At 32.7% G+C, this 56,531-nt stretch carries 61 protein-coding genes, 5 tRNA genes and 1 riboswitch; of the genes, 43 read left to right on the top strand and 23 right to left on the bottom strand.

What is annotated here, in order from left to right:
• Positions 1 to 123: 123 nt before the first annotated feature.
• The 6 genes from HNP99_RS08610 to HNP99_RS08585 all read left to right on the top strand — a co-directional run bounded on the left by HNP99_RS08610 (position 124) and on the right by HNP99_RS08585 (position 5,564).
• Complete coding sequence (locus tag HNP99_RS08610) at positions 124 to 1,752, top strand: long-chain fatty acid--CoA ligase (protein ID WP_173852959.1); 1,629 nt, start codon at positions 124 to 126, stop codon at positions 1,750 to 1,752.
• Between the two features lie 323 nt (positions 1,753 to 2,075).
• Positions 2,076 to 2,606, top strand: a complete 531-nt coding sequence (locus HNP99_RS08605) for a hypothetical protein (protein WP_173852958.1) — start codon at positions 2,076 to 2,078, stop codon at positions 2,604 to 2,606.
• 63 nt (positions 2,607 to 2,669) lie between these two features.
• Entirely contained in the window at positions 2,670 to 3,095 is a 426-nt protein-coding gene (locus HNP99_RS08600; RefSeq protein WP_173852957.1) for a YidH family protein, read from the top strand.
• A 550-nt stretch (positions 3,096 to 3,645) separates the two neighbouring features.
• Complete coding sequence (locus HNP99_RS08595) at positions 3,646 to 4,350, top strand: ABC transporter permease (protein ID WP_217424403.1); 705 nt, start codon at positions 3,646 to 3,648, stop codon at positions 4,348 to 4,350.
• Entirely contained in the window at positions 4,347 to 5,027 is a 681-nt protein-coding gene (locus tag HNP99_RS08590) for an ABC transporter ATP-binding protein (protein WP_173852956.1), read from the top strand. The genes HNP99_RS08595 and HNP99_RS08590 overlap by 4 nt, the downstream gene beginning before the upstream one ends.
• Before the next feature lie 180 nt (positions 5,028 to 5,207).
• Positions 5,208 to 5,564, top strand: coding sequence for a DoxX family protein (locus HNP99_RS08585; RefSeq protein ID WP_173852955.1), 357 nt, complete (start codon positions 5,208 to 5,210; stop codon positions 5,562 to 5,564).
• Between the two features lie 141 nt (positions 5,565 to 5,705).
• On the opposite strand, the gene HNP99_RS08580 is transcribed toward HNP99_RS08585, so the two are convergent.
• Positions 5,706 to 6,548 carry an alpha/beta hydrolase family protein gene (locus tag HNP99_RS08580; protein WP_173852954.1) on the bottom strand — a complete coding sequence of 281 codons (843 nt, stop codon included), beginning with the start codon at positions 6,546 to 6,548 and terminating at the stop codon, positions 5,706 to 5,708.
• A gap of 413 nt (positions 6,549 to 6,961) precedes the next feature.
• Here HNP99_RS08580 and HNP99_RS08575 point away from each other — a divergent pair, with 413 nt between their 5' ends.
• The 4 genes from HNP99_RS08575 (at position 6,962) to HNP99_RS08560 (ending at position 10,956) form a co-directional block, all read left to right on the top strand.
• On the top strand, positions 6,962 to 7,306 hold the full coding sequence (locus tag HNP99_RS08575) for a hypothetical protein (RefSeq protein ID WP_173852953.1): 345 nt from the start codon (positions 6,962 to 6,964) through the stop codon (positions 7,304 to 7,306).
• Between the two features lie 48 nt (positions 7,307 to 7,354).
• The gene (lgt, locus tag HNP99_RS08570; protein WP_173852952.1) at positions 7,355 to 8,185 is read left to right on the top strand and encodes a prolipoprotein diacylglyceryl transferase; all 831 of its coding nucleotides are present in this window, start codon (positions 7,355 to 7,357) and stop codon (positions 8,183 to 8,185) included.
• Positions 8,186 to 8,801: 616 nt separating this feature from the next.
• Positions 8,802 to 9,128, top strand: a complete 327-nt coding sequence (locus HNP99_RS08565; protein ID WP_173852951.1) for a DMT family transporter — start codon at positions 8,802 to 8,804, stop codon at positions 9,126 to 9,128.
• 124 nt (positions 9,129 to 9,252) lie between these two features.
• Positions 9,253 to 10,956, top strand: coding sequence for an amidohydrolase (locus tag HNP99_RS08560; RefSeq protein WP_173852950.1), 1,704 nt, complete (start codon positions 9,253 to 9,255; stop codon positions 10,954 to 10,956).
• An 18-nt stretch (positions 10,957 to 10,974) separates the two neighbouring features.
• On the opposite strand, the gene HNP99_RS08555 is transcribed toward HNP99_RS08560, so the two are convergent.
• The gene (locus HNP99_RS08555; RefSeq protein ID WP_173852949.1) at positions 10,975 to 11,811 is read right to left on the bottom strand and encodes an alpha/beta hydrolase; all 837 of its coding nucleotides are present in this window, start codon (positions 11,809 to 11,811) and stop codon (positions 10,975 to 10,977) included.
• A gap of 137 nt (positions 11,812 to 11,948) precedes the next feature.
• Here HNP99_RS08555 and HNP99_RS08550 point away from each other — a divergent pair, with 137 nt between their 5' ends.
• From HNP99_RS08550 to HNP99_RS08530, 5 genes are all read left to right on the top strand, one after another.
• Entirely contained in the window at positions 11,949 to 12,497 is a 549-nt protein-coding gene (locus HNP99_RS08550; RefSeq protein ID WP_173852948.1) for an RBBP9/YdeN family alpha/beta hydrolase, read from the top strand.
• A 480-nt stretch (positions 12,498 to 12,977) separates the two neighbouring features.
• Positions 12,978 to 13,745 carry a COG4705 family protein gene (locus HNP99_RS08545; protein WP_173852947.1) on the top strand — a complete coding sequence of 256 codons (768 nt, stop codon included), beginning with the start codon at positions 12,978 to 12,980 and terminating at the stop codon, positions 13,743 to 13,745.
• Positions 13,708 to 14,115 carry a DUF1003 domain-containing protein gene (locus tag HNP99_RS08540; protein ID WP_173852946.1) on the top strand — a complete coding sequence of 136 codons (408 nt, stop codon included), beginning with the start codon at positions 13,708 to 13,710 and terminating at the stop codon, positions 14,113 to 14,115. The genes HNP99_RS08545 and HNP99_RS08540 overlap by 38 nt, the downstream gene beginning before the upstream one ends.
• 169 nt (positions 14,116 to 14,284) lie before the next feature.
• Complete coding sequence (locus tag HNP99_RS08535) at positions 14,285 to 14,572, top strand: rhodanese-like domain-containing protein (RefSeq protein WP_173852945.1); 288 nt, start codon at positions 14,285 to 14,287, stop codon at positions 14,570 to 14,572.
• The gene (locus HNP99_RS08530) at positions 14,573 to 14,884 is read left to right on the top strand and encodes a rhodanese-like domain-containing protein (RefSeq protein ID WP_173852944.1); all 312 of its coding nucleotides are present in this window, start codon (positions 14,573 to 14,575) and stop codon (positions 14,882 to 14,884) included.
• Between the two features lie 145 nt (positions 14,885 to 15,029).
• On the opposite strand, the gene HNP99_RS08525 is transcribed toward HNP99_RS08530, so the two are convergent.
• From HNP99_RS08525 to HNP99_RS08515, 3 genes are all read right to left on the bottom strand, one after another.
• Complete coding sequence (locus HNP99_RS08525; protein ID WP_173852943.1) at positions 15,030 to 16,124, bottom strand: alkene reductase; 1,095 nt, start codon at positions 16,122 to 16,124, stop codon at positions 15,030 to 15,032.
• 20 nt (positions 16,125 to 16,144) lie between these two features.
• Complete coding sequence (locus HNP99_RS08520) at positions 16,145 to 16,660, bottom strand: hypothetical protein (RefSeq protein ID WP_173852942.1); 516 nt, start codon at positions 16,658 to 16,660, stop codon at positions 16,145 to 16,147.
• Between the two features lie 103 nt (positions 16,661 to 16,763).
• Positions 16,764 to 17,345: a Crp/Fnr family transcriptional regulator gene (locus tag HNP99_RS08515; protein ID WP_173852941.1), complete on the bottom strand. Its 582-nt coding sequence runs from the start codon at positions 17,343 to 17,345 to the stop codon at positions 16,764 to 16,766.
• Between the two features lie 198 nt (positions 17,346 to 17,543).
• Between HNP99_RS08515 and HNP99_RS08510 the strand changes: the two genes are divergently transcribed.
• Both HNP99_RS08510 and HNP99_RS08505 read left to right on the top strand, forming a co-directional pair.
• On the top strand, positions 17,544 to 18,392 hold the full coding sequence (locus tag HNP99_RS08510) for a transketolase (RefSeq protein ID WP_173852940.1): 849 nt from the start codon (positions 17,544 to 17,546) through the stop codon (positions 18,390 to 18,392).
• A gap of 86 nt (positions 18,393 to 18,478) precedes the next feature.
• Positions 18,479 to 19,432: a transketolase family protein gene (locus HNP99_RS08505; RefSeq protein ID WP_173852939.1), complete on the top strand. Its 954-nt coding sequence runs from the start codon at positions 18,479 to 18,481 to the stop codon at positions 19,430 to 19,432.
• 315 nt (positions 19,433 to 19,747) lie between these two features.
• Here the strand turns inward: HNP99_RS08505 and HNP99_RS08500 are convergent, their stop codons facing one another.
• Positions 19,748 to 20,656, bottom strand: a complete 909-nt coding sequence (locus tag HNP99_RS08500; RefSeq protein ID WP_173852938.1) for an FKBP-type peptidyl-prolyl cis-trans isomerase — start codon at positions 20,654 to 20,656, stop codon at positions 19,748 to 19,750.
• Positions 20,657 to 20,734: 78 nt separating this feature from the next.
• On the opposite strand from HNP99_RS08500, the gene HNP99_RS08495 reads away from it, so the two are divergent.
• A complete protein-coding gene (locus tag HNP99_RS08495) occupies positions 20,735 to 21,121 on the top strand; it encodes an RNA-binding S4 domain-containing protein (RefSeq protein ID WP_173852937.1) in 387 nt (128 codons plus the stop codon).
• A 67-nt stretch (positions 21,122 to 21,188) separates the two neighbouring features.
• Positions 21,189 to 21,689: a phosphoribosyltransferase domain-containing protein gene (locus HNP99_RS08490; RefSeq protein ID WP_173852936.1), complete on the top strand. Its 501-nt coding sequence runs from the start codon at positions 21,189 to 21,191 to the stop codon at positions 21,687 to 21,689.
• Here the strand turns inward: HNP99_RS08490 and HNP99_RS08485 are convergent.
• Positions 21,681 to 22,199, bottom strand: a complete 519-nt coding sequence (locus HNP99_RS08485) for a shikimate kinase (RefSeq protein ID WP_173852935.1) — start codon at positions 22,197 to 22,199, stop codon at positions 21,681 to 21,683. The two genes, HNP99_RS08490 and HNP99_RS08485, sit on opposite strands and share 9 nt — an antisense overlap.
• A gap of 128 nt (positions 22,200 to 22,327) precedes the next feature.
• On the opposite strand from HNP99_RS08485, the gene HNP99_RS08480 reads away from it, so the two are divergent.
• From HNP99_RS08480 to HNP99_RS08465, 4 genes are all read left to right on the top strand, one after another.
• Positions 22,328 to 22,400, top strand: a tRNA-Lys gene (locus HNP99_RS08480).
• 36 nt (positions 22,401 to 22,436) lie between these two features.
• Positions 22,437 to 22,509: transfer RNA gene (locus tag HNP99_RS08475), tRNA-Lys, on the top strand.
• A gap of 43 nt (positions 22,510 to 22,552) precedes the next feature.
• Positions 22,553 to 22,635 (top strand) — tRNA-Leu (locus HNP99_RS08470).
• Between the two features lie 64 nt (positions 22,636 to 22,699).
• A tRNA-Lys gene (locus HNP99_RS08465) sits at positions 22,700 to 22,772 on the top strand.
• Between the two features lie 245 nt (positions 22,773 to 23,017).
• On the opposite strand, the gene HNP99_RS08460 is transcribed toward HNP99_RS08465, so the two are convergent.
• A complete protein-coding gene (locus HNP99_RS08460) occupies positions 23,018 to 23,926 on the bottom strand; it encodes a hypothetical protein (RefSeq protein ID WP_173852934.1) in 909 nt (302 codons plus the stop codon).
• Between the two features lie 320 nt (positions 23,927 to 24,246).
• On the opposite strand from HNP99_RS08460, the gene HNP99_RS08455 reads away from it, so the two are divergent.
• Both HNP99_RS08455 and HNP99_RS08450 read left to right on the top strand, forming a co-directional pair.
• Entirely contained in the window at positions 24,247 to 24,441 is a 195-nt protein-coding gene (locus HNP99_RS08455; protein ID WP_173852933.1) for a hypothetical protein, read from the top strand.
• Positions 24,442 to 24,496: 55 nt separating this feature from the next.
• Positions 24,497 to 26,209: an ATP-binding protein gene (locus tag HNP99_RS08450; protein ID WP_173852932.1), complete on the top strand. Its 1,713-nt coding sequence runs from the start codon at positions 24,497 to 24,499 to the stop codon at positions 26,207 to 26,209.
• A gap of 181 nt (positions 26,210 to 26,390) precedes the next feature.
• Here the strand turns inward: HNP99_RS08450 and HNP99_RS08445 are convergent.
• The 3 genes from HNP99_RS08445 to HNP99_RS08435 form a co-directional block, all read right to left on the bottom strand.
• Positions 26,391 to 26,464 (bottom strand) — tRNA-Asp (locus HNP99_RS08445).
• A gap of 357 nt (positions 26,465 to 26,821) precedes the next feature.
• Positions 26,822 to 27,352, bottom strand: coding sequence for a DUF4252 domain-containing protein (locus HNP99_RS08440; RefSeq protein WP_173852931.1), 531 nt, complete (start codon positions 27,350 to 27,352; stop codon positions 26,822 to 26,824).
• Positions 27,349 to 27,630: a hypothetical protein gene (locus HNP99_RS08435; RefSeq protein WP_173852930.1), complete on the bottom strand. Its 282-nt coding sequence runs from the start codon at positions 27,628 to 27,630 to the stop codon at positions 27,349 to 27,351. The genes HNP99_RS08440 and HNP99_RS08435 overlap by 4 nt, the downstream gene beginning before the upstream one ends.
• A gap of 274 nt (positions 27,631 to 27,904) precedes the next feature.
• Here HNP99_RS08435 and HNP99_RS08430 point away from each other — a divergent pair, with 274 nt between their 5' ends.
• On the top strand, positions 27,905 to 29,362 hold the full coding sequence (locus HNP99_RS08430) for a S41 family peptidase (RefSeq protein WP_173852929.1): 1,458 nt from the start codon (positions 27,905 to 27,907) through the stop codon (positions 29,360 to 29,362).
• A gap of 111 nt (positions 29,363 to 29,473) precedes the next feature.
• Here the strand turns inward: HNP99_RS08430 and HNP99_RS08425 are convergent, their stop codons facing one another.
• Positions 29,474 to 30,502 (bottom strand): YncE family protein, encoded by a 1,029-nt coding sequence (locus tag HNP99_RS08425; RefSeq protein ID WP_173852928.1) that lies wholly within the window; start codon positions 30,500 to 30,502, stop codon positions 29,474 to 29,476.
• Between the two features lie 3 nt (positions 30,503 to 30,505).
• Positions 30,506 to 32,341, bottom strand: coding sequence for a TonB-dependent receptor plug domain-containing protein (locus tag HNP99_RS08420; RefSeq protein WP_173852927.1), 1,836 nt, complete (start codon positions 32,339 to 32,341; stop codon positions 30,506 to 30,508).
• 31 nt (positions 32,342 to 32,372) lie between these two features.
• A riboswitch (cobalamin riboswitch) is annotated at positions 32,373 to 32,582 on the bottom strand.
• 328 nt (positions 32,583 to 32,910) lie between these two features.
• On the opposite strand from HNP99_RS08420, the gene HNP99_RS08415 reads away from it, so the two are divergent.
• From HNP99_RS08415 to HNP99_RS08405, 3 genes are read left to right on the top strand one after another with little or no spacing between them, the layout of a single operon-like run.
• Positions 32,911 to 34,047, top strand: a complete 1,137-nt coding sequence (locus HNP99_RS08415; RefSeq protein WP_173852926.1) for an ABC transporter substrate-binding protein — start codon at positions 32,911 to 32,913, stop codon at positions 34,045 to 34,047.
• 1 nt (position 34,048) lies between these two features.
• The gene (locus HNP99_RS08410; protein WP_173852925.1) at positions 34,049 to 35,080 is read left to right on the top strand and encodes an iron ABC transporter permease; all 1,032 of its coding nucleotides are present in this window, start codon (positions 34,049 to 34,051) and stop codon (positions 35,078 to 35,080) included.
• 23 nt (positions 35,081 to 35,103) lie between these two features.
• Complete coding sequence (locus tag HNP99_RS08405) at positions 35,104 to 35,883, top strand: ABC transporter ATP-binding protein (RefSeq protein ID WP_173852924.1); 780 nt, start codon at positions 35,104 to 35,106, stop codon at positions 35,881 to 35,883.
• A gap of 130 nt (positions 35,884 to 36,013) precedes the next feature.
• On the opposite strand, the gene HNP99_RS08400 is transcribed toward HNP99_RS08405, so the two are convergent.
• Together HNP99_RS08400 and HNP99_RS08395 are read right to left on the bottom strand one after the other, a co-directional pair.
• Positions 36,014 to 36,466 (bottom strand): tRNA (cytidine(34)-2'-O)-methyltransferase, encoded by a 453-nt coding sequence (locus tag HNP99_RS08400; RefSeq protein ID WP_173852923.1) that lies wholly within the window; start codon positions 36,464 to 36,466, stop codon positions 36,014 to 36,016.
• Between the two features lie 51 nt (positions 36,467 to 36,517).
• Positions 36,518 to 37,087 (bottom strand): pseudouridine synthase, encoded by a 570-nt coding sequence (locus tag HNP99_RS08395; RefSeq protein ID WP_173852922.1) that lies wholly within the window; start codon positions 37,085 to 37,087, stop codon positions 36,518 to 36,520.
• Positions 37,088 to 37,308: 221 nt separating this feature from the next.
• Between HNP99_RS08395 and HNP99_RS08390 the strand changes: the two genes are divergently transcribed.
• The 7 genes from HNP99_RS08390 (at position 37,309) to HNP99_RS08360 (ending at position 42,348) form a co-directional block, all read left to right on the top strand.
• Positions 37,309 to 37,674, top strand: coding sequence for a hypothetical protein (locus HNP99_RS08390; RefSeq protein WP_173852921.1), 366 nt, complete (start codon positions 37,309 to 37,311; stop codon positions 37,672 to 37,674).
• Between the two features lie 176 nt (positions 37,675 to 37,850).
• The gene (locus tag HNP99_RS08385; protein WP_173852920.1) at positions 37,851 to 38,315 is read left to right on the top strand and encodes a DM13 domain-containing protein; all 465 of its coding nucleotides are present in this window, start codon (positions 37,851 to 37,853) and stop codon (positions 38,313 to 38,315) included.
• Between the two features lie 64 nt (positions 38,316 to 38,379).
• A complete protein-coding gene (locus HNP99_RS08380) occupies positions 38,380 to 39,237 on the top strand; it encodes a transporter family protein (protein ID WP_173852919.1) in 858 nt (285 codons plus the stop codon).
• A 145-nt stretch (positions 39,238 to 39,382) separates the two neighbouring features.
• Positions 39,383 to 40,750 (top strand): DNA recombination protein RmuC, encoded by a 1,368-nt coding sequence (locus HNP99_RS08375; RefSeq protein WP_173852918.1) that lies wholly within the window; start codon positions 39,383 to 39,385, stop codon positions 40,748 to 40,750.
• A gap of 10 nt (positions 40,751 to 40,760) precedes the next feature.
• On the top strand, positions 40,761 to 41,126 hold the full coding sequence (locus tag HNP99_RS08370; RefSeq protein ID WP_173852917.1) for a 6-phosphogluconate dehydrogenase: 366 nt from the start codon (positions 40,761 to 40,763) through the stop codon (positions 41,124 to 41,126).
• A gap of 2 nt (positions 41,127 to 41,128) precedes the next feature.
• The gene (locus HNP99_RS08365; protein WP_173852916.1) at positions 41,129 to 41,677 is read left to right on the top strand and encodes an acyl-CoA thioesterase; all 549 of its coding nucleotides are present in this window, start codon (positions 41,129 to 41,131) and stop codon (positions 41,675 to 41,677) included.
• Positions 41,678 to 41,808: 131 nt separating this feature from the next.
• The gene (locus HNP99_RS08360; protein ID WP_173852915.1) at positions 41,809 to 42,348 is read left to right on the top strand and encodes a YceI family protein; all 540 of its coding nucleotides are present in this window, start codon (positions 41,809 to 41,811) and stop codon (positions 42,346 to 42,348) included.
• Positions 42,349 to 42,353: 5 nt separating this feature from the next.
• Here HNP99_RS08360 and HNP99_RS08355 read toward each other — a convergent pair whose 3' ends face one another.
• Positions 42,354 to 43,262, bottom strand: a complete 909-nt coding sequence (locus HNP99_RS08355; protein WP_173852914.1) for a TIGR01777 family oxidoreductase — start codon at positions 43,260 to 43,262, stop codon at positions 42,354 to 42,356.
• Between the two features lie 108 nt (positions 43,263 to 43,370).
• On the opposite strand from HNP99_RS08355, the gene HNP99_RS08350 reads away from it, so the two are divergent.
• Genes HNP99_RS08350 through HNP99_RS08325 form a run of 6 tightly spaced genes read left to right on the top strand, consistent with a single transcriptional unit; the run spans position 43,371 to position 48,371 of the window.
• Positions 43,371 to 44,030, top strand: coding sequence for a TetR family transcriptional regulator C-terminal domain-containing protein (locus tag HNP99_RS08350; RefSeq protein WP_173852913.1), 660 nt, complete (start codon positions 43,371 to 43,373; stop codon positions 44,028 to 44,030).
• Entirely contained in the window at positions 44,030 to 45,334 is a 1,305-nt protein-coding gene (locus HNP99_RS08345; protein WP_173852912.1) for an ABC1 kinase family protein, read from the top strand. Before HNP99_RS08350 ends, HNP99_RS08345 begins: the two co-directional genes overlap by 1 nt.
• On the top strand, positions 45,331 to 45,609 hold the full coding sequence (locus HNP99_RS08340; RefSeq protein WP_173852911.1) for a TIGR03643 family protein: 279 nt from the start codon (positions 45,331 to 45,333) through the stop codon (positions 45,607 to 45,609). The genes HNP99_RS08345 and HNP99_RS08340 overlap by 4 nt, the downstream gene beginning before the upstream one ends.
• Positions 45,610 to 45,619: 10 nt before the next feature.
• The gene (locus HNP99_RS08335; protein ID WP_173852910.1) at positions 45,620 to 46,303 is read left to right on the top strand and encodes an SDR family NAD(P)-dependent oxidoreductase; all 684 of its coding nucleotides are present in this window, start codon (positions 45,620 to 45,622) and stop codon (positions 46,301 to 46,303) included.
• A 38-nt stretch (positions 46,304 to 46,341) separates the two neighbouring features.
• Positions 46,342 to 46,941 carry a GTP cyclohydrolase I FolE gene (folE, locus tag HNP99_RS08330; protein ID WP_173852909.1) on the top strand — a complete coding sequence of 200 codons (600 nt, stop codon included), beginning with the start codon at positions 46,342 to 46,344 and terminating at the stop codon, positions 46,939 to 46,941.
• An 11-nt stretch (positions 46,942 to 46,952) separates the two neighbouring features.
• Positions 46,953 to 48,371 carry an SDR family oxidoreductase gene (locus HNP99_RS08325; protein WP_173852908.1) on the top strand — a complete coding sequence of 473 codons (1,419 nt, stop codon included), beginning with the start codon at positions 46,953 to 46,955 and terminating at the stop codon, positions 48,369 to 48,371.
• Between the two features lie 505 nt (positions 48,372 to 48,876).
• Here HNP99_RS08325 and HNP99_RS08320 read toward each other — a convergent pair.
• From HNP99_RS08320 to HNP99_RS08290, 7 genes are all read right to left on the bottom strand, one after another.
• Positions 48,877 to 50,172, bottom strand: coding sequence for a cryptochrome/photolyase family protein (locus tag HNP99_RS08320; RefSeq protein WP_173852907.1), 1,296 nt, complete (start codon positions 50,170 to 50,172; stop codon positions 48,877 to 48,879).
• A 2-nt stretch (positions 50,173 to 50,174) separates the two neighbouring features.
• Positions 50,175 to 50,636, bottom strand: coding sequence for an SRPBCC family protein (locus HNP99_RS08315; protein WP_173852906.1), 462 nt, complete (start codon positions 50,634 to 50,636; stop codon positions 50,175 to 50,177).
• A 158-nt stretch (positions 50,637 to 50,794) separates the two neighbouring features.
• Positions 50,795 to 51,235: a sterol desaturase family protein gene (locus tag HNP99_RS08310; protein WP_173852905.1), complete on the bottom strand. Its 441-nt coding sequence runs from the start codon at positions 51,233 to 51,235 to the stop codon at positions 50,795 to 50,797.
• Between the two features lie 42 nt (positions 51,236 to 51,277).
• Positions 51,278 to 52,120 carry a phytoene/squalene synthase family protein gene (locus HNP99_RS08305; RefSeq protein WP_173836954.1) on the bottom strand — a complete coding sequence of 281 codons (843 nt, stop codon included), beginning with the start codon at positions 52,118 to 52,120 and terminating at the stop codon, positions 51,278 to 51,280.
• Positions 52,121 to 52,130: 10 nt separating this feature from the next.
• On the bottom strand, positions 52,131 to 53,591 hold the full coding sequence (locus HNP99_RS08300; RefSeq protein WP_173836953.1) for a phytoene desaturase family protein: 1,461 nt from the start codon (positions 53,589 to 53,591) through the stop codon (positions 52,131 to 52,133).
• Between the two features lie 37 nt (positions 53,592 to 53,628).
• On the bottom strand, positions 53,629 to 54,525 hold the full coding sequence (locus HNP99_RS08295) for a MerR family transcriptional regulator (protein WP_173852904.1): 897 nt from the start codon (positions 54,523 to 54,525) through the stop codon (positions 53,629 to 53,631).
• A gap of 75 nt (positions 54,526 to 54,600) precedes the next feature.
• The gene (locus tag HNP99_RS08290; protein ID WP_173852903.1) at positions 54,601 to 55,563 is read right to left on the bottom strand and encodes an ion channel; all 963 of its coding nucleotides are present in this window, start codon (positions 55,561 to 55,563) and stop codon (positions 54,601 to 54,603) included.
• Positions 55,564 to 55,784: 221 nt separating this feature from the next.
• On the opposite strand from HNP99_RS08290, the gene HNP99_RS08285 reads away from it, so the two are divergent.
• A complete protein-coding gene (locus HNP99_RS08285; protein ID WP_173852902.1) occupies positions 55,785 to 56,468 on the top strand; it encodes a nitroreductase family protein in 684 nt (227 codons plus the stop codon).
• The last annotated feature ends 63 nt before the right edge of the window (positions 56,469 to 56,531 follow it).

Below are 56,531 nucleotides of genomic sequence, written 5' to 3'. Positions count from 1 at the left end.
TATCATAAATTTGACACTACTAACAGTAAATAATTACTATCGTTAAAGTCAAATAGAAAACCTATTGTGTATTCTACCGCAATTATCATAATGAGATTGAACACTAATTTTAAATTTTTTGGAATGGAAAGCTTAATGATGAATTATCCACTTACAACTACAACTATTCTTGAATATGGCAACAGCGTTTACCATCATAAAAAAATAATAACCTATCTGCCTGACGGAACTCGACACGAGTATCTTTTTAGCGATATGTACAAGCGCTGTAAAAAATTAGCTAATGCGTTGACAAAAAAATTAGGAATCAATGCTGGAGATATAGTCGGTACTTTTGCGTGGAACCATTCCTCCCATGTCGAATTATACTATGGAATATCAGGTATTGGAGCCGTTTGTCATCCTATAAATATTAGACTATCAAGTAGCCAAACCGAATATATAATCAATAATTCCGAAGACCGAGTTATTTTTGTAGACGCAACCTTAGTCCCATTACTAGAAAAAATTGCACCACTACTCGAAACAGTAGAGTATTATGTGTTGCTAAATGCCCCAAAAGATTTTAAAACAACCTTGCAAAATACAATACACTATGACGATTTACTGGCAGACCAGTCCGAAGAATACCAATGGCCAACATTAAACGAAAACGACGCCTGCGGCATGTGTTATACCAGCGGAACAACAGGTTTACCAAAAGGGGTTTTATATTCGCACCGATCGACTTATTTGCATGCAACTAATATTATATCACCCAATGCCGGTAATTTCAGCAATGAGGATACACTCCTATTAATTGTCCCACAGTTTCATGTCATGGCTTGGGGGTTCCCCTACTTGTGCTTGTTGTCTGGGTCAAATATGGTACTACCTTCCTCAAATTTACAACCCGAGGCGCTTATTTCTATTCTCCAAGCAGAAAAAGTTACCAAAGCAAATGGAGTACCGACCATCTGGCTGGGCGTATATCATGCTATGAAAGAAAACCCACCAAAAGAAAAACTAGCACTTCAAGAATATCTAGTTGGCGGTTCTGCCTTACCCAAAAGCCTTATTGAAGGATTTGAAAAAGATTTTGGAATCAAAGGAGTACAAGCTTGGGGAATGACAGAAACATCCCCTTTAGGCACGGTTTCTAGATTACAACCTCAACATAGCAATTTATCCACTACTGAGAAATTAGACATTCGCGCCAAGCAAGGGTTTGCTTTTCCTGGAGTCGAAATTAGAATTATGACTGATGAAGGAATACTAGCTCCTTCAGATGGCAAAACCATGGGAGAACTACAAATAAAAGGAGCTTGGGTAATCAATTCCTATTTTAAAACTAATAATCAAGAAAGTTTTACAAACGATGGTTGGTTTAAAACAGGTGATGTAAGCACGATAGATCCTGATGGATATATGGAAATTAAAGACAGAACCAAAGACCTTATTAAAAGTGGTGGTGAATGGATATCGAGCGTAGCATTAGAGTCGGCATTAATGGCACATCCAAACATTCGAGAAGCAGCTGTAATTGCCATCCCGGACGAAAAATGGGTCGAAAAACCACTAGCTACAATTGTCTTAGTCAATAAAGAAAAACTGACTAAAGATGCCGATTTAATAGCTTTTCTAGACAGAGAGTTTGTAAAATATCAAATTCCTAGAGACTATGTTTATCTGAATGAAATTCCAAAAACAAGTGTGGGTAAATTTGACAAAAAAGAAATTCGTAGACTTTTTTCACAAGGAAAACTGAAATAGGTAGCAAACTTAAAAATTCCTAAAAGCAGCTAGTATAACAACTTAAAAGTCCTATTTATAAATAATAATTCGGGCTTTTATTAGGATACTTTGGGCGTAACCTCGCTTTCACTGCGTTACAGTGAGGTCGGGCTATTCACTATATCTTTCTGTCGCAAAAAAGCGCCACAAAGGATGCCGTTACTATCCCTAACGCAAAATACGTAGTTGTAATTAAAAAGAGCTATAATAACCCAAATGATTATTTATACTAAAAATATTATTAATATATTTGGATTTTAAGATACATATCACCTTAAATAACATTACAACATTAAAAAAATATGAAAACCAAATTACTATTCCTTTCTATATTCTTTAGTATAGCCTCATTAGCACAAGAAACTCCTAATTCATTAAAACTGAATTCACTTCTAAACGCCAACAAAACAATTACACTACCTACTAATGCAGGTTTTTTTACTAAACATTTAGGTTTTCAACCTAGACCGCTAGATTGTTCTTCTTGTGAACAAGGCTTTTATTTTCAATGGTCACAAAGCAGTGATTTTTTCTTAAACTTTGCTCAAATGAATGATGGTAGTGAAAGCATTACAATTAACAATTTCACTAAAACGATTGTTGCAGGATTGCCATTAGGGCTTCAATTTAATCAATCTAACGCAGAAGAGTGTTTTTATAAATTTAAAAAATACAAAGCAGTCCGTTATCAAGAATCTTATGAAGTAAGCGATACTGAAAATAGCGCATTCATGGTTGTAGAATTCTCAATAGACACCATTTATTACAAACTATCATTTGTAAATGACGACCTATTAACTGGAATTGTAATTAGTACCAAGCCCATAGAATAGCTAGGCCGTAAAGTTTATTTTTGTAGTTAACTAAATTGTCAATAGGTATTATATAACAAAAAAATGGAAGAGATAAAAAATAACGACAGAAGCAAAACAAAAAAACCAATTAATCCACAAAATGCAAGAGAGCACCTCGCTAACGAACGCACGCTTCTAGCTTGGATTAGAACCAGTATCGGAATCATGGCTTTTGGATTTGTAGTCGTAAAGTTTTCTTTGTTTATCAAGCAAATCTCACTTCTACTTGGTAAAAACACCACACTTCCTCCGCAACATGGTTATTCATCGATTATAGGAATAATATTAGTAGCTGTAGGAGCAATTGTACTATTACTCGCCTATATCAAATTCAAAAAAACAGAAAAACAACTCGATGACGAGGCTTTTATACCATCTTCAAAACTTACTTTTTGGCTCACAATGATTATCCTTTCAATAAGTATATTACTCATTTTGTATCTAATAGAAAACACTAAAAGGTATTGATACAATCACAGTTGAATCATCCAAATTGTATATTCTTGTATCAGTAAACTTTTTCTATTAAAATTTAAAAGAAATAATACTAACTTTCTTCAAGCAGATCATCATAAATCTTAAAGCATACATTTTTATTTCATTTCATTATTTTTTTGTCAATACGCCGAAGTAAAAAAAAGTAAAGTAGTCAGTAAATAATATAAATAATAGCGGAAATTTCAATAATAAAAAGTATCCATTCATTAATCTATTCTTCAAAGTCAGCTCGGCTTCAAGTATCAAATTAAAATTTACCTACATTTAATTTAGAGGAAACAATAATCAATCTGAACTAAAACAAAAGCATGATAAATTACTTCCAACTTCAATTTAAATACTCAATAGACAATTAATTGACTTTGGACTAGCACTTTTAATTGCATATATAGTAATACCTTCTGTTTTCGTGTTGCTATCGAGTTATTTATTTTCTAAAACAGCGTTCGCTGGTTATGTTTATATTTTAATTGCATGGAGCTTTATCTCAAAACTTAATGAAAAGGCACGAAATGATTTTTTGAAATCTATTTTTGATAAAAAGAAATATTTCAAATTGCGAATTATAGAAAACTTAATTTTTGCGACTCCTTTCATTCTTTTTGCGATTTACAAACAGGAAATTCTCATTACCCTCATTCTAATTACATCACCATTATTTCTTGTAGTTTTTAATTTTAATACTCGATTGAACTTTACAGTTCCCACACCTTTTGGTAAAAAACCTTTTGAGTTCACTGTAGGTTTTAGAAACACCTTTTTTGTTTTTCCATTTGCTTATTTGTTGGCTTTTATCGCTGTTAAAGTGAGCAACTTTAATCTTGGAATTTTTGCTATTCTAGTAATTGGTTTTATTTGCTGTTCTTATTATTCAAAAATAGAAAACGAATACTATGTATGGAATTTTAGTTTATCCCCTAAAGAATTTCTTTTAAAGAAAATCAAAATAGCCTTATTTAATTTTACACTATTAGTGATCCCAGCAATAACACTGCTAAGTATTTTCTTTTTTGATCAAGTCGATTTTATAATTGGATCTGTTTTATTATGCTATGCTTATTTAGTTATGGTTATCTATGCCAAATATGTTTCTTTTCCTAATGACAAAAACCTAACTCACGGAATAATAGTCGTCTCAACTTTTATTTTTCCTCCAATAATACTTATCGTAATTCCGTTTTTTTATTTCCAATCTATTAAGCGATTAAATACTATTTTAGAATGATTAAAATCAACAAGCTTTCCAAATATTTTGGAAAAAAACAAGCACTAAACAACATTGACATTGAATTTAAAAAAGGTAAAGTATATGGTATCGTTGGAGAAAATGGAGCAGGAAAAACAACTTTATTTAGGTGTATAGCAGGGCTGGAATCGTATGATGGCACAATAGAGTCTGAGTTTGACACTTTAAAAAATCATTTAGGATTACTACTAACTGAGCCTTTCTTTTTTTCAAAAATAACAGCTAAAGAATACATTCAATTACTTGAAAATGCACGAAATCAAGTAGTTTCAAATATTGAAAAACAAAATATATTTGATTTACCCCTGAATCAATATGCTTCAACTTACTCTACTGGAATGAAAAAAAAATTAGCTTTAACGGCTATTTTAATCCAAAAAAACGATTTATTTATTTTAGATGAACCTTTTAACGGAGTAGACATTCAAAGCAATGTAATTATTACCGAAATTATTCATAAACTCAAGGAATTAGACAAAACAATACTTATGTCATCTCACATATTTTCGACATTAGCCACCACTTGCGATGAGATTTACTTGATGAGAAACGGAGCTATAATTAGAAAAGTACAACAAGAAGATTTTAGTATTCTGGAATCAGAAATGAAAGAATTTACTATTGGCAACCGTATTGAAAGATTGGAATTAGAGTAACCCTTTTTAATTTTTAAAACATACCGGTTATTTCAATTAGGTAAGTACTTTATATACACAGTCTAACTAAACTAGCAAAAAAATTACTTACGGGTGAAAACTACTTATTTATTGGTTACTTTGATATCTTTGGCCATGATCAATATTTATTAACACCTAAAAAAAAAAATGCATCCTATTATGAATAAAAATAAAATAATATATTACGCAGCCACTATCATTTTTACAATGGTGATATTACTATCTTCTGGAATGTATTTCTTTAATCACGACTATATAAAAACTGAATTCGTAAAATTAGGTTATCCTACCTATATCATTTACCCGTATGCTACAGCGAAACTTTTAGGTTTGATTGCTATTTGGAGTCCAAAATTCAATATTATAAAAGAATGGGCTTACGCTGCATTTTTCTTTGCTGTAGTTTTAGCGTTTTTCGCCCATATTATGGTAAATGACGGAGAACAACTTCTGGCGATAATTGCTTTTATTGCACTTATAATCTCTTATATTTTTAGAAAAAAAGCGCTCATTTAAAATAACCTTTCATTATGAAAAAAGCTTCGTTAATTAAATAATTAGCGAAGCTTTTTTATTTTTACAATCTAAATTTGGATTTTTAAGGAAGCTCATTATAATCAAAAAGCAGATTAATATTTACTTTTGACCATATACCATCTACAAGAAAAAATCCTTAGTCACGCGAACCAATTCTTGAGTATGTTCTGGCAAATCTGATCCTTCATAAGGATGTGAACCACCAAAAACATGATTAGCATCATCAATAACATGCGTTTTTGCTTTACTAAAATATTTCTTTAACAAATTAAATTCCTCCATTTTAACCGCTTGATCATTTGTTCCTTGAATAATCAAATAGGGAATTTGGAGTTGCTGACTCGCATTAACCAAACTGTAAATTTCTTTATTATTGTCTAAATCGTTCAAAACGCTTATATCTAAAGGCATCATTTGATTGGTTCGCGCATTTTTAATATACTGCACACCATCTGCTCGCCACTTGTCGATGAATTTTGAATTCCAAGAACGATGAAAATCAAATGGACTCGCCCACGTACAAACCTTCTTAATTTTCGTATCGTATTGGGTACAATACAACAATGCCGAAACACCTCCTTTACTATGACCAATAATAAAAATTTTATCGGTGTTTATTATGGGTAATATTGTTGGTAATTCGTTTACTATAAACTGTTCTACACTTTGAATATCTTGCATTTCCTTACCCAAAGTATTGGTAGCAAATTTATCTAGTGCGTTAAATTCGACTGAATCTTCTAAACCCATTCCGTTGTGTGAAAAATTAAACTTTAAAAAAGCAAAACCATTATCCACAAAATAATCAGCCACCATTTGCCAACAACCCCAATCTTTAAAACCCTTAAATCCATGACAAAAAACAATTACTCCTTTTTGATCCTGAGATTCAGAATAAGTTAAATCCATAGCAAACTTTTGCTGTAAAGCTCCTTCGAGAATAAATTTCCTGTTTAATATCATGCTTTTTTATTTTTCGATTTTAATAAAGTTGTCTAACAAAGATAAGGACTTACTATTGTTAGTTTAGATTAGTAGCTGACTTTTAACATAGTTTATAACGCTAAAAATGTCTCAAAAAAAAGTGAGTTTTATGAGGTATACTTCTGGAATGAAAAATAACAAGAGTGTTTATTAATTAAACCCCATTTGGAAATATAGAATGAATATTATAGGTATTCTATATTTTTTTAGTTGCGAGTTCATTTTTACATTAATAGACTATTTATCTCACAATACCGAACTATTTTTACGATGTTTTTTTTTATTTTTCGTAAGCTATTTTTTATACTTTAGCATTGCTAATAAAACTACTAAATTTTCGATTAACAAATTAATATTGAGAATAACTGTACGTAGTTTTATAATCACAAGTTATGCAACAAAAATTAAAATTGAAAATTATAAAAAGAGTTATCATTACACTTCTTGTAGTTTACATTCCTTTTATTCTATTTTATTTAGGGATAGTATTTCCTGAATATTTGGCTTGTGTAAATTATGATGATGAAGGAATCAGCGATAGAAATAATTGGGGATATGAAAATCCGTGCTTTGGTGAAAATAAATATATTGGAGAATCAATATTTGAATTATTTTCATTACTAATTCTAGGTTTTACAGTTGTATTAGGCATATTATTTTACACCACTCATCAACTAAAAAAAATTAAAAAACAGGCCTCTAAAATTGACGTACTAATACCATTAGTTAAATATTAAAGCGTATTTAGTGTTCAATTATAAATTATAAAACTATAAAATTAAATTATGATTGCAACTTACATTAACTGGGATTTCGATCCTGAAATTATCACTATTTTTGGCTTTCCTTTAAAGTATTATGGCCTACTATTTATTAGTGGTTTATTATTATCTATGTATATTTTAAAAGGAATTTATAAACATGAAAAACTAACAAATGAAGCTCATGAGGCTTTATTTGTTTACGGTATTGTAGGTATATTTGTAGGCGCTAGATTAGGGCACTGTTTTTTTTATGATTTTGACTATTATTCTAAACACCTATTAGAAATTATTTTACCCATTCAACAAAATATAAATGGTGACTATAAGTTTAGTGGTTATGCCGGTTTAGCAAGTCACGGAGGAACAATTGGTTTATTAATTGCTCTTTATTTATATTCTAAAAAGTATACCATAAAATACATCACAATACTTGACTTAATTGCTATTGTTGCTCCACTTGGAGCTACATTCATAAGACTAGCAAACCTAATGAACTCCGAGATGATTGGAAACCCAACTTCCCTACCTTGGGCTTTTATTTTTAAACGAATTGACAACATACCAAGGCATCCAGCACAACTTTATGAAGCAATCTCTTATTTAGTAATCTTCATTATCGTTTTTAGTATTTATAAATCTAAAAAAATAAAGCTAGGTAATGGTTTTTACTTTGGTTTATCCATCACTTTAATTTTTATAATGAGAATGCTAATTGAGTTTGTTAAAATAAATCAAGTAGATTTTGAAGAAGGAATGAAATTAAATATGGGTCAAATTTTAAGTATTCCCTTTATAATAATGGGAATCTATTTTATCATCTATAGCTTAAAAAAAACAAAACAAACTGAATAATAAACAAAAAAATATAAGGCCGCAGTTAACCTAATTTTTTATCTAAAATAATATTCTCTTTAAAATAAATCCGATTTGCTTATGCTGATCGGATTTTCATATTAAAGCAGTACTCATTAGCTCTTTGTATTTAATATCAAGTTTAAAAAGAATAAAAGTTGACAAGAAACACCTTTACTACTCTACTGATTTATAATTCCAGAAAATAAAGAAACTATACAAGCCCAAACATTAGGATAAACGGTTCTTGGTAAAAAAGTAAAAACAGGCTAAGATTTGATCTATTTTTTTTAGGAATAAGCCATTCGCTTATCTTCATTGGTTTTATAACTAAAATTCGTTGTTGCTCATTTCATAGTGCAAAGGTCTGTCTAACTTTTTAGAAATGCTTTCCTCCTTTTCTATATAGGTATACCAAAATGGAAATTTGCATTTTAGCATTTATAAAATACTATTTCCTATTTGAGGTTTCTATTAAGTCTTAATTTTGAAGCAAACCAATTTGTGAAACATACTATAGAAACTGCTACAGAAGAATTAAAACAGAAAAAATTGTGTTAGTAATAAAATTCAATACTAAAAAAAGTGCGCTACCTTTGTAAAAAAGGATGAAATTATGAACTGGATTATTTTAATTATTGCGGGCTTGTTTGAAGTTGGCTTTGCATTTTGTCTTGGAAAAGCTAAAGAAACTTCTGGAACCGAATCTAACTTGTGGTATTTTGGTTTTTTAGTCGCTCTAATAATGAGTATGACCTTGTTAATAAAAGCAACTCAAGCCTTGCCTCTTGGTACGGCGTATGTAGTATGGACGGGAGTTGGTGCTGTAGGAACGGTACTCGTAGGAATCTTCTTTTTTAAGGATCCAATCACTTTTTGGCGATTATTTTTCCTAACTACCTTAATTAGCTCGATTATTGGACTTAAATTTGTGGCTCATTAAGTTATCCTAATGTGCTTTTGCAAAAGCAAATAGCTGTATTTTATTTATAGCTAAAGTTAGAATAAAACTCCCATAGAGACAACAAATTAACACGACCAAACCAAGCTAATAAAAAACAAGATATATGCATTTTAAAATTAATAAAACTTTTCTACTATTTCCATTTTTATCCTTATTATTACTATTATCTTCCTGTAAAGAAAAAACTAAAAAAGCCGACTTAATTATTACTAATGCCGTTATATGGACTGGAAATCCTAATCAAAAGGAAGTGCAAGCCATGGCTATTTCTGGTGATGCTGTTTTAGCTTTAGGTACAAATCAGGAAATGAATGAACTTAGAGGTAAAAAAACTAAAATGGTTGATGCCCGAGGAAATTTTATAACTCCTGGATTTATTGATTCGCACGTACATTTATTACAAGGAGGAAATAGTTTATTAAGTGTAATGTTGAGAGATGCTAAAACTCCTGCCGAATTTACAAAACGTATTGCTGATTTCACTGAAAAACTAGCTCCTGGAGAATGGATTCTAGAAGGAAACTGGGATCACACTTTATGGGGAGGTGCACTTCCTGTAAAAGAATGGATTGATAAATACACTCTTGATAACCCCGTTGTTGTTTACCGCCTTGATGGGCACATGCTATTGGCAAATTCGGCTGCATTGAAATACGCCGGAATTGATAAAAACACTCGTGACGTACCCGAAGGAGAAATTGTAAGAGACAAAAATGGGAATCCTACTGGAATATTAAAAGGAAATGCCATGCTATTGATGCAGGATAAAATACCTGAATTAACACAGCTACAAAAAACAAATGCTTTGAAAGCTGCCATGGTGTATTTTGCAGCAAACGGTGTAACATCAGTACACGATTTAGATAGTTTATCGAGTTATAAAACAGCAAAAAAACAACAAAAAAAACATGATTTAACTTTACGCATCTATGGTGCCAGACCGTTAAATAAATGGATTGAAATTGCCGACACTGATTTGCAAAATGACAAATGGTTAAAAAGAGGACTTCTTAAAGGTTTTGTTGATGGTACTTTAGGATCTCATACTGCTGCTTTTAATGCTGATTATACTGATAAAGCTAATGACAAAGGCTTCTTAATTACAGATCAAAAAAAATTGTCGGAATGGATTTTCAGTGCTGATAAAGCAAATCTAAACATAACTGTACATGCTATTGGCGATCATGCCATACATACTATTCTAACTATTTATGAAAATTTAATTACTAAAAACGGTAAAAAAGACCGTAGACTTAGAGTAGAGCACGCCCAACATATTGCTCCTGAAGACATGCGCAAGTTTGCTGAATTAGGAATAATTGCTAGCGTACAACCTTACCACGCAATTGACGATGGTAGATGGGCAGAAAAGTTAATAGGACCTGAAAGAATTAAAACGACTTATGCTTTTAAATCTTTGCTAGATGCAAAAACTAAAGTGGTTTTTGGTAGCGACTGGCCTGTTGCACCTACATCTCCTTTATTAGGTATTTATGCTGCTGTTACCCGAAGAACATTAGATGGCAAAAATCCAAATGGATGGATTCCAGAACAAAAAATCACAGTAGAACAAGCACTAAATGCCTATACCAAAGATGCAGCATACGCATCATTTGACGAAAAAGTAAAAGGGACTTTAGAACCTGGAAAATTAGCCGACTTTGTAATCATCAATGGTGACTTAACTAAAATAGATCCTGTAAAAATAAAAGACCTAAGCGTTTTAATGACTTATGTAGGTGGTAAAAAAGTATATGATAGTAGCAAGAAAAAACCAAGAACCGTTACTATTAAAGTGAAACGATAGCAACGATTCCTTATAAATCTACTTTTTATTTTTATCAATAAAGTTAATTACCTCATCAAATCTATTACTACAAGGCCAGAAATACTGCGTAACCATAGGAACGTGTTTTTTATTTAAATGAATTAAATTAACCTCAGGTTGCAATGGCTTTAAAGCTTCTAAAAAACGATTGTTAGCTGTAATTATTGAAGAATAAGTTTTATCACCTAAGTAGATTAAAAAAGGCGGTGTGTTTTTATCTAAAAAATAAATAGGCGAAGCGTCTTTCCAGTTTTCAGGACTATTAGTCCAAGTAGCCAAATAATCTTCTTTTACTGTTGGTGGGTTTTCCTCTAGATAATTTTTCATATCTAGTCCTGCTGCATCGTTCAAAATAATTCCAGAGATCGATTTAGGATCGATTCCGTATTTAGGATTCATTACTGCAAGTGCGGCAAGATGTCCTCCAGCAGAATGTCCTGTAATAAAGAGTTGTTTTGGATTTCCTTTATACTGGCTAATATTTTTTTGCGTCCATTTGATTGCTGCAGCAACTTCCTTGGTCATTTCGTCATAACTTACTGCTGGACTCAAAGTATAATCAGGAATTACGGTAATCACACCTTTTTTAGCAAAATTTCTTCCTAGAAGATTATAGGTGTCTTTATTGCCGCTATTCCAGTTTCCGCCATGAACAAAAATTAGAACAGCTGCGTCCTCTTTAATATTCTTTGGAACAAAAATATTTAATTTAGGCAAACTAGTTTCTTTAGCGATTGAAGTCGTTAAATAAGTGGTGTCTTTTATTTTTTTTGAGCTGCAACCTCCTAGGAAAAGAGTGCTCATTATAATTAGTGAAGCTATTGTGTAACGCATTTTTTTATCAAATATATCAATTATCAAACAGACCAATAAATATGCGCTTTAAAATTATATAAGTATTAACAACTGTTTCAACTGCGCATCTTATTGCTTAGTTTTGTAATACTATTACTTACTTTAAAAATCCTTTTATGAAATATACAATCTTAATTGTGCCTGGATTAGGAGATTCTGGAGCAGAACATTGGCAAAGCTATTGGTTAAACCAAATTGAAAATTCAGAGAAATTAATTCAAAACGAATGGAACAAACCCCAGCTTCAACATTGGCTCAATGCTTTAGAATCTAAAATTGCAGCTATAGATGGTAATATTATTATTGTTGCGCATAGCCTAGGAACTATTTTAGTAAATCACTGGACGGCGAAGAACTATAATAAAAAAGTGATTGGTGCGATGCTCGTAGCTCCAGCCGATGTAGATTCAGAAGCGCATACACCTGAAGAAACATGGAACTTTGCTCCTATTCCTGTGGCTATTTTACCGTATGCATCTGTAGTGGTTACAACGGATAACGATCCCTATATTGCTGTTGAAAAAGCAATGGATTTAGCTCAAAAATGGGGAAGTGATTTTGTAAATGTAGGTACAAAAGGGCATTTAAACACCGCATCAAAATTGAAAAACTGGGCTGAAGGACAGGCTATTTTACAAACCTTGATTAATAAAATAAGCCAATAACTAAAAAAACAGCCTTAACAATAAAGTTAAGACTGTTGTTTATGATTAATTAAGGGAAAATTAATCTTAGTACTAATTAACAAACAAAATCAAAATAATGAAAACAATTTGTCAGTTCTGTATTTTTTCAAAGTGTTGCTAAACGATTTAGCCTTATCTCAAGATATTGCATTTACAGATACACTTATTTTACTGACCTTTTTTAAAACTTAACATAATAACCAATTACAATAAATACCTTATTTTTATATCCCTTATTGCTAACTATACCACAAAGATACAGTAAGACTTGAGTTCAATTATAATGAAATCGCTCAGCTCCCTTTTTAATACCGACGAATGGTAATAATATATAGATGAATGATAAAAACAACATCTTAATCAAACTTTAATTTACTGTATTACTGTTTCCACTACATTTGATAGGTATATTTTGAACACATTCTTTCTTAGACAATAAATTCAAAACTCCTATTAGCAATGGAAAAAATAAACAAAGTAGCTAAAGTAACCTTGTTATTTTGGTTAATGAAAATCGTAGCAACTACACTAGGCGAAACTTTAGGTGATTATATTGCGCAAACCTTAAATTTAGGATACACCGTAGCATTACTTATAACAATTGCCTTTTTTCTAGTCGTATTGACGATACAATTGAACACAAAAAAGTACATCCCTACCTATTTCTGGTTAGTAATTATTGCCACAACTACTTTAGGTACAGAAATTTCTGACTATATTGATCGCACGCTTAAACTAGGGTATACATTAGGTACCTTATTATTATTAAGTGGTTTGCTGATTACGTTGTTGCTTTGGTATACAAAATATAAAAACCTCATTGTTTACCCCATTTTAGATAAAAATAAAGAAGGCTACTATTGGATTGCCATTCTTTTCTCGAATAGTTTAGGAACTGCTTTTGGCGATTATCTAAGTGACAATTTGGGATTGAGTTATCTAAACGGTGCTTTTGTAACTGCCACAATGATCGTTATTGTTACCTTATTGCATTATACAACTAAGATCAATCAAGTAGTTCTTTTTTGGATTGCTTTCATTTTCACAAGACCTTTTGGTGCAACTTTTGGTGATTTTTTAACCAAACCAATTGCAAAAGGAGGCTTGGATTTAGGAACTTTAAATGCCAGTATATTATCATTGTTGTTAATGATTACATTTGTAGTATTATCATATAAAAAACAACATCATGTTAAAAGGGAAAAACTGGCATCAAAAACACCATGATAATTTAGACTACGGAAGCCGAATAGCTGATTCCGTAGCGAAAGGAATGGGATCTTGGAAATTTATAATCATACAAACCATCTTAGTTGTTTTCTGGATGGGACTTAATTTAGTTGCCTTTGTACAGCACTGGGATGTGTATCCTTTTATTTTATTGAATTTACTTTTTTCAACACAAGCAGCTTATGCAGCGCCTATAATTATGATGTCTCAAAACAGACAAAACGAAAGAGACCGCGTACAAGCGCAAGCAGATTACCAAACAAATATTGATGCAAAATTAGAAATTGAAGCACTATCAGCAAAATTGAATAGTATTGAAATCGAAAAATTAGACAAAATTATTAAACTGCTAGAAGAGATAAAATAAACATTCAGAATTTTTATAATCTAAAAAGCAACATTTTTATAGTTGTGTAACAAATGTTACTGTGAAACGCTTTTTGATACTTTACTTTTGTACCTAATGAAACCAATAATCGTATTGGTATAAAATACGTCCATTTCGCTTTAAGCAAAACAACATTAAAATTAGAACTATGAAACTAGAAGAAATCATAAAACAAAATTTAGGAACTATTGTAGATGTTCGCTCGCATGCTGAATTTATGGGCGGTAGTGTTCCTGATGCAATAAACATTGCATTGAACGAACTACCAGAGCGACTTGAAGAAATTAAAGAACTTAAAATGCCTTTAGTTTTATGTTGCGCTTCAGGAAACAGAAGCGGACAAGCACAGCAATTTCTTTCTCAAAACGGAATAGAATGTTACAACGGAGGCTCCTGGTTAGACGTTAATTATTACAAATCTCAAGCAACAGAATAAATGATAGCATTCTTAAAAAAAATATTCGGAATTGGTCCTGCGGTAAATTTTAGTGAATTAGTAAAACAAGGCGCAGTGATAGTAGATGTTCGTTCCCCTGCAGAATATAAACAAGGTCATGTAAAAGGAGCCATTAACTTACCACTTAACGAACTAAGTAAACATTTATCAAAATTAAAAAAAGACGCTACAATTATTACCTGTTGCGCATCAGGAATGCGAAGCGCATCGGCTAAAAGTATTTTAAAAACAAACGGCTATACTACTGTCTACAATGGCGGAGGCTGGAGTAGCTTACAAAACAAACTATAATTTTTTAGTCTAAAAAATAAAAAGCCCCATTTAATTTGGGGCTTTTTTTATACTTAATGAGATTTAAACATTCAAACGAGTACTGCATTGCATTACTAGTAATCGTTTTAAAAATAAATCTCATTCACAAATTAAATTTTAATTATTAGGCCTCCATTTTTGGGTAGTCATTATATCCTTTTTCTGTAAAAGTGTAAAAAGTACTTGGATCAGGCGTATTTAAAGGCGCATTTTTTTCAAAACGAGCTACTAAATCAGGATTTGCAATAAAAGGCACTCCGTAAGCAACCATATCAGCATAACCGTCTTCAATAATTTTATTCCCCGTTTCTTTAGTAAAACCTTTGTTGATCATTAACAACCCTTTATAAATAGGTCTAAAATGTTTTGCTATTTCAGTTACTGCATAAGGAACTTCACTTACATCAGTAAAAGGTTCCGTTAAGTGCACATAAGCTAAGCCATAGTCATTTAACCTATTCACAATATATTCATGTGTGTCAATAGTGTCTTTATCTACTGTCATTCCTTGAACTCCATGCATTGACGGATTTAAACGCACACCTACTCTAGAATAATTGATAACGTCTTTTAAAGCATCTAAAGTTTCGAATAAAATACGGGCTTTGTTTTCAATACTTCCACCATATTCATCAGTACGCGCATTAGAACATCCGTTAAAAAATTGATGAAATAAATACCCATTGGCAGCATGCAATTCTATTCCGTCAAAACCAGCTTCTACGGCATTTTTAGCACTGTTTTTAAAATCGATAATTGTTGCTTTAATTTCACCCACAGTCATTTCTTTTGGAGTAACGGTATCAATAAAACCACGTGCAACATAGGCTTTAGCTTCAGGATTAATTGCTGATGGTGCGTGAGGCAATTCTCCGTTATGTAGTTCAGGGTGCGATAACCTTCCTGTATGCCATAATTGTACAAAAATCTTTCCGCCTTTATCATGAACTGCATGCGTAACCTGTTTCCAGCTTTCTGTTTGTTCTTTACTATAAATTCCGGGAACATTAATAAAACCAACCGCTTTTTTACTCACTACAGTTCCTTCGGTAATCAATAAACCTGCAGCAGCACGATCAGCATAGTAGATCGCCATTTCTGCTGTAGCCAAGTTACCTTCGTTTCCTGCACGGCTTCTTGTCATTGGGGCCATAGCCATACGGTTGTTATATTTTGTAGCCTCGAAAGTATACGGTTGTAATAATGTAATTTTACTCATCGTGGTATGTTTTATGTTTTTTAATTTATTTGCGAAACGTAGGTCGTAAAACCTATATTTTCAAAAATATGCGAAACAGTGTCTAATGCATAAGAATCATGTCCTTCTAATAAAAATTCGTTTTCATTATCATCATCACTATTAATATTGATTGCTTCAACAATTCTAGAATGAGGGAAAATAAGATCAAAACTCACCTGATGGTTGATTGACTTAGTAAACTCATCGTCATTTTCCATAATAATGATTGTTTTAGCTGTAGCAACTTTTTTTATTTTTTGCACTACATTAGAATCATTAATACAAAAACCCGAAAGAATAATGATATCAGCTTCCCAACTTGCATTAGTTGCGCATGCCATTTTCTCTATTTTAGCGTAGCGATTTTGAGCTAAGAGTGCTTGATGAATCTCTAAAAGTGCTTTCTCATTATTATCAAATAATAACATTTGGTAGCGGGCAGCAAGTTCGTTTAGAACCGCAAAATTTCTTTTATCTGACGCGCCTATTACGGCAATTGTTTTTATGTTTTGCATTTTTTTGATTTTGATAAGGCAAAACTACAACAAGAGCACGCTTACTATACTTGAGGTATAATAAGAAATGGCATTGATCTAAATCAAGTATTTTGAGGAATCTTTATTTGCGAAGATTAATTTGTTTTCGCACTCGGCTCAGTGTTTCTGGGGTTAACCCAAGGTAAGAAGCGATCATGTGCTGTGGTACACGAGCAATGACATCAGGATAGGAAACGGTTAGCTTTATGTATTTTTCCTCAGCCGAAGCATTTAAAGCAGCATTAATTCTAGTTTGTAATGCTATAAATGCGTTTTGTAACAAAATTCTTTGATAACGTTCAAAAACAGGCAACTGAATCATCAACTCTTCTCGAGCGCTATAGGTTAACAATAAAAGTTCAGAATCTTCAATGGCTTCAATCGTATAAGTTGAATTACTTCCTAGTAAGAAACTAGATAAATCGCTAATCCACCATCCTTCAAATGCAAATTGAATGACTTGCTCGTTTCCTTTTTCGTCCGTGGTATAGGAACGCAGTACGCCTTTTTCGATAAAAGCATTGTAAGAGCAAACGTCACCTTCGAGTAATAAAGTTTGTTTTTTACGGAGTTTTTTTGGAATAAAAAAAGTCTTGCACAACTCAAATTCTGCCGCTGTTAAAGACACTTTTTCTCCGATGCTTTTTTCTAATTGTTGATACATTCTTGCAAGATAATAATTCGTCCAAGATTTAAAAAGAGTAGCGTTAAAAAACAACTGTTAAATTATAGAAATTGTGGTATTTACTCGTCTAGATAGCTCAAAGCAAACCTTAAATTAGCATCACAACAAAATCCAAAATCATTTGTCTTACGCCAAAATAAAAATTACATTTGCAATAGTTTAACTTTTACACACAAAATGAAGCCTAACACACAACAATTAAACGATTTAACTATCCAAGTAAGAAGAGACATTCTTCGAATGGTACATGCCGTAAACTCAGGACATCCTGGAGGTTCACTTGGCTGTACTGAATTTCTAGTAGCTTTATACCAAAACCTTATGGAACGCAAAGAAGTGTTTGATATGGACGGAATAGGAGAAGATTTATTCTTCCTTTCAAACGGACATATCTCTCCAGTATTCTATAGCGTATTAGCACGTTCTGGTTATTTTCCAGTTGCTGAATTAGCTACATTTCGTTTAATCAACTCGAGATTGCAAGGACACCCTACAACTCATGACCATTTACCAGGAGTAAGAATTGCATCAGGTTCACTTGGTCAAGGTATGTCAGTAGGTATTGGTGCTGCTCAAGCAAAAAAATTAAACAATGACAACCATTTAATTTACACACTTCACGGTGATGGTGAATTACAAGAAGGACAAAACTGGGAAGCAATTATGTATGCGTCTGCTAAAAAAGTAGACAATCTTATTGCTACTATTGACCTTAACGGAAAGCAAATTGATGGTTCTACTGATGAGGTTCTACCAATGGGAAGCATCAAAGCTAAATTTGAAGCTTTTGACTGGGACGTTCTTGAAATAACAGAAGGTAACAACATTGAAGCGATTATTGCAGGTATGAACGAAGCAAAATCTAGAACAGGAAAAGGAAAACCAGTTTGTGTATTATTACATACAGAAATGGGGCACGGAGTTGATTATATGATGCACACTCATGCTTGGCATGGTAAAGCACCAAATGATGCACAACTAGAAAATGCATTGACTCAAAACCCAGAAACTTTAGGTGATTACTAAATAATTTTAAATTTTGAATTGTAAATTTTGAATTACCACTCAAAATCTTTCAATTATTAAATTTTTAAATCTTTGAATTTAAAAAAATGAAAAAATATACAAATACAGGAAGTAAAGATACGCGTTCAGGTTTTGGAGCGGGAATGACTGAATTAGGTCAAAAAAACGAAAATGTTGTTGCCCTTTGTGCGGATTTAATTGGATCATTAAAATTTGATGATTTCAAAAAAAATCATCCAGAACGTTTTTTCCAAATTGGAATTGCTGAAGCAAACATGATCGGAATTGCAGCAGGTTTAACTATTGGTGGTAAAATTCCTTTTACAGGAACATTTGCTAACTTTTCTACAGGAAGAGTATACGACCAAATACGTCAATCAGTTGCTTACTCTGATAAAAATGTGAAAATTTGTGCTTCACACGCAGGTTTAACATTAGGAGAAGATGGAGCTACACACCAAATTCTTGAAGATATAGGATTAATGAAAATGCTTCCTGGAATGACTGTAATCAATACTTGCGACTACAATCAAACTAAAGCAGCTACATTAGCACTTGCTGATCACCAAGGCCCAGCTTACTTGCGTTTTGGACGTCCAGTGGTACCTAACTTTATGCCTGCTGACGAACCTTTCGTAATTGGAAAAGCAATTTTACTTAGTGAAGGAACTGATGTAACTATTGTTGCTACAGGACACTTAGTTTGGGAAGCATTAATTGCTGCCGAAGCGCTAGAAGCAAAAGGAATCTCTGCTGAGGTTATCAATATCCACACGATCAAACCACTTGACGAAGAAGCAATTTTAAAATCGTTAGCTAAAACTAAATGTATCGTTACTGCCGAAGAGCACAACATACTAGGAGGTCTTGGCGAAAGCGTATCAAGAGTATTAGCCTTAAACCAGCCAGCTCCACAAGAGTTTGTTGCTGTTAATGATAGTTTTGGAGAATCAGGTACTCCTGCTCAATTAATGGACAAATACAAATTAAACAACGAAGCAATTGTTGCAGCTGTTGAAAGAGTTATTGCTCGAAAATAATTCTATTTGTTTACATCATAAATAAAGCCGTTAACTATAAAGTTAACGGCTTTCCTTATTTATAAAATCACCCTAAATTTTTAAACCCTTTTAATAATACCAAATACAAGTACAGTATATTCTAAGCTAATTTTACCCCATCGAGCGGAGTCAAAATGTAATAATGGTTCTAGACTCCCGAACTCATAATCGGACTGTTTTATTTGTAGCATTGGTATCAACTAAAAAAGCGTTAACAAATTATTAGTAAGCATAAAAAAAACTCTTTTCAGATAAACTGAAAAGAGTTTTTTTTTATGTTATAAACGACCTGTACTATTTACTATTCTTATCTAAATAATCCGTTCCTGCTGCTATTTCAAGTATAGTAGTCACTCCGTCTCCATCATCATCTATATCTAAATAATTAGGAATACCATCTCCATCAGTATCATCAGCATTAACCGCTGGCGTTACAGGGTAATTAATTGTACTTCTAAAATCATACATATATCCATCATTATTCAAATCTTCTAAATAATTAGGAATTCCATCCGCATCAGAATCTAATCGTTGAATTTCATATAATTTAAAGCTAAAAACAAGTGGTGTATATGAAGGAATCGCCCCCTGCCCTTGTGAGTAATAAGCTAATCCTGAAGGAATAAACATTACACCCGCCCCAAAATCTTTATAACTTATTGTGCCATTAGTACCCTCAGTATATGTTCCTGTTTTAAATTGAGGAAAAATCTCAGCCCAACCAGTAATTACACTATTCAAATTGAAGAAAGATTGCGGAAACTTAAGTTCCTCAAAAGGAGTTACCGTCAACGTCGTAACTTCCGATGCAGTAACTTGCTGTAGGTACTCTCCTTTATAAGCTGCTAAAACAGCATCTGTATTTGTTGGAGACTCCCCTACACCTTCATTCAATACTAAATAATACACTTTATAATCTACTCCGTGACGATTAACTGTTCTGAACTTTAGTTCATATTCCGTTTGGTCCCAAATTGATTTTTGAGTTCCTCCATCTGGAATTTTAGTTATTGTTGCATCTAAATCAGCTGAAACACTAACATAATATGTTTTTAAATATTGCTCAATATCATTAATATCAGTCGGGTATTGATCAGCATACTCTCTTGGTGGAGTAAGTTCTACTGAGTCATCACTTTTCGAGCATGAAAATAAAGACAGTGTTGTAATTGATAAAATAAAATAATACTTAAATTTGTTCATTATAGCTGATTTTTAAGTGCGCAAGATACAATATTGATTTATTTTTGTAAACTATTTAACTCTGATTTTAGAATATTTATGAGAATCGATAAATTTTTATGGTGTGTCCGATATTACAAAACCCGAAACATGGTAACTGAGGCTTGTAAAAAGAATCATGTTACTGTAAATGGTATGGTTGCAAAACCGTCAAAAGAGGTTTTTCCTACGGATAAAATCACCTTCCGAAAAGACCAAATAACCCAAATTATAACCGTATTAGACATTCCGGAAAGTCGTGTTGGAGCTAAATTAGTCGATATCTACAGACGAAACGATACTCCAGCAGAAGTATACCAACACTTAGAATTACTTAAATTATCGAAAGATCATTATAGGAAAAACGGTACTGGAAGACCTACTAAAAAAGACCGAAGAGACATTGACGAATTCGGTAATGAAATAAAAACGGACGAGGAGGATTAATTCAAGAGGTATAAGACTCGAAGTGTATAAAATCTCTTGAAATTTAAAATTACTAAACAAAACAATAATGAGCAAAAACATCATTTTAACCAATCAAGAAATTGAGCACAAAATTACCAGAATTGCTTATCAAATTTACGAAACATTTGTAAACGAAAAAGAAGTTGTTCTTGCTGGAATTACTTCTAACGGCTATATTTTTGCTGAGAAAATCGCTATAGAATTAAACAAAATTTCACCTCTTGAGGTTTTATTATGCGAAGTATACATCAATAAACAAAATCCAGAGCAAGCTATCACGACTTCTTTAGATAAAGAACTTTACACTAATAAAGGCTTAATCCTTATTGATGACGTATTAAATTCAGGTACAACATTAATCTATACCGTAAGGCATTTTTTAGACGTACCCTTAAAAAAATTCAAAACAGCGGTACTTGTAGATCGTAATCACAAGAAGTACCCCGTTAAGGCTGACTTTAAAGGCATCTCTCTTTCTACATCACTATTAGAGCATGTACAAGTAGTATTTGATGAAAACAATGAAAGTTATGCTTATTTAAGCTAAAACCGCCTCGATATCTACTACCGTTTGCTCAATAGTTCTTTCGTCTACAGAAACCACATAAGTAGCCTGATTATAAAAATAGCTTCTTTCAAAAAGATGCATTGCAATAAACTCCTTCATTTGCTCGTCATTCATATGAGCAATAAGGGGTCTTTTGCTTTTATTAGGAGACAGTCTATTAAATAAAGTAGCAATGGATGCTTTTAAATAAATAGCCTCTACATTTTCCCCTTTTAATAACTCATGATTATTTGCATAGCATGGCGTCCCTCCTCCTAAACCAATAATAATCGATTGGTCTAATTGTAATAGCTCAACAAAAGCTTCGTGTTCCATCTTTCTAAATTTGATTTCTCCTAGCTGTTCAAAAATAGCTTTCACTGATAGTTTAGCCTTTTCTTCAATATATTCGTCCAAATCTATAAATGGAATCTGTTTTTTTTGAGACAAACTTTTGGCAATAGTTGACTTTCCGCAACCCATGTAGCCTAATAGCACAATTTTCTTCATATAATAAATCCCTATAAGTTAGACCGTTATAATTAATTGATAAAAAAAGACAAATTTAAAGCAAAAAACTTTGGAAAACATCAAATAAAGTCCTTATATTTGCACCCGCATTCAAGCAAAGAAATTATGACTCGATAGCTCAGTTGGTAGAGCACATCACTTTTAATGATGGGGTCCTGGGTTCGAGCCCCAGTCGGGTCACAAATTGTGATCAACACATAATTTACTTGAAAGCAAGACTCGATAGCTCAGTTGGTAGAGCACATCACTTTTAATGATGGGGTCCTGGGTTCGAGCCCCAGTCGGGTCACAACATGGTCGAGTAATTCATTACTTGACCATTTTATTTTCACGGCCACGTGGAGAAACGGTAGACTTGCCAGCTTGAGGGGCTGGTGCTCGCAAGGGCGTGTGGGTTCAAATCCCACCGTGGTCACAAATAAAAAAAGAATAATACACAAAGAGGACAAACCAATTATCCTTTTTTAGAAATACATAATGACTCGATAGCTCAGTTGGTAGAGCACATCACTTTTAATGATGGGGTCCTGGGTTCGAGCCCCAGTCGGGTCACAAAAGGTCAAGTAATTTATTACTTGACCTTTTTTATTTTATACCAATTAATAAATCGCAACGATCAGGTATAAATGCAAAGGCACAAACATTAAGCAAACAATTGAGTAAACCTAAAAAAGATAAAATCCGATAACAATCGATAGCCAACATAATTAACTTTGATTCATTGCTCACAAATCCAGTTCCTCACACTTCCTTAAATCACTTATTACACAATCTACCCCTTTTAACCATTATACAATTCATTTTACATATTTTTTAATAATATAAGCCGTCACTGGCTTCAATGCATGATTATTATCAGGGTGCCTACCATGGGTGTTAAAAAATTCAATTCCGTTTGCAGTTTTCGCATACCAAATCAAAGCCTCTCCATTTTTAAAGAAAACAGTAGTATCCGTAACCACAACTTTTTGTAAATTCAAAACACTTCTATCTAAAGGCACTACAACTCTATAAGAACCCACTGACTGAACATCTAGATCACAACTAACTTCTTCATAATGATTACCACTCCACTGCATGCATTGTTTTTTTGAAAAAAAATAATAACTCACCACAAAGCCCAGGAAAAAAACAAACGATACTCCAATTATATTTTGTTTCCAACTTTTAATCTTACCGCCGGAGTTTTTATTTCTAAAATCTAAAAAAGAAGCTTTCATACTTAAATCCTCACCTACTACATCAACCACCTTATCCTTCTCGGTTTTTTCATTACACAATAGCCTCCCTTTTTCAGATAATAACAGTTCATTTTGACAAACTACGCCAGACGCTTCATCCATAACCAAAATAGACCGAAACTTGTTAAAAGGTCTTGGATTAAAATCTACTAAAATTGCTGCAATTTCTATAACGTCATCAGTTGGCGACGCTGTCTCTCCTCTAAAAAAAGCTCCTACAGGTTTAAAACGATCTGTTTTTGTTGTAAAAGTATTTTTCTGAGTTAAATCAAATGAGAAACCAAAAAATGTTTTAAAAATATTCAAATCATTTTGATTACTACTATTTTCAAATTTTTGCCAACATAGTTTCCTAAGGTTTGCCTGCGATGGCTGTGATAAATAAATAGAATTACCACTCTTTTTCTCCATCTGATATTTTGATTTTACTGCTTTTTTATAACTATTGATAGTATTGTTGCTCATAGGCTATTTAGATTATTTAGGAAAAGACAGGAATTGCTAGGAAAATCAGGAAATCCAGGAAATCTTTAGAATTAAAAGCCTCCAACCATCTTTCCTTTGCAAAAGAAACAGTTAAACATTTAATCTGCAGACAGAAACAAAAATACAAAACTAGTTCTATTAAAGTGTAAAAAACAATAAGACAATCTTTATTTGGGAGGTATAATCAAAGCCCTATTGTTCTACGCACTTCACTTCCCAAAATCCATTAGTAATCCTCAAACAAAGACTGGAAAAGTTCCAGCAGGTATACCTATGGCTAATTACTAAAATCAAAAAAGATGAAAAGAATTTTTATATTGGGAGCGTTCACATTAATAAGTACAACATTATTATCATGCACCGTAGACGAATACACTACAGATAGCAAGGCCACATTAGAAAACGAAATAATCCCCGCTGAAAACAACATACTCTCTAATACTGACCAAGGCCCTGGAGATCAGCCCATAGTTGTACCAATACCAAAAAAGTAACCACTTAAAGCAATTAATTAATTTTAAAATACTATTTTCGGGGAAAGTGACAACTATGCTACGATCCCCGATTTATATCTTATTCGCCTTAATTCTACTGATTTCTTGCCAAGAAAAAAAAGAATTTAAAGCACTACCTGATAATGCAAAAAAAGAAGTTTCTGATCTTCAAAAAAAAGCTATAGACCAATTAGAAAAAACTAATTTTAATAGTGCTTTTTACTATTTTAATAAGTCAAACATTGCAGCACAAGCCATACAAGATAGCGCTGACGTTATTTACAATCTAATTCAAATGGCTTACATTCAGCAAACGAATGGCGATTATTACGGCAGTAAAGAAACCCTAACCGCTTCTTTACCCTACCTTAAAAAAAAGGATATCTACAGTGCTTCTATTAATAATTTTTTTGGGATTGCTAATAAAGAACTTTCTATTTATGAAGACGCAATTCGCTATTATAAGGAAGCATTAAAAGACTGTGAAGATGAAATTTCTAAAAACGGACCACTAAACAATATTGCCGTTGTTTATGTCAAACAAGAGAATTACGACAAAGCTATAACTATATTAGAATCTATTCTAAAAAAAGGAACACTTGATGACGCAAGTTTAAAACAAAATAAAGCTCGGGTTATAGACAACCTAGGATACGCTTATTTTAAAAAGGGAATGACTGAAAAAGGCTTAGAATTAATGACTCAAGGATATGATCTAAGAAAACAAAGCAACGATTTCTACGGCAGCCTTGAAAGCAACCTGCATCTAGCAGAATTCCATAAAAAAACCACACCCGATAAATCACAAAAACTAGCATTAGACGCTTATCATATTGCGACAAAATTTAAAAGCATAGACGAAAGATTAAAAGCATTATCTTTTTTAATATCAAATAATCCAGATGGCAAAAATGACCATTTTATTGAAAAATTTATTTTCTTGAACGACAGTATCACCAAAATTCGAAATAATTATAAAAATAAATTTGCTAAAATTAGATATGATTCTAAAAAAGAAAAAGAAGAGAACCAACATCTTCGTGTAGAAAAAGTAGAAAACCTATTAGCCCTACAAAAAATAAAATATCAAAGACTACTATTTATTAGCGGAATTATACTTCTTATCATCGCAATTGCTTTAATTACCCGTTATTTTAGAATTAAAAATAAAAACGAAAAAATTAAGGCAGCTCACGATACCGAGACCTTAATAGCAAAGAAAATACACGACGAACTCGCTAATGATGTTTTTCATTTATTAACTTTTGCACAAACACAACCGCTATCTAAAGAGCCAACAAAAGAAAATTTACTACAAAAACTAGATGATATTTACATACGAATCAGAGGAATATCAAGAGAGTACAGCGACATAGATACTAAAACAGATTTTGAACTAAAATTAAAAGACTTGTTTGCTCCTTACAACAGTAGCCAAACAAATATTATTTTAACTAAAATCGATGACGTAAACTGGGCAGAAATTAACGAAACTAAAAAAGTAATCCTCTACAGAGTCCTACAGGAATTAATGGTGAATATGAAAAAACATAGCGAAGCATCTTTAGTATTAATAAAGTTTGACATTAATGATCCAAAAAAATTAATTATCGATTATGTAGACAATGGAAAAGGAAGTACCCAAGCGAGAATTATTAAAAACGGACTCCAAAATATAGAAAACCGCATTAAAACCATTGACGGAAGTATTGTTTTTACCACAGAACCCAATAAAGGATTCAAAGCAAAAATAACATTACCAAAATAACTCAGAAACAACTCTCCTCTCATTCTTGTAGCAAGAACACATTTAAAAACGCTATTACTCAAAACTATTAAATGTTTTTACAAATCACTCTTTAAAACAGCTTATTTACTTTTTAAAGAAATAGCTAAAAAAAGACATAAAAAAAAGCCTTTCAATTTCTTGAAAGGCTTTGCAATTTTTGCGGTCTGGACGGGACTCGAACCCGCGACCCCCTGCGTGACAGGCAGGTATTCTAACCAACTGAACTACCAGACCCACTGCTCTATTGCGGTGGCAAAGATACAACAGAAGTCGGATATTACAAGCGTTAAATGCAATTAAAAATTATTATTTTTTCAATAAAAAACCAACTCACTGATTCTTAATAGCAATCAGAAAAAATTTAACATTTTAAAAATCTAATAATTTCCCAAAAACAGCGGAAACAGCTACAATTAGCTATTAAAAGTTTCTAAACTCATTCAAAAGAGAGAACATTTACCTCTAACTAAATCGCTAATTTCATAAACTAATACTCTTATAACAAAAAAAGGATCTAACTTTATTGAAAAGTTAAATCCTTTTTAATCTTTAAATCAGCTCCTAATCCTAATAAACTTTTGCGAAAGCAGCCTATTTTCTTGACTTAGTTGCTTTTTTCAAATCATCTCCACCAGGAATTTTCATTTTATCAGTAAGAACCGAAATCTCATTAAGATCAAAGTCACCCGTTAATGACATCAAAACTGTTTCATTAGCTTGATTAGCTCCTTCAATAAACATCAACAACTCTTTTATATTTGTATCACCAGTAGTAGATTTCACTAATATGCGAATGTTTTTTCCGTTTTCATTTACACGCATCAATTCTTCAAGACCAGCAGTTTTTACATACTTATCTGCAGTTAACTTCATATCTGCAGCAGCTTTGGTATTGGTTGTAGTAAATACTTTTAAGTTGTCTAATTTTTTTATTAGATTCATGTATTGTTGCGTTTCGTTATCTGACGCATCCACTTTTACCTTACTCATTAAGTCAAACATTTTTTTATTGACTACAACTGCAGTAATATTATCTTGGTCATTAAACCTATCTAAACTTGCTTGCGCAAAAAAAGAACTAGCTATTAACAATAGTAATGATGTAATTATAAACTTTTTCATTTTTTCTTATTTATGGATTTTTTGAAAATTAAATTCTTTGATTCTTCGTATTCTCTAATATACAATACACTTTCTATGCCAACATTTACATTAGTAGATAACATCATCAATGCTTTTTGTGTTTCTTTAAAAGCTTGTTCAGGATTGTCACAAGTACCTAAATCATTATTTTTGGATTCAGAATTCCCATTAAAACAAAGTACTAAACTTATTAAGAGCACTATAGAAGCTATTATTAACCAATAAAAACGCTTCTTTTTATTTTCCGCTTGGCTCATATGTTCCAATTTTATGTTAGCAAAACTAATAAATTAATAATTGGTATTAAGTTAAAAATTCAACCTTCCTTTTAGAACAGTATAAAACAACAAACCAGCCTTTCATTTTCAATTAAATACCGTTATAATTTTTATCGAAATCAAAACCTGTTTATCTCAATATAAGTTTTGGCCATTTACTAATAATAAATTCATACTTTTCTTAAAAAAATCAAGCGATTAAAACTAAAGACACTATTTTTACGTTTATATTTTTATACCAAATCAGTAAAAAATGAAATCTACCTACAAAATTGCACTATTATTATTTTTATGCGGATTCGCTTTTCAGAGTTGTCAAGACAATGATGATGTAGCCACAGGACCTAACGACATAGAAATTCAAAACTTTATATGGAAAGGTTTAAATCAATATTATTTATGGCAACCCGATGTGCCTAATTTAGACGAAAAAAAATATGCCTCGCAAGATGAGCTAAACATTTTTCTTAAAGGCTTTCCCGTTCCTGAAGAATTGTTTCAAAGCTTACTAAATAAACCCTCAAGCCTATATCCTGACCCTACACAAGCTATAGATAGATTTAGCTGGATTGTTAGTGACTACCTAGAACTTGAAGGTCAATTACAAGGAACTACAAAAAACAACGGAATCGATTTTGGACTAAGTCTTGTATCTAATGATAGTGATGACGTTTATGGATATGTACGTTACATTATTCCAAATTCAGACGCTGCCACAAAAAACATCTTACGTGGTGAAGTATTTTATGCAGTTAACGGTACAAAACTTACTAGAAGCAATTATTCTAATTTGCTTTTTGGATCATCAGAAAGTTATACTTTAAATTTTGCTACCATTAGTACTGACGCAAGCAGTAATACTGTAGTCACTCCTAATGGCAAATCTATTGATTTGACTAAAACGGTCTTAAATGAAAATCCTATACTGATTAATAAAATCATTAATGAGGGTTCCCACAAGATTGGTTATTTAATGTACAACGGATTCTTTTCAAATTATGACAGCCAGTTAAACAATGCTTTTGGTAGCTTGATAGGCGTGACTGATTTAGTACTTGATTTGAGATATAATGGAGGTGGATCAGTAAATACGGCTACACAATTAGCGAGTATGATTACAGGGCAATTTAAAGGTCAAACATTTTCTAAATTGAAATGGAACGATAAAAACAGTGATAACAATACTAATTATCAGTTTGTAGACCCTGCAAGCATCAACAGCCTTAACCTTACTACTGTATATGTTTTAACTTCTAAAAGCACCGCATCAGCAAGTGAAATGATCATAAATGGTCTTAAACCGTACATCAAGGTAGTCCAAATTGGAGACCTGACTTATGGTAAAAATGTAGCTTCGCGAACATTATATGATTCTCCCACTTTTGGTTCTTCTAATAGAAACCCAAACCACCGTTACGCTATGCAGCCTATTGTTGCACACATTGTAAACTCAGTTAACTTTGGCGATTACCTTGGTGGCTTAACTCCTGATTATTTATTAAAGGAAAAGATCAGTACTTTAGGTATATTAGGTGATAGAGACGAACCTTTATTAAGTACTGCGATTGGAAAAATAACAGGAACTGGTAGAATGATCAAACAAAACAAAGAAAAAGGTATAGAATACTTTACCGATTCTAAAGCATTGAATCATCAAAACCAAATGTACATTGAAAATACAACTGAAAGTATTTTGAAAGATTTGGACTAAAAATAATCATCCTTTTTAAAATAAAAAAGCCAGTGAATTTTCACTGGCTTTTTATTTATCCTTTTGAAATACCACTTTCAAAGAACAGTAACAGGACTATAAACCTATTAATTAGTTATTATCGTAAAAACCATTTGGTCCTCTACCAACATTTACTGATTTTAATACTACTCCTTTATCATTGTAAACTGTAACAACACCATCAGCTGTAAAGCCACTAGCATCAGCTGTATAAATTCTACCATCAATTGCAGCAAAACCATAAAATGTAGAATAGTTATTATCCGCTACTGTTAATAAAGCCGTTTCACTAAAGCTTGCTGCATTTAAATCCATTACATAAACTCCTACTCCACTTGTATAATAGATTTTAGATCCATCGATATCCATATTGTAAGAATCCTTTAACGTAGTTGATTCAAAAGAAGTAGCAACATCTGTAGTAGTATTAATTTTGAATAATTTAGATTTATCACTGTTACCACATAAAACATAAACCATATTACCAGCAGCTTCTATTGAATTAATTCCTTCTTCAACAGTAATTGTCGTTGCAACAGTATTTGTAAGTGGATTAATAACTGTCACTTGGTTTCCAGAACCATAAGCACCATTCATTACATACAACTTTCCGTTTGCAGCAACAATACGTTCATCAGTTTTATCCAAAGCTATAGATGCGATGTATTCATAAGTGTTAGCATTATAAACAGTAACAGCTTTAGAAATAGCATTTGTAACGTATAACTTACCCTCTAGAACAACACTATAACGTGGGTTCTCTAGTTTTTCAGTAATAACCCCTAAATTTTCAAATGTATAACGATTTACAACCCTAACTTCATTAGAATTATTTACAACGATAAAAGCTTTATCCCCGAAAAAACTCATTGATTGCGCAACATCTCCTAAAACCGCTGTAGTGTTTACAGCGTTAAAAATATCATCTTGAAAAACAGATAAATCGTTTGATAAAAAAGATACTGAAGCATTTGGCGTTCCAAAATTCCCTTCGTTCAAAATAAAAACACCGTTGTCATAAACTCCCGCAGGGTTATTGTCATCTGAGTCATTATTGCTACAAGAAGTGAATAAAAAAGCAGATGCTAGAATTCCTAAATAAAGATTTTTTAATTTCATTTTTTAATAATTAAGGTTTAAATAAAGTGTTAAATTCCTACCCGGCATGTAACGGCTAGGCAACGTTTGATAATTTTTGTTCCAAAGGTTTCCTGCCTTTAGACCCAATTTAAAAGTATTTTTTTTGCTAAAATTATAGTCTACGCCAAGGTTTGAAATGGAGTAACCGTCTAATACATATTTGGGATTATTATCCGAAGTTGTAAAAACCTCCCCATTATATAAAAATTGATAATAAGCAGCTAGTTTTTTACGACTATAAGATAATGAAGCTGTTAGTTTATGATAAGGAACATAAAAAAGTTGTTTTTGTGTTCTTTCATCTTTGGAATTAGTATAAGAATAAGTTCCACTTAAATCAAAATTGTGTTCTCTAAAATTCTTGCGCCATCCCAGCAGCACTTCGGCTCCGTATATAGTAACTTTATCTGTATTTATTGGCGACCAATCTCCTGAGTTCGTAGGCAACCACCGAATCATATTATCAATTTTTGAAAAATATCCTGTGACTGTAAATCGAACTTTTTTATAATTAAATTCGTTTCCCACCTCAAATTGATATGCATTCTCTGGTTTTAAATCAATGTTTCCACTTCCTACCCAATACAAATCATTAAAAGTTGGAATTCTATAATTCCTTGACAAATTGAATTTTAGTTCATAAAGCTTCGAGAAATTATAGTTTGAACCAATAGAAAAAAGCACTGGACTTTTATAAACATCTGAAAATTCCTTACGAACACTTCCTTCATAATTCCATTTTTCACTAAGAAAATGTTTCCAAAAGAAACTCACTCCTGCTATTTCTCTGCTACTTTCTCCAATTCCTGAACCCTGACCTTTATTACTGGTATAATCTATAACTGTAGTCGCTTTAATATTTTCGGCTAGTTTAAAATCTAAATTGTATTTAGCAATAAAACTTTTTACACCACCCGAAGTAAAACCATCTCTTTTAATGTCTTCAAAATAGCTGTAATGCTCTGTGATATAAGCCAGTTTCAAATCGGTATCAAATTTGCCAATAGCACTACTCCACGTTAGTAAATTTCGAATATTATAATCTTGATATTTAGTTTTAGTAGCATTAGGAGATGTTAACGAAAAATGGCGTTCTCCATCATATATTTCGCTATAGAATTTAAGGCTATTTCTAGTATTTATTTTGTACCCAAAAGCTACATCAAGAGTATTATTGTAATATTCTCCATTACTATTTCTGCCGTCTTTTTTTACAAATTTAAAATCATTGTCTGAGCTGTTGCGACTAAAGCTTGCATCAAAACTAATTTTATTTGTTGCAGCTGTAATCCCATAAGTAGCACTCAAAGTATTAAAATCGCCATAGTAAATTTGCAAATCGTTTTTAAAAGAATCTGTAAATTTTAAATCATTATTTAAATGAATAGTACCACCTATAGCACCACTTCCATAAACAATACTACCACCACCTGCTTTTACATCAATCGAGTTAAAACCACGCGTAGAAACTGTATTAAAATCTGTTTGCCCTAGTAATTGCGAATTGATATTGATTCCGTTCCAAACCACAACAGTTTGTTGCGCAGTAGTTCCCCTAAATGAGGGAGAGGAAACCATTCCTAAACCGTTTTCTTTAAAGTAAATAACGGTATTATAATTTAATAGTGATGTTAGCGAAGCTTGACTTCTACTTATCAAAGTATCACTTAATCGCTGAATGGATTGGGTGTTCGAGAAAGTCTTTAATTGTTTGTCTGACACAATAACTTCCTTAAGTCTATTAATAGTATCATGCTGCCCCAAAACACATTGGCACAAAAGCAAAAAGAAGTATAAAAAAAGTTTATTTCTAGTCATAATTTCTGAACTCTTTTTCCCGAGAGTTCGATATTTGTTAAGAAAAAAGGCAGGTCTCCTGGCTTGCGTCTTGTTGTTTACCTTCCCGAGAAACTGAAAATTTCAGTTAACTTAGTGGTTTTGTAGTAACAACAAGCATAATAGCTTACAGTTGCGGGAACAGCTTAGGTCTTGAACCTAATTCCCTTTTAATGTGATTTTTGAAAAAAATAGTATCACAACCTCAATTCGAGTGCAAATATAGAATAAATGAAAGATATTATCGAAAATCCCGCTAGAATTAACCTTAATAAAAAACATAAACACATAAACAGCATATATACAGATAATTACAATGCTAGCTATCCTTATCTTTCTTTTTAGAAAGTTTAATAATTAGCCAAGCAAAGCCGACAACAAAATGCAAAATAATAATGCCTGCCACAATATAAATAAAGGTATTTGAATTATCTCTCATCGTTTATTTTTTAAGTAAAACTACTTCATTCTTATGGAAAAAAATGTATCAAATATCACACAAGTCTATTTTTATTAAAACAAAACAATACTTTTGTAAAAAAATTAGATTTATGAAATTCGTAAAAAACACAGCATTCTTCTTTCTAATTTCTATGTTGTTTATCCAATGTAAAAAAGAAGCTCCTCTTGAAATTAATTCAGTTGTAAAGAATGAAATTCAATACGCTAAAGGATTCGAAATCTATAAATATAAAGGCTTCTCATTACTTAAAGTGACGCAACCTTGGCCTAACGCAACAGCTAGTTTTACTTATATTTTAAAAGAAAAAAACGCAATCATCCCAGACAGCTTAAAACAATATGCAGTTGTAAATGTTCCCATAAAATCGATAGTGGTAACCTCAACAACACACATTCCATCGTTGGAAATTTTAGGCGTAGAGAACAGCTTGATTGGTTTTCCAAATACCGATTATATTTCGTCTGAAAAAACCAGAAAAAACATCGACGCAGGAAAAGTTCGTGAAGTAGGAAAAAACGAAAACCTAAACACCGAAGTACTTATTGATATTGCTCCTGATGTCATTGTAGGTTTTGGACTCAGCAACAGCAATCCGTCGCTAGATATTTTACAAAAAAGCGGACTTAAAGTGTTGTTTAATGGTGATTGGACAGAACAGTCTCCACTAGGAAAAGCCGAATGGATTAAATTCTTTGGTGCCTTATATGGTCTTGATCAAAAAGCGAATACTACTTTTAAAGAAATTGAAAAAGAATATAAAACAACCCTTGCATTGGTTCAAAATACAACTACAAAACCTACTGTACTTTGTGGTGCTATGTACCAAGATCAGTGGTATGTACCTCAAGGTGAAAGCTGGGCTTCTTTGTTTTTAAAAGATGCTAAAGCAAATTATTTATGGGCAAATACAAAAGGAACCGGTGGTTTAGCATTACCTTTTGAAGTTGTTTTAGAAAAAGCCCAACAAGCTGATTTCTGGATTGCTCCAGGAGACTATGTTACATTAAAACAACTATCAGACAGTAATCCCCATTACGCTGAATTTGAAGCTTTCAAAAATAAAAAAGTATATTCTTATGCAATTCATAAAGGTGCAAAAGGAGGGATTTTATTTTTTGAGTGGTCGCCTACTCGTCCTGACTGGGTTTTAAAAGATTTGATTAAAATCTTACACCCTGAATTATTGCCTAATTATACGCCACACTTTTACCAACAATTACAATAATTTGAATCCAAACAAACGAAATAGCATTCTTTTTATAAGCTTAGCACTGGCTGTTGTAGCGCTTTTTGTCGTTAACATTAGCTTAGGCTCAGTTTCGATTCCGTTAAAAGAAGTATTTAAAAGCTTAACAGGCACTATTGCCTCTAAGGAAAGTTGGCAATACATCATTGTTAACTACCGTTTACCTAAAGCTATTACGGCTGTTTTAGTAGGAATGGGACTTGCAACTAGTGGCTTGTTAATGCAAACATTATTTAGAAATCCGCTTGCGGGACCTTATGTTTTAGGACTGAGTTCAGGTGCTAGTTTAGGTGTCGCCATGATTATTCTTGGCGCGTCTTTTTTGCCTGCTTCTATTGCGAGTTTTTTACTTTCATCATACGGAATTGTATTAGCATCTAGCTTAGGAAGCTTTCTAGTTTTATTAGCCGTACTGATGGTTTCTTTTCGATTAAAAGATACTATGGCGATTTTAATTGTAGGACTTATGTTTGGTAGTTTAACAAGTGCTATTGTAAACACTTTAACTTATTTTAGTACTGCCGAAGAGTTGCAAAAATTCACTTTCTGGTCCTTAGGAAGTTTGGGTAATTTATCTTGGACATCCATTCTTATTTTAGCAATAGCTGTTTTAACAGGCTTAGCACTAAGCTTACTAAGTATAAAATCATTAGACGCCCTTCTTTTAGGAGAGAACTACGCTAAAAGCATGGGCCTTAATTATAAAAAATCCCGATTAATTATAATTCTTGCCACAAGTATCTTAGCCGGTAGCATCACAGCTTTTGCAGGACCTATCGCTTTTATTGGGCTGGCGGTACCACACATTGCTAAACTTGTTTTTCAAACGAGTAATCACACGGTTTTATTCTGGAGCACCTTGCTTTTTGGAGCAATTATTATGTTAATTTGCGATAGTATCTCTCAAGTTCCTGGCCATGATTTCAACTTGCCTATTAATGCCGTAACTTCTATTTTTGGTGCCCCCATTGTAATTTGGTTGTTAGTGCGAAAAAAGAAAATGATGGGGTAATCCTTCCTCCTAAAACACAACTAATGAGTTCCACTATTCTTTGCACTTCAAATTTAAGTATTGGTTATAAAACCAAGAACAACAATACGGTTATTGCCCAAAATTTGAACTTAAATTTCAACGAAGGCAAATTAATTGCTTTAATTGGCGCAAACGGAATTGGGAAATCTACGTTATTAAAAACACTAACTGGAATTCAAAAACCACTTGCAGGAAAAGTAACCATCAACGGAGCGGATATCCATAAAATGAACCCTGCGCTTTTAGCACTAAATTTAAGTGTTGTGTTAACCGAAAAATTACCACCAAGTAATTTAACAGTCTTTGAATTGGTCGCATTAGGGCGTCAGCCTTATACCAACTGGATTGGTAAATTAAGCCCTACTGATATTGCTAAAGTAAACGAAGCGATGGAACTTAGCCAAATCACGCATTTAGCAAATAAAAAACATTACGAAATTAGTGACGGACAACTACAAAAAGTACTTGTAGCTCGTGCCTTAGCTCAAGACAGTCCCATAATTATTCTTGACGAACCCACTACACATTTAGATTTATTGCATAAAGTAGCGCTATTTAAACTCTTAAAAAAACTAACGCAAGAAACCAATAAATGCATCTTATTCTCGACACACGATATTGATATGGCCATCCAGTTAAGTGACGAGATGATCTTGATGACTCCTGAAAAAATAAGCCAAGACATACCTTGCAACTTTATTCAAGATGGTAGTTTTAACCGTTTATTTCAAGATGAAAACATTGTATTTGATAGTCAAAAAGGCAAATTCATCATTAGCTAACACCTTTTTTATTTAGGAGCATTTTCCAGCTATTCGCTATATTCCCTATAAAAAACTACGGCAAAAAAGCCTTGTTTTTCAAATAGGGCGATGCCGCTGCTATCTGGGCTAGGCAATTTGTAAACCCAAACTATTTCAGTTCTATTTGGCGTTTTGCTTCCCCAATTACAAAAGCAACTGAATTCGCAATATTAAAACTCCTAATATTTTCAGACATTGGGATTTTTAAATGATTCTCAAATTGCTTCAAAACCTCTTCATTCAATCCTTTACTTTCTTTACCAAAAACCAACCAATCTCCATCTTGAAATTCGATTTCTAAATATGATTTTTCGGCATGGGAGCTCATCAGGAAAACTCGGGATAAATCAGGAATTTGAGCTTTCCATTCGGCTACATTTTGATATTCGGTTACATCAAGGTGTACCCAATAATCCAAACCTGACCGTTTTAAATTTTTATCATTGATCACAAACCCAAAAGGATGAATTAAGTGCAATCTACTTTCTGTTCCTACACACAACCTTCCTATATTTCCGGTGTTGTTAGGTATTTCGGGTTCTACGAGAACGATATTCAACATAACTAGCTAATTTTTTTAATGGATAAATTGTTAAAATGAATGTTAAAAAGTTTAATAATTAAACTCGTCTACAGCCAATACTTCCCCAGCCTTTAAGGTCTGCAAATGCACGTTTCCTATGCGTACACGAACCAATCTTAATGTAGGAAAACCCACGGCAGCTGTCATTTTACGCACTTGTCTAAACTTACCTTCATTAACGGTAATAGAAGCCCAAGTTGTTGGACCATGACGCTCATCCCTAATTTTCTTAGCTCGTGGACCAAAATCTGGAATTTCATGAATCAAGCGGGCATCACATTTTTTAGTGGTATACTTCCCGCCATCAAAACCTATTTCAACTCCTGCTTTCATTATATCAATCGCTTCCTGTGTAATCACACCATCTACTTGTACAAAATATTCTTTATCAACTTTTTTAGAACGAATAATTTCACTCATTTTACCATCAGTGGTCAATAAAAGTAATCCTTCTGAATCTTCGTCTAATCTACCAATAGCCATTGTGCCTTCTGGGAAATCATGTAATTCACCAAGCAGTTTTTTCTTTCGTTTTAACTCATATATAAATTGACTCAAATAACCGTAGGGCTTATGAAGTATAAAATGGGAATGTGCCATAAAGAAATTTAGAATAACATTTTAAAAGGCAAAGATAACGTTGTTTTAATAGTATCAAATAGTCTTTAGAACATTAAACTACATCTAAAAGCTTTGATAATTAATTCAAAACATTTCATATTAACAGTCTATTAAACACAAAAAGTCTTGTAAACTTTTCTCAAAAAAGCATAACACTCAAGAGTAAGTATTGTAGTAATTTTAAATAAAAAATAAACATCATGGAAAATAACAATTCAAATAACGACAATAAGGATACAAACAAAGGATTTAGCGACAAACACATTGACAAAGATGTAAAATCACAAGACTCGCTGCTAAATAAAGAAATTGAAGTCGATAAAGACGGTAAAGAAAGAGTGGTCGATAGAGCCCGAAACGTAGATGGTTCAATAGCCTCAATTCCAGACGAAGAAAGAACTTGGAACGAAAATGAAAGTATGAGCCGCGGTGTAATCACTGAGGAAGAAGCTATGAATACTGTTGAAAATGAAGATCGAAATTCAGATATCACCGCTAAAAGGTATCCTAATTCACATCTTGATAATCATAAAAACCGAGGGAACATGAAACTCAATGAGGAATAATTAATCGTATAACAAACCAAAAATGGGTATAAAAACAATTGTTTTTATACCCATTTGTCTTTAATAATAGTTAAAAACTCAAAGTTTATTCTTTTGTAATTCTTTTGGGATATTTTGGTGATACTTATCGTGGACATTTGCAACAGTAAAACAAATAAAAACTTAACACAAGCATTATGAAAAGACATTTCTTAACAATTATCGCATTAGCATTTACTTCATTATCAATCGTTTCATGTTCTAGTGATGATACCGAAACTGTTACAGTACAAGTTGACTCTACGCAACCTACAGGACAATTTACAGCAACACAAACAGGTACACTGACAGCTCAAAATGGCACACCTACTGCTGGGAAAATAGAAATAGGAACCGACACATCAAACAATACGTTTGTACATTTAGGTTCTGATTTTACTACTGAATTAGGTACTGGTACAGCAACCATTTACTTGTCTAAAACAGCAACATTTACTGCAAGTCCAGGAACTGGAAATCCAGATTTAAAATTAATTGGTATCGTATCTCAAAATGGTGAGGCTTTCTATAAAGTAAACGGTACAATACCAACTGATTTACAATATGTAATTGTATGGTGTGGTTCTGCAAACATACCTTTTGGAAACGGAAAATTACAATAGATTATAGTTAATTAAAAGGGCATCAATTATAAAACTGATGCCCTTTATTAAAATTAAGAAAGTCATGAAAAAAACATTTTACCTTACTTTTATAATCGCACTAGTTTTCACCACACTATCTCAGGCGCAAAGTGGTTGGACAAAAGCAAAAGGCACCTATTTTTTTAAACTAGATTATAGTTTTTATAACGCTACCGATTTTAGAAACATAGATGGAGACAAATTAAAAACAAGTGAGTTCACACAAAATCAAATTGCACTCTATGGAGAATACGGAATTACTGATCGTTTTACGGTCGCAACATTTGTACCTCTTTTTAAGCAAAACAGTTACGAAACCACTAATAAAGTAAGTGGTTTTGGTGATGTGAAATTAGAACTGAAATATGCGCTATTGCAAAAATCGTTTCCGTTATCGATAAGTGTCTCTCCTGAATTCCCTACTGGAAAAAAAGAATTATTTGCTAAAAACAAAAGCAATCCGTTAGATCAAATTAACCTTCCTACTGGAGATGGCGAATTTAATGTTTGGACTACGCTGGCTGTTTCGCACTCTTTTTCTCCAAAAAATCTTTACGCGAGTGCTTACGGAGCATTTAACTACAGAACTAAATACCAAGAGAGGGATTTTCAAAACCAATTACAATTTGGTGCTGAAGTAGGTTATAAATTCTTTGATAAATTATGGGTAAATTATAAAATTTCTATTTTACAAGGAGTTGGAAAAGACCCCCAAATAGCTGATTTTATCCGTGGAGACGGAACTAGCTACACCGGAATATCACTTGGAGGAATGTATGAACTCAATAAAAACTTTGGGATTACAGCACAATACTTTAATTCTAATAGTGCTATTGTGAAAGCCAAAAACGTGTATGCAAACAATATCTTGTCTTTTGGGATTGTATATCAAAAGAAATAAACAATACTCGCTATTTTTTTTTATAAAAAAGCCAACATTACTTCTGAATAAAGTGTTCTTATAACGCTTTGTTCAGATTTTTTTTGATAAATACGCCAAGCATCTATATTATACCTATTTTTACTTTCAAATAAAAAAAGTTATAATGTCTACTATGTTGCCTTCATTTTTGATCCTGTTTATTATTGCATTAGCGATAGGAATTTTCATTGGAAAACTTATTTTTTCTGCGCGATTTCAAACTGAAAAAATAAGTCTTGAAGAAAAACTATTAGCTCTGAACACTCAAATTCATCAATTGAAAGAGCAAATTAATTTTGAAAAAGTCGCTTTCGAAAAAAAAATTGAAACAGCCAATATAGATAAAGAAACAATCCGAAATGAAAAAGATAGTTTTGCGATTCAGCTTTCTAAAAAAGAAGCCGATTTTGAGAATCTCTGGGAACGAAATAAAGAACAACGAGACGAAGTAGATAAATTACAGCAAAAATTCACCAAAGAATTTGAGAATCTTGCTAATAAAATATTAGAAGAGAAATCGAATAAATTCACAGAACAGAATAAGGAAAACATGAAAAACATCTTATCTCCGTTGCAAGATAAGATTCAGTTATTTGAGAAAAAAGTCGAAGATACCCACAAAGAAAGCATTGATTATCATGCAGCTTTACGCCAACAGATTATTGGTCTCCGCGAAATGAATATTCAAATGAGTAAGGAGACTATCAACCTGACCAAAGCACTAAAAGGGGATAGTAAAATGCAAGGAAACTGGGGCGAACTTGTTTTAGAACGTGTTTTAGAAAAATCAGGTTTAGAAAAAGGACGCGAATATGAAGTCCAGCAAGCCTTTACAACCGCAGAGGGCAACCGCGTATTCCCAGATGTAGTGATTAATTTACCTGATGGTAAAAAGATGATTGTAGATTCAAAAGTATCCTTAACTGCTTATGAAAAATTTAGTAATGAAGAGGATGATGATCTAAAAGCGACTTATTTAAAAGAGCACGTACTTTCTATAAAACGCCATGTAGAACAATTAGGAAATAAAAATTACCACGATTTATATCAAATTGAAAGCCCTGATTTTGTACTGCTTTTCATTCCTATAGAACCTGCTTTTGCTTTGGCTTTAAGTCAAGATGTTACGCTCTACAACAGCGCTTTCGAAAAAAACATTGTTATAGTTACTCCAGCCACATTATTAGCTACTTTGCGCACGATTGATAGTATGTGGACCAATCAAAAACAACAAGAGAACGCTTATGAGATTGCCAGACAAGCTGGTGCCTTGTACGATAAGTTTGAAGGTTTTGTTGCAGATTTAATTCGGTTAGGAAAAAAAATTGATGAAAGTAAAACCGAATATAATGGTGCAATGAATAAGCTTGTAGAAGGAAAAGGAAACCTCATTACCAGTGTAGAAAAATTAAAAAAAATGGGTGCAAAAGCTAAAAAAGCCCTACCCGAAAAAGTAATACAACGAGCAGAACAAAACGAAAACCAATTATAATTTGACCCAAATGAAAAAATTTTTCACGATTACTTTAGGAATAATTATCCTTTCAACGATAAGCTATTTTAGTTTTATCTACTATGCAACGTATAGTGATGGTGTACGCTCAGGACATTTAATAAAAATTAGCCACAAAGGGATGCTCTTTAAAACTTGGGAAGGAGAAATAAGTCAAGGCCTTTCAGGATCACAAATTTTTTCATTCTCTATTTTAGACAAAGACAAACAAGTTATTGAGGATTTAAAAAATTTAGAAGGGCAATACATAAAACTTAATTATATTGAACGCTACAAAACATTTCCTTGGTGGGGAGACACCAAGTATTATGTTACAGAAGTCCACAAAGAAAATTCTCCTTTTAATTCAAAATAAATATGAACCATACTTTTAAAACAGTAGCCTGCTCAAATATCAGTATTTCAGAGCTAATGCTACCTTCACATACCAACTTTAGCGGAAAAATTCACGGGGGATATATACTATCTTTATTAGATCAAATTGCATTTGCATGCGCCTCAAAATTTTGCGGTAATTATTGTGTAACAGCATCTGTAGATACCGTCAACTTTTTAAAACCTATTGAAGTAGGAGAATTAGTTACGATGAAAGCAAGCGTGAATTATGTGGGAAAAAGCTCGATGATTATAGGCATTCGAGTAGAAGCAGAAAACATTCAAACAGGACATATCAAGCATTGTAACTCGTCTTACTTTACAATGGTATCTAAAGACAGTACTGGAGCAAATGCAAAAGTTCCAGGCTTAATATTATCAAACTTAGAAGAAGTTCGTCGGTTTTGTAATTGCTTGAAGCAAATTTCGCTTAAAAAAGAGAAAGACCGTCACGAAGAAAACTTCAATTACAGTTCAATAGAAACATTAGCAAGTCTAGAAAAATACAATATTCGTGTAGAATTAGGGTAAATTTTTTATCAAAAATAAAACGAGAGGGTCTGAATTATTTTGTCCTCTTTTTTTATGGAAATTAATCTCGTAAAAACCTATCTATCAGTAGTTTTATTTGTAACTTTAAGAGAACGATAAAATAAAATTTTATGAACAGAACACTACTCCTATTTTTATTATTTTTCTCCAATACAATACTAGCACAAGATAAAATCACAACTTCAAAGGGAACTATTGTATTTGAAGCATCTGTAGCATTTTTTGAAGCAGTTACCGCCAAAAATGATCAAGTTCATTGCGTTTTAAACGCTCCAAAAGGACATATCAGTTTCATAGCATACATACGTGAATTTCGTTTTGAAAGAAGCTTGATGGAGCAACATTTTAATGAAAATTATTTAGAAAGCGATCGGTACCCTAAGGCTACTTTTAAAGGAATTATTGAAAAGTTTGATTTAAAGAATATTACCACTACTTCAAAGACAAATTATATAAAAGGTAAAATTTACATTCATGGTAAGTCAAAAGGGATTCGTGTTCCAGCGAGTATCGTTAAAACGAAAACTGGAATCAAAATCACAACTAATTTTAGTTTGAACACTGATGACTTCAAAATTGAGATTCCGTTTATGGTGAGAAATAAAATCGCAAAAGAAGTGAATGTATCGGTTGATATGGATTTAAAATAATTTCATTATATCGATTTACGCAACGCTTCTTCTATATCATTTACTTCAAAAGAAAATCCTGTTGCTAAGAGCTTATCTGAAGTAACTCGTCTGCCAGTTAATACAATTTTTGACATTTCGCCCATTCCTAATTTGATTAAAAAAGCAGGGACGTTAGGCAACCATATTTTATAACCATATACTGCTGCAAAAACCTTAGAAAATAAAGCATTAGTAGTGTCATCTTTTAAAGCGACATTATATGGTCCTTGCATGGATTCGTTATTAATCGCTGCATAAAAGGAAGCGCACAAATCATCAATGTAAACCCACGGCATGTATTGTTTACCTGAACCTAAAGCAGAACCCAATCTATACTTAAAAATAGGATTTAACTTCTTTAAAAAACCATCATTTTTACCCAGTACTAATCCTGTTCTAATTTTTACGGTACGAATTCCTAAAGCTCCAATAGTATCTGCGGCGGCTTCCCATATTTGACATGTTCTTCCTAAAAAATCATTTGCCGGCGACGTATTTTCTGAACAAACCTCTTCACCATTTAAAGCACCATAAATACCAATCGCAGAAGCTGATATAAAACCATCCAGTTTTTTATTGTTTTCTTGCAAAACAGTATGAAGCAATTTAATTGACAATTCTCTACTGTCTACAATAGCCCGTTTCCTTTTTGCCGTCCAGCGTTCACCTGCTATATTCTCACCTGCAAGATGCACAATATAATCAGCATTGAGTATGGATTGTTCTTCAATGGTTTGTTTTTTTACATCCCAAGTATAATAGAACACATCTTTAGCATTTGTACGTTTAGTTCTACTTAATATAGAAACTGAAAATCCTTTACTTAAAAGCAATTTTGTTAAGCTTCTACCAACAAATCCAGTACCTCCCGTTATTAAAACATTCTTTTTCATAGGTTTAAAATTTAAGCTCTAACAAAGATACAATTATTTTTGTTTAACTTTAACGTATTATTGTTAAACAATTTATTATCTTTATACTCTCATTTAAAAACAAATAAAATGGCAACTAAGAAAACCCAAATATCAAAGGACAAAATAGTTTCACTATATATGGACTATACATTGGAACACAATGAAAAGCCAAAATCAGTTTATTTATTCTCGAAGGAGAACAATTTCGCTGAATCAGAATTCTATAGCTTCTTTGGAACCTTAGAAAGTATTGAAAAGGAAATTTACAAAATATTTTTAGAAAAAACGGTAACACTTTTACATAATGACCCTAATTATCCTGAATACGATATGAAGAGTAAAATGTTAAGTTTTTATTTTACTTTTTTTGAATTATTAACTGCAAATAGAAGCTATGTAAGTCAAAGTCTAAATTCAAATAAAAACCAGCTTAAAAACCTAACGCAATTGAGTAGTTTACGTACTGCATTTTTAGAATATGTAGTTACTATAATTACTGACGATCAGCGCATCAAAGTGGAGAAACTTCAAAAAATGCAAGAAAAAGCATTGCAAGAAAGTTCCTGGATACAGTTATTAATGACAATGAAATTTTGGTTAGAAGATGATTCAGCTGGATTTGAAAAAACTGATATTTACATTGAAAAGTCGGTGAAACTAAGTTTTGAATTAATGAACATCGCACCTATTGACAGCCTAATTGATTTTGGGAAATTTATGTTTAAAGAAAAAATGCAAAAAAAATAATGAAAACGATAGACTACATACCTACCTCTAAAATTGAGAGAGCAACGAAGCTAGTGCAAACAGGTGCAAAAGTTGGCGTTAATTACTTGAAATATTACGGCGAAAAAATAGTAAATAGCGACTTAACTCGTGATAAACTAAATGAAGACAACGCCGAAGACATTTACGATGGTTTAAAAAGTTTAAAAGGAAGTGCCTTAAAAGTAGCACAAATGCTTAGCATGGATAAAAACTTTTTACCACAAGCTTATGTGGAGAAATTTTCATTATCTCAATTTTCTGTACCCCCATTATCAGCTCCATTAGTTTTAAAAACCTTTAAAACAAACTTGGGAAAAACACCTTACGAGATATTTGATGAATTTGATGCTAATTCGGTCAATGCAGCAAGTATTGGTCAAGTCCATGTTGCAATGAAAGACGGAAAAAAACTAGCCGTAAAAATTCAATATCCTGGTGTCGCTAATAGTATTTCATCTGATTTGGCTTTAGTTAAACCTATTGCAATTCGCATGTTCAACCTGCAAGGAAAAGATTCTGACAAATACTTTAAAGAAGTAGAAGATAAATTAATTGAAGAAACAAATTATATTTTAGAACTAGAACAAAGCCAAGCTGTAGTTGTGGCTTGTAAGCAAATACAAAATCTTGTTTTCCCTAATTATTACCCTGAATTTTCATCAGAGAAAATAATTACAATGGACTGGATGACTGGTGTGCACTTATCTGAATTTAAAAACACTAATCCTGAAATAGCTAACAAACTAGGGCAAGCATTATGGGATTTTTATATGTATCAAATTCATATTTTAAAGAAAGTACATGCTGATCCACATCCAGGAAATTTCTTGGTAAGTGATAAAAACGAATTGGTTGCACTGGATTTTGGTTGTATGAAAACAATACCAAATGAATTCTATGTTCCTTATTTTGAATTAATAAATGAGAACGTAATTAACGACCCTAAATTGTTTAGTGCTAAATTATTTGAATTAGAAATATTGAGAGCAGATGATTCTAAAGAAGAAATTGTTTATTTCACTCAAATGTTTCATGATTTGTTGTCGCTTTTTACAAAACCATTTCAATCAGCAACATTTGACTTTGCCGATGAAGCTTTTTTTAAAAGTATTGCCCAGCTAGGAGAACGCTTTTCAAAGGATACTAATCTTAGAAAAATGAATGGAAACCGAGGTTCTAAACATTTTATTTACATGAATAGAACCTTCTTTGGTCTTTACAACTTAATGTTTGATTTGAAAGCTAAAATAGTAGTTAACGAATACCAAAAATACAATTCATGAATACAACCCTAAATGACATTGACAAAGACCGAATTATTGAAATGGCATGGGAAGACCGTACAACCTTTGAAGCTATACAAATGCAATTTGGATTAAAAGAGCAGGAAGTTATTGACTTAATGCGTACCGAAATGAAGCCTTCCAGTTTTAGAATGTGGAGAGCACGAGTTCAGGGCCGTAAAACAAAGCATGAAAAATTACGTGAATTTGACAAGGGCCGTTTTAAATGTAGCCGTCAAAGACAAATAAATAACAATAAGATTTCGAAGAGATAATACTAAAATTATGAAAAACATTTTAATTATAGGCGGTAGTAAAGGAATAGGAAATGCTATTTTATTGCAGCAGTTAGAACATAATAAAATCTACAATATTAGTAGAAATGCTCCTGAGATAACTCATGCTAACCTAACCCATTTTTCTTTAGATGTTTTAGAGCAAGAGCTTCCTGAAATTGAAAATATTGACACAATAATTTACTGTCCTGGTTCTATCAATTTAAAACCAATAACAAGTTTAAGTATCGAAAATTTTAGAAACGATTTTGAAATCAATGTTATAGGAGCAGTAAAAGTCATTCAAAAATACCTAGCCGTTTTAAAGAAAGGGAATAATCCATCTATCGTTCTTTTCAGTACTGTGGCTGCCAAGTTAGGAATGCCCTTTCATGCTAGTATCGCTACTGCAAAAGCTGGAGTGGAAGGATTAGTAAAATCATTAGGAGCTGAGTTAGCAAGCACTGTACGCATCAATGCCATTGCCCCTACTATTACAGATACTACATTATCCGCAGGAATATTACGCAACGATCGCATGAAAGAAAACATGGTGGAACGACACCCTATGAAAGGCTATTTACAAGCTAGTGAAGTGGCTGATATGGCTGATTTTTTAATCTCAGATAAAGCAAAATCAATTTCAGGACAAGTATTTGAAATGGATTACGGAATTGTATCATTCAAAATATAACCAATATATACCACCACTTTAAAAAGTGAATCACAACCATGAAAAATTACGAAAAAAAGGAATTATATAATTCTGAGGCAACCACAGCAATTGCTGACAACTATAGAAAAATAATTATAGGCATAGGCGAAGACGTAACTAGAGAAGGATTAGAAAAAACACCAGAGAGAGCTGCAAAAGCAATGCAATTTTTAACGCACGGTTATGATCTAGATCCTTTAGAAATATTAAAGTCGGCTTTATTTACTGAGGATCACAGCCAAATGATTGTGGTAAAAAATATTGAAGTATATTCTATGTGTGAGCACCACATGCTTCCGTTCTTTGGAAAAGCACATGTTGCGTATATTCCAAATGGTAAAATAGTAGGTTTAAGTAAAATTCCTAGAATTGTAGATGCTTATGCACGTAGAATGCAGGTACAAGAAAGGTTAACTGACCAAATCAAGGATTGTATTCAAGAAGCATTAGAACCTCTTGGTGTAGCTGTGGTTATAGAAGCACAACACATGTGCATGCAAATGCGTGGTATTGAAAAGCAAAATTCATTTACAACAACTTCTTCTTTTACAGGTGCATTTGAAAAAAACAAAACCAGAAAAGAATTCATCAGTCTGATTTCAAACAAATTGAGCTAAAACAAAACGATATGAAAATTCTCTTAACAGGCGCAACGGGTTACATCGGGAAAAGGCTTTTACCTATTTTAATAGCACAAGGTCACGATATAGTTTGTTGCGTGAGAGATATCAATCGTTTTTTTGTTCCAGTACAATATAAGGATAAGATCACCGTAGTGGAGGTCGACTTTTTAAAAAAAGAAACACTAAGCACCATACCTGTTGATATAGACGCTGTTTACTATCTTATACATTCTATGTCTAGCTCAGCTGATAACTATGATCAATTAGAAAAAACTTCGGCAGAAAATTTTGTCTCAAGAATCAACCAGACAAAAGCACAACAAGTTATTTACCTCAGCGGAATAATAAATGACAACTCACTTTCAAAACATTTATCCTCAAGAAAAAAAGTCGAAGAAATTTTGACCACAGGAACGTATGCAATGACTACGTTACGAGCAGGAATAATTGTAGGTTCAGGTAGTGCTTCTTTTGAAATTATTAGGGACTTGATCAACAAGTTGCCTATAATGATTACCCCAAAATGGCTCAACACAAGGTGCCAACCTATTGCCATTAGCGATGTTCTGGAATTTTTATCAAAATCTTTATTGAATCCCTCAACTTATAACCAGAGTTTTGATATTGGTGGGCCAGATATTCTAACCTATAAGGAAATGTTATTGGCTTTCGCCAAAGCTAAAAAATTAAAACGTTGGATTTTTACGGTTCCCGTAATGACGCCTAAACTCTCCTCCTACTGGCTTTACTTTGTTACCTCAACTTCATACAAGCTAGCCTCGGCTTTAGTGAGTAGCATGAAGGTAGAAGTAGTTTGCAATGACACCCGAATTAATGATTTACTCCATGTAAAACCAATGCCTTATGAAGAGGCATTATCAAAAGCATTGATCAAAATTGAAGCCAATAATGTGGTATCAAGCTGGAAAGACTCCTTAGTTAGCGGACGCTTTAAAACCAACATCTCTACTTATCTTAATGTACCTGAAAAAGATTGTTTTTTTGACCGTAGACATAAAGAAATCATTGACAAGAACTATACTATCAACCAAATTTGGTCCATAGGTGGTGAAACCGGATGGTATTATGGTGATTGGTTGTGGGATTTACGCGGTTTCATTGATAAATTATATGGAGGCGTAGGTTCCCGAAGAGGTCGAACAAACAAGCATGAAATTCATGCTGGCGATGCCTTAGATTTCTGGCGCGTTTTATATGCCAATAAAGAAGAGGGTAAGCTGATTCTCTTTGCCGAAATGAAACTCCCTGGAGAGGCATGGCTTGAGTTCAAAATAATAGGAAACACATTGTATCAATCAGCTACTTTCAAGCCCCGCGGTATTTGGGGAAAATTATATTGGTATGCTGTTTTACCATTCCACGGATTTATATTTGAGGGAATGTTAAAGAAATTGATCAAATAGTTCTTTTTCAAGGAGCTTAATCCAGCTATCCGCTATATCTTTTACTTTTTTAAATAAAAAAGAAAAGGATGCTGCTACTATCTGGGCTATGAGTTTATGGTTCGCAAGATATCTAGTCTTATATTTATATATCGTTTCAGAAAAAGAAAACAAAGCCATCAAGTTTATAATATCCGCATGAAGCATATTTTGTCACTAGTTAGTAATAGAAAAAAGCGAAATCAAAATAGTAAATCAATAAGTAATTATACCCCCATTCAGTATGCACTATTGACTTTTCTTCATGCCTTATTATTACAAACATCAACTCAAAGACCAATTAAACTATAAAGAAATTAAGAGACATTCAACATGCATTCCACCTTTTCTAAATGCTTCAATAATTAACAAGATTACCAGCAAAAACAATAAAACCATTAAAAAACAAGAATATTAAGCTTTTAATCTTAACTTTTCTTACTCTTTAATGGTTTGTTCCTTTAAAAATTATTGGATTTTTATATTTCTATTTTAAGATTCCTGCTTTATAGGTGCTAATAGCTCGGTCACGGGCCATAGCATGTTCTACCATAGGTTGACCATAACCCAAATCAAATTCTGCGATCCATTGACGAATATACACACCCTTTCCATCAAATTTTTTCAATTGAATTTCGGGATTAAACACTCTAAAATAGGGCGCCGCATCACAACCGGTACCTGCAGCCCACTGCCAGTTCCCCACGTTTGCAGACAGATCATAATCCAATAATTTTTCAGCAAAGTAAGCCTCTCCCCATTGCCACTGAATTAAAAGATGTTTGCATAGAAAACTTGCAACAACCATGCGCACTCTATTGTGCATGTATCCCGTTTCATTTAATTGTCGCATTCCAGCATCCACCATAGGATAACCAGTCTCACCCTTACACCACTTTTTAAATTCTTCTTCGTTATTGCGCCATTCTATTCCATCGTAAGCCGACTTAAAGTTATTAGTCATCACTTTAGGGAAATTAAAGAGAATTTGCATAAAAAATTCCCTCCATATCAATTCACTTAAAAAAACAGCGTTCTTTTTATTGGCCCAAGTAACTAATTTACGTGTGCTAACAGTTCCAAAACGCAAATGAGGAGAAAGATAAGACGTACTATCTAAAGCTGGAAAATCTCTTGTTTCATCGTAATTTGAGATTTTAGTTAAATTATGCGGTTTAACTTGTATCGTACTCTCTGTAAATCCGATTGCTTCAAGAGTGGGAAATTCAAAATTAGATGGATAGAAGTTAGAAAATTGCTTCTCTTCACTGTAATCAGGAAAAGTCCCTATTTGCTTGAATTTATCTAGCCATTTGTTTTTAAAAGGAGTATAAATGGTATAAGGTAAACCATCTGCTTTTGTGATTTCGAGTTCTTCAAATATAACTTGATCCTTGAAGGCACTAACCGCAACATTATTTTTCAAAGCAAAATCAGCAATTGCTAGGTCTCTCTTTATAGCATAGGGCTCGTAATCTTTATTAAAGAATATAGATTGAATATCATACGCTTCAAAGAGCGCTTTCCAGACTGCTAACGTCTCACCATTTTTGACTAAAAGAGCACTATTAAACGCATTTAAATCAGCGTTAATCTTTTCTAGCGTTTGATGTATAAAAGTAACACGAGCGTCATTTTTAGCTAAGCTTTCTAAAATTGCGGTATCAAATATAAACAATGGAATCACTGGATACTCACTCTCCAATGCATGAAAAAGCCCCACGTTATCTTCTAATCGCAAATCACGACGAAACCAAAAAAAAACAACTTTTTGTTTACTCATAATTATTTCCCGTTAAAAAGTTTGTCAACCATTTTTTCTCTGTGAGCGAATATTTCGTTTAACTTCCCTTCTACTACTAAACTATTCATAATACGTCCTAAAAAACCTAATGGTAAGCCATAGTGCACCACGTCTGTCATTTTAACGCCTTGTGGAGTAGCCTCAAAAAAATGCTTGTGGTGCCAGAAAGCGTAGGGTCCAAAACGTTGTTCATCTATAAAATGAGCTTTGTCTTTTACTTGAGTAATCTCTGTTACCCACGATATTTTAACTCCTGCCAATGGCGAGACTTTGTATTGGATTATTTGTCCTGCATACATGTCTTTTCCATCAAAATCAGTGATTTGGAAACCCATATCACCCGGAGTAATTTTTTGTAGATTTTTTGGACTAGAGAAAAAAGCCCAACATTCTTCTAGGCTAGCATTTACATACTGCACTGATTCTTTTTTATAAAGTTTCATGGTATTGTTCTTTAAAAATGAGATTTTCTCGCAGAATTTACTGCGTGAGGGATTGCAGGCGGTATCCTCGTAGTCCCTTTTATTTAGGGACGTAGAGATAAAGCCGTAAAGCCCGACTCTTCTCGATTTTTATCGAGAAGAGTCACGCCCTAATACTGTTATATCTTATAGTATTTAAAAGGTACAAATAACATCCCGAAACACTCTCCGTGTTCCTTACCTAAATGCTTGTGGTGCACTTTGTGGGCCTTTCTAAGACCTACTAAGTATTTGTTTTTTGTGTTTTTGAACCATTTAAAACGCTGATGAATCAAAACATCGTGGATCATGAAATAACATACACCATAAGCGGTGATTCCCAATCCTATGAAGAACAAATAATTCATTCCGCCTTGTACACCATAGTAAAAGAGCACCATGCTAGGAATCGCAAAAATGACAAAGAAAATATCATTTCGCTCAAAAGGGTGTGCGTATTTAGGTTGGTGATGGTCTTCATGAAAATACCACATTAAACCGTGCATAATATATTTGTGAGTAAGCCAACTTACACATTCCATAACTAAGAAAACGCTGATGAAAATTAAAAAAGAGATCATTGAATTTTATTTAATATTTTTAATCCGTTATTGTGGTTTTGATTACTGTACTAACCTCAATTTGTACGTTACAAATGATTGAGCAAGTAATCCGGCTTTGGTATAGTTAGATACTCTAATTCTAGCATTCCCTATCTCGTGACAAGGCGTTTTTGCTAATTTTTTTAATAATTTCTTGTAATAAACATAAGCAGTATAGACCCCAAATTTTGCTTCTATTGGTAATTTTTTAATCCCTTCATAGGCAACTTTAAAGTCTTCTTCAATTTCGGCAATAATTTGCGCTTTTGCTTTTTCATCGAAAGAATTTAAATCTACTCCAGGAAAATAATTTCTATTTAAAACAAGATTATCATCTTTTAAATCTCTTAAGAAATTCACTTTTTGGAAAGCAGAACCCAATCGCATCGCTTCTCCTTTTAACTGTTCGTATCGGGCATTATCTCCCTTAACAAATACTTTCAAACACATTAGACCTACTACATCTGCAGAACCATAAATATAGTCGTCATATTCCTCTTTACTGTTATAGTCAGACTTAACTAAATCTAATTTCATACTTTTTAAAAAAGCTTGAATAAGATCATCAGTGATATTATTTTGCTTAACCGTAAATTGAAAAGAGTTCAAAATAGGATTCAAACTAATACCTGATTTATAGGCTTTATAATATTCTTTCTCGAAATCATTTATTAACTCTTCTTTATCATATCCGTGAAAAGTATCTACAATCTCATCAGCAAAACGAACGAAGCCGTAAATACTGTATATAGCGTCTCTAATGCTTGGTGAAAGCATGTACACTGCAGAAGAAAAAGACGTACTGTAGTTTTTTGTTACTAATTTACTACACTTAAAAGATACATCGTCAAATAATTGCTTCATAATTATTGTTCTAAGATTGCTTATTTATTAAATCTGAAACTAATTTACCAGATATTAAAGCCGGAGGAACACCTGGTCCTGGCACGGTTAATTGTCCTGTAAAAAATAAATTTTCTACTTTTTTACTTTTAAGTTTTGGCCTTAAAAAAGCCGTTTGAAAAAGTGTGTTTGCCATTCCGTAGGCATTTCCTTTATAAGAATTGTATTCTGTAACGAAATCATTCTTGCAAAAGGAACGTTTAAATATAATATTTTTTCTAACACTTTGCTGTGTTAAATTTTCAAAACGAGAGATTATTTTATCAAAGTACTCTTCTCTTAATGCTTCTGTATCAGTAATTCCTGGTGCTAATGGCACTAAGAAAAAACCTGATTCCATTCCCTCGGGTGCGGCAGTTTTATCTGTTAACGATGGGAAATTTGCATAAAATAATGGTTCTTTTGGCCATCTAGGTTCGTCATAAATATCCTTAGCATGTTGCTGAAAATCAACATCAAAAAACAATGCATGATGCGATATGTTTTCCACTTTTTTATCAAAACCTACATAAAACAACAGTGAAGATGGTGCAAACACCCTACTTTCCCAATATTTTTCAGAGTATGCTCTGTGTTCTTCATCTAATAAAGTTTCTGTGTGGTGATAATCAGCACCGCTCAATACAATATCCGAATCAATTCTTTTTCCGTTTACAACAACTGCTTTTGCTGTTTTATTTTCGACAATAATTTTATCAATACTAGCATTAACTTGGAATTTTACTCCCAACTCTCTTGCAAGACTTTCCATAGCTCTAACAACATCAAACATTCCCGTTTTAGGATGCCAAGTTCCTAGTCCAAAATCAGCGTAATTCATAAAACTATAAAACGAAGGCGTATCAGAAGGCTTCGCTCCTAAGAATAAAACTGGGAATTCTAAAATTTGAATTAACTGCTCATTCTTAAACTTCTTGCGAATGTCTTTACTAATATTACTAAAAAACTGCCCTACCTTTTTAGCAGTCTCCACCGTTACTAACTCTAGCGGGGAAACTCCTGGACGATATACTAAATCTTTAATAGCGATATTATAATTGCTTTGCGCTTCCATCATGAAATCGTGCAATATCTTACCGCTGCCTTTTTCAATTTTTTCAAACGTAGCTTCGATTTCTGGTAAATTATCAGCGATGGCAATAAAATCGTCAACACCATAATATACGCGATACGCTGGAGAAAGTTTTACCAATTCGTAATAATCGCTAGTTTTTTTTCCAAAATCAGCAAAAAAACGATCAAACACATCTGGCATCCAGTACCAACTTGGCCCCATGTCAAAAGTAAATCCATCACTTTTTAATTGTCTAGCGCGACCACCTATTGAATCGTTCTTTTCGAAAACGGAAACATCATGTCCGCTTTTCGCTAAATAAGATGCTGCAGCTAAAGCTGAGAATCCAGAACCTATAATTGTAATTTTCTTTTTCATTTGTTTAGCAAATATACAAAATGTTTAAACAAAACTATTAAAGTTCGTCTACTAATTCTGAAATTGAATTAAAAACATTGATTTGGTTGTTCCTATTTTCCTTAGTAATAAACTCTACCATTCGTCCTATGAACCATAAACTGGTATTCTCATCTACAAGCTGGTCCGTCATTTGATCTACAAATTCATCTACAGCATTACGGTCTGGTTGCACTGTTAAATAAGAAACGAAAACTATAGTAGGAAAATGTTTCTTAAGATCTTTTAAGTTCTCAATAGGCATGCTCTCTCCAAGATAAATTGCTTTATACCCTTTTAAAAGAATTTCGTAATTAATATACATCAATCCTAGTTCATGAATTTCATTCATAGGAAGTGAAAGCACAAAAACTTTGTGCGTTTTAGTAGCCGGTTGCGTTTGCAGTCCTTCAATATTCAAAACTAGTTTTTGCTTGATTAGGTAGCTCATAAAATGTTCGTGAGCTGGAGAAATAGTATCCGTTTGCCACAAAACACCCAATTCATTCATTAAAGGAATAAATACTTGATGAAAGACTTCTTTAAAAGATTTTTCGGCTATAAGCCAATTGTAAGTATTAAAAAACAACTCTTGATCAAAATTCATCATCGCCATTTTAAAAGCACTGATCGCATGATTTTTAGCATTTTTAGAAGAAGTAATTTCTCTAACAAGTGCAGGGATTTCTTCTTCTGCGTAAGCGGCAATTTTAGAAATTTTATAACCATACTCATGAAGCAGAGTAATGTTTAAAAGCTTTTGGAGACTAGCTAAATCATACAACCGAATATTAGTGTCCGTACGCATAGGCTCTAAGACATTGTATCTTTTTTCCCAGATGCGTATGGTATGTGCTTTTATTCCAGAAAGATTTTCAAGATCCTTAATGCTAAAAACATTTTTTATATTGTTCATCGTTTTTTAATATTTGATAAACAAATGTAAAATAAATTATGCTATAAAACCCTAAATTTGTTAAAAATAATTTAATTAAGCCAATACAACCCTTTGAAATTCATTTAATTTATCCAGGTTAAGTATCGTTTTAGAGTTATCTTGATTTCGAGCATACATAGGGATAAACTTAGCTCCATAGACCACTTCTTCAAAAGTATAGGAAGATCTTGTAGCAACAGTAGTACTAAACATATCGTCAAATGTTTTTATAAAAACTAAAACCTCTCCATGTATGTCTTTGTAGTCATTTTCAGCAAATTGAAATAATGGACTATCTTCTGTTATAGGATGAACCAATGTCCAACTCAATGTTAATGCTGAAATTTTCTCTAATTCTAAATCCAATTGATAGAACTTATTGGCCAGGATTCCGTTTTCCATAATACTCATTCCTAGTGTCATTTGTGCTTCAGCATCAGTAAAATTAGTATTCTTAAATGGGGAAATACGAATCATTAATGCCGTTCCCTCTCCATATGGAGCAATAAGAGCATTATGAGAAAACTTCAAGAAAGCAGTTGGTTTACTAAAGCGTCCAAAAAATAATCCTGTAGCAATAGCAAAACTCAGTAACCCCATTAGTGCTTCGGCAGCTGATAAGGCACTTGTTAAGAACCCCGTTGGACTTATATGACCGTAACCTACGGTTGTAAAAGTTTGCGCACTAAAAAAATATGCTTGCCCAAATTTTATTATTTCACTGTCTGTATTGGTTATTCCGTCAAGATGCTCAATTCCTATTCCGTAATAAACAGAAGCAAAAATAAAATTGATACCTATATAAAATGACAAGATAATGAACATAAATTTCCAGGTATTCATCTCGATCATGGTATGGTACCAGCTGATGCGATTAAAAACATGCATGCCAACTTTTTCTACATTTGCTTTTCCGTTTTTGTTAATGAAACGCCCACCATAACTATTGGAGTTGGTTCCAAAACCAGAATTCTTATCTGCTTTCGCCTTTTGATTTACTCTATCTAACAATGCCATTTTTTATACTTCTAGACGGTAAAATTAGGTAAAATGATTTTAAAACGAGTGTTCTTTAATTTTGATAAAAACAACAATCTTTATTTAATGTTTTTGCAAATAGAAAAAAAATTAAACAAACGCATTGTTTGAGTCTAAAAAAACAGCTTTAGACAATTCAAAATCTATATGCCACTTTAATAAATATGGTTATATTTGAACGTAAAATTAAACTATTACCCATGCCAGAAAAAAAAATCATTGAAGACCATCCTTATATAAGTTATAGTAAACCCATTCTTTCAGACCAAGAAATGCTGGATCGTTCACAATTATTTTACAAGAAAATGGATAGCCGACGCTCGGTTAGAGAGTTTGCTGATCGCCCTATTGCACGCGAAGTAATTGAAAACATCCTAAAAACAGCATCTACTGCACCATCTGGCGCGCACAAACAACCTTGGACTTTTTGTGTCGTCGAAAACCCCGAAATAAAAAAACAAATACGCATTGCAGCCGAAGAAGAAGAACTTGAAAGCTATGAGTCTAGAATGTCTAGCGATTGGCTTGATGATTTAAAACCATTAGGAACTGATTGGCGCAAGCCTTTCCTTGAAATCGCACCTTACCTCATCATTGTTTTTAGACGCATTTATGAGTTTGGTCCTGAAGGAAAAAAGAAAAACAATTATTACGTTCAAGAAAGCGTGGGTCTAGCGAGTGGTTTTTTACTTGCCGCAATTCATAACGCAGGTTTGGTTTCCTTAACGCACACTCCCAGCCCTATGAATTTTATTAGTAAAATTCTAAATCGCCCTGAAAATGAAAAACCCTTTTTACTAATTCCCGTTGGCTATCCAGCAGAAGAATGTTGGGTGCCGGATTTAGGTCGTAAAGAACTTGATGAGATTGCTGTTTTCTATTAACAAACGCAGCACAAATTAAGTACTAAGTTTAATAAATTATAAACTATCCATTAAATCAGGTAA

It is taken from the genome of Flavobacterium gelidicaeli, assembly GCF_013294005.1.
Taxonomy (GTDB): Bacteria; Bacteroidota; Bacteroidia; order Flavobacteriales; family Flavobacteriaceae; genus Flavobacterium.
The sequence above is the reverse complement of the archived record's forward strand: the minus strand, read 5'-3'. Positions and strand labels throughout refer to the sequence as shown.

What these genes read in the sequence shown, in the direction of transcription:
- HNP99_RS08610 (WP_173852959.1), top strand. Translation starts at nt 124, where the DNA reads ATGGAAAGCTTAATGATGAATTATCCACTTACAACTACAACTATTCTT.
- HNP99_RS08605 (WP_173852958.1), top strand. Translation starts at nt 2,076, where the DNA reads ATGAAAACCAAATTACTATTCCTTTCTATATTCTTTAGTATAGCCTCA.
- HNP99_RS08600 (WP_173852957.1), top strand. Translation starts at nt 2,670, where the DNA reads ATGGAAGAGATAAAAAATAACGACAGAAGCAAAACAAAAAAACCAATT.
- HNP99_RS08590 (WP_173852956.1), top strand. Translation starts at nt 4,347, where the DNA reads ATGATTAAAATCAACAAGCTTTCCAAATATTTTGGAAAAAAACAAGCA.
- HNP99_RS08585 (WP_173852955.1), top strand. Translation starts at nt 5,208, where the DNA reads ATGAATAAAAATAAAATAATATATTACGCAGCCACTATCATTTTTACA.
- HNP99_RS08580 (WP_173852954.1), bottom strand. Translation starts at nt 6,548, where the DNA reads ATGATATTAAACAGGAAATTTATTCTCGAAGGAGCTTTACAGCAAAAG.
- HNP99_RS08575 (WP_173852953.1), top strand. Translation starts at nt 6,962, where the DNA reads ATGCAACAAAAATTAAAATTGAAAATTATAAAAAGAGTTATCATTACA.
- lgt (WP_173852952.1), top strand. Translation starts at nt 7,355, where the DNA reads ATGATTGCAACTTACATTAACTGGGATTTCGATCCTGAAATTATCACT.
- HNP99_RS08565 (WP_173852951.1), top strand. Translation starts at nt 8,802, where the DNA reads ATGAACTGGATTATTTTAATTATTGCGGGCTTGTTTGAAGTTGGCTTT.
- HNP99_RS08560 (WP_173852950.1), top strand. Translation starts at nt 9,253, where the DNA reads ATGCATTTTAAAATTAATAAAACTTTTCTACTATTTCCATTTTTATCC.
- HNP99_RS08555 (WP_173852949.1), bottom strand. Translation starts at nt 11,811, where the DNA reads ATGCGTTACACAATAGCTTCACTAATTATAATGAGCACTCTTTTCCTA.
- HNP99_RS08550 (WP_173852948.1), top strand. Translation starts at nt 11,949, where the DNA reads ATGAAATATACAATCTTAATTGTGCCTGGATTAGGAGATTCTGGAGCA.
- HNP99_RS08545 (WP_173852947.1), top strand. Translation starts at nt 12,978, where the DNA reads ATGGAAAAAATAAACAAAGTAGCTAAAGTAACCTTGTTATTTTGGTTA.
- HNP99_RS08540 (WP_173852946.1), top strand. Translation starts at nt 13,708, where the DNA reads ATGTTAAAAGGGAAAAACTGGCATCAAAAACACCATGATAATTTAGAC.
- HNP99_RS08535 (WP_173852945.1), top strand. Translation starts at nt 14,285, where the DNA reads ATGAAACTAGAAGAAATCATAAAACAAAATTTAGGAACTATTGTAGAT.
- HNP99_RS08530 (WP_173852944.1), top strand. Translation starts at nt 14,573, where the DNA reads ATGATAGCATTCTTAAAAAAAATATTCGGAATTGGTCCTGCGGTAAAT.
- HNP99_RS08525 (WP_173852943.1), bottom strand. Translation starts at nt 16,124, where the DNA reads ATGAGTAAAATTACATTATTACAACCGTATACTTTCGAGGCTACAAAA.
- HNP99_RS08520 (WP_173852942.1), bottom strand. Translation starts at nt 16,660, where the DNA reads ATGCAAAACATAAAAACAATTGCCGTAATAGGCGCGTCAGATAAAAGA.
- HNP99_RS08515 (WP_173852941.1), bottom strand. Translation starts at nt 17,345, where the DNA reads ATGTATCAACAATTAGAAAAAAGCATCGGAGAAAAAGTGTCTTTAACA.
- HNP99_RS08510 (WP_173852940.1), top strand. Translation starts at nt 17,544, where the DNA reads ATGAAGCCTAACACACAACAATTAAACGATTTAACTATCCAAGTAAGA.
- HNP99_RS08505 (WP_173852939.1), top strand. Translation starts at nt 18,479, where the DNA reads ATGAAAAAATATACAAATACAGGAAGTAAAGATACGCGTTCAGGTTTT.
- HNP99_RS08500 (WP_173852938.1), bottom strand. Translation starts at nt 20,656, where the DNA reads ATGAACAAATTTAAGTATTATTTTATTTTATCAATTACAACACTGTCT.
- HNP99_RS08495 (WP_173852937.1), top strand. Translation starts at nt 20,735, where the DNA reads ATGAGAATCGATAAATTTTTATGGTGTGTCCGATATTACAAAACCCGA.
- HNP99_RS08490 (WP_173852936.1), top strand. Translation starts at nt 21,189, where the DNA reads ATGAGCAAAAACATCATTTTAACCAATCAAGAAATTGAGCACAAAATT.
- HNP99_RS08485 (WP_173852935.1), bottom strand. Translation starts at nt 22,199, where the DNA reads ATGAAGAAAATTGTGCTATTAGGCTACATGGGTTGCGGAAAGTCAACT.
- HNP99_RS08460 (WP_173852934.1), bottom strand. Translation starts at nt 23,926, where the DNA reads ATGAGCAACAATACTATCAATAGTTATAAAAAAGCAGTAAAATCAAAA.
- HNP99_RS08455 (WP_173852933.1), top strand. Translation starts at nt 24,247, where the DNA reads ATGAAAAGAATTTTTATATTGGGAGCGTTCACATTAATAAGTACAACA.
- HNP99_RS08450 (WP_173852932.1), top strand. Translation starts at nt 24,497, where the DNA reads ATGCTACGATCCCCGATTTATATCTTATTCGCCTTAATTCTACTGATT.
- HNP99_RS08440 (WP_173852931.1), bottom strand. Translation starts at nt 27,352, where the DNA reads ATGAAAAAGTTTATAATTACATCATTACTATTGTTAATAGCTAGTTCT.
- HNP99_RS08435 (WP_173852930.1), bottom strand. Translation starts at nt 27,630, where the DNA reads ATGAGCCAAGCGGAAAATAAAAAGAAGCGTTTTTATTGGTTAATAATA.
- HNP99_RS08430 (WP_173852929.1), top strand. Translation starts at nt 27,905, where the DNA reads ATGAAATCTACCTACAAAATTGCACTATTATTATTTTTATGCGGATTC.
- HNP99_RS08425 (WP_173852928.1), bottom strand. Translation starts at nt 30,502, where the DNA reads ATGAAATTAAAAAATCTTTATTTAGGAATTCTAGCATCTGCTTTTTTA.
- HNP99_RS08420 (WP_173852927.1), bottom strand. Translation starts at nt 32,341, where the DNA reads ATGACTAGAAATAAACTTTTTTTATACTTCTTTTTGCTTTTGTGCCAA.
- HNP99_RS08415 (WP_173852926.1), top strand. Translation starts at nt 32,911, where the DNA reads ATGAAATTCGTAAAAAACACAGCATTCTTCTTTCTAATTTCTATGTTG.
- HNP99_RS08405 (WP_173852924.1), top strand. Translation starts at nt 35,104, where the DNA reads ATGAGTTCCACTATTCTTTGCACTTCAAATTTAAGTATTGGTTATAAA.
- HNP99_RS08400 (WP_173852923.1), bottom strand. Translation starts at nt 36,466, where the DNA reads ATGTTGAATATCGTTCTCGTAGAACCCGAAATACCTAACAACACCGGA.
- HNP99_RS08395 (WP_173852922.1), bottom strand. Translation starts at nt 37,087, where the DNA reads ATGGCACATTCCCATTTTATACTTCATAAGCCCTACGGTTATTTGAGT.
- HNP99_RS08390 (WP_173852921.1), top strand. Translation starts at nt 37,309, where the DNA reads ATGGAAAATAACAATTCAAATAACGACAATAAGGATACAAACAAAGGA.
- HNP99_RS08385 (WP_173852920.1), top strand. Translation starts at nt 37,851, where the DNA reads ATGAAAAGACATTTCTTAACAATTATCGCATTAGCATTTACTTCATTA.
- HNP99_RS08380 (WP_173852919.1), top strand. Translation starts at nt 38,380, where the DNA reads ATGAAAAAAACATTTTACCTTACTTTTATAATCGCACTAGTTTTCACC.
- HNP99_RS08375 (WP_173852918.1), top strand. Translation starts at nt 39,383, where the DNA reads ATGTCTACTATGTTGCCTTCATTTTTGATCCTGTTTATTATTGCATTA.
- HNP99_RS08370 (WP_173852917.1), top strand. Translation starts at nt 40,761, where the DNA reads ATGAAAAAATTTTTCACGATTACTTTAGGAATAATTATCCTTTCAACG.
- HNP99_RS08365 (WP_173852916.1), top strand. Translation starts at nt 41,129, where the DNA reads ATGAACCATACTTTTAAAACAGTAGCCTGCTCAAATATCAGTATTTCA.
- HNP99_RS08360 (WP_173852915.1), top strand. Translation starts at nt 41,809, where the DNA reads ATGAACAGAACACTACTCCTATTTTTATTATTTTTCTCCAATACAATA.
- HNP99_RS08355 (WP_173852914.1), bottom strand. Translation starts at nt 43,262, where the DNA reads ATGAAAAAGAATGTTTTAATAACGGGAGGTACTGGATTTGTTGGTAGA.
- HNP99_RS08350 (WP_173852913.1), top strand. Translation starts at nt 43,371, where the DNA reads ATGGCAACTAAGAAAACCCAAATATCAAAGGACAAAATAGTTTCACTA.
- HNP99_RS08345 (WP_173852912.1), top strand. Translation starts at nt 44,030, where the DNA reads ATGAAAACGATAGACTACATACCTACCTCTAAAATTGAGAGAGCAACG.
- HNP99_RS08340 (WP_173852911.1), top strand. Translation starts at nt 45,331, where the DNA reads ATGAATACAACCCTAAATGACATTGACAAAGACCGAATTATTGAAATG.
- HNP99_RS08335 (WP_173852910.1), top strand. Translation starts at nt 45,620, where the DNA reads ATGAAAAACATTTTAATTATAGGCGGTAGTAAAGGAATAGGAAATGCT.
- folE (WP_173852909.1), top strand. Translation starts at nt 46,342, where the DNA reads ATGAAAAATTACGAAAAAAAGGAATTATATAATTCTGAGGCAACCACA.
- HNP99_RS08325 (WP_173852908.1), top strand. Translation starts at nt 46,953, where the DNA reads ATGAAAATTCTCTTAACAGGCGCAACGGGTTACATCGGGAAAAGGCTT.
- HNP99_RS08320 (WP_173852907.1), bottom strand. Translation starts at nt 50,172, where the DNA reads ATGAGTAAACAAAAAGTTGTTTTTTTTTGGTTTCGTCGTGATTTGCGA.
- HNP99_RS08315 (WP_173852906.1), bottom strand. Translation starts at nt 50,636, where the DNA reads ATGAAACTTTATAAAAAAGAATCAGTGCAGTATGTAAATGCTAGCCTA.
- HNP99_RS08310 (WP_173852905.1), bottom strand. Translation starts at nt 51,235, where the DNA reads ATGATCTCTTTTTTAATTTTCATCAGCGTTTTCTTAGTTATGGAATGT.
- HNP99_RS08305 (WP_173836954.1), bottom strand. Translation starts at nt 52,120, where the DNA reads ATGAAGCAATTATTTGACGATGTATCTTTTAAGTGTAGTAAATTAGTA.
- HNP99_RS08300 (WP_173836953.1), bottom strand. Translation starts at nt 53,591, where the DNA reads ATGAAAAAGAAAATTACAATTATAGGTTCTGGATTCTCAGCTTTAGCT.
- HNP99_RS08295 (WP_173852904.1), bottom strand. Translation starts at nt 54,525, where the DNA reads ATGAACAATATAAAAAATGTTTTTAGCATTAAGGATCTTGAAAATCTT.
- HNP99_RS08290 (WP_173852903.1), bottom strand. Translation starts at nt 55,563, where the DNA reads ATGGCATTGTTAGATAGAGTAAATCAAAAGGCGAAAGCAGATAAGAAT.
- HNP99_RS08285 (WP_173852902.1), top strand. Translation starts at nt 55,785, where the DNA reads ATGCCAGAAAAAAAAATCATTGAAGACCATCCTTATATAAGTTATAGT.